This is a genomic window from Persephonella sp. (genome assembly GCF_027023985.1).
Lineage (GTDB): Bacteria > Aquificota > Aquificia > Aquificales > Hydrogenothermaceae > Persephonella_A.
The window spans coordinates 1-57211 of the sequence record NZ_JALVTW010000004.1; the positions used below are offsets into that span (position 1 = coordinate 1).

63 protein-coding genes are annotated in these 57211 nt (G+C 33.9%); 53 read left to right on the forward strand and 10 right to left on the reverse strand.

Translation table 11 applies throughout. The features are described from left to right. Positions 1 to 151 precede the first annotated feature (151 nt). From MVE07_RS00505 to MVE07_RS00520, 4 genes are all read right to left on the reverse strand, one after another. Positions 152 to 424: a hypothetical protein gene (locus MVE07_RS00505; RefSeq protein ID WP_297452718.1), complete on the reverse strand. Its 273-nt coding sequence runs from the start codon at positions 422 to 424 to the stop codon at positions 152 to 154. Positions 425 to 429: 5 nt separating this feature from the next. Then, positions 430 to 627: a DUF2283 domain-containing protein gene (locus MVE07_RS00510; RefSeq protein ID WP_297452720.1), complete on the reverse strand. Its 198-nt coding sequence runs from the start codon at positions 625 to 627 to the stop codon at positions 430 to 432. An 89-nt stretch (positions 628 to 716) separates the two neighbouring features. Next, positions 717 to 923: a hypothetical protein gene (locus tag MVE07_RS00515; protein WP_297452722.1), complete on the reverse strand. Its 207-nt coding sequence runs from the start codon at positions 921 to 923 to the stop codon at positions 717 to 719. Further along, positions 898 to 1077 (reverse strand): ribbon-helix-helix domain-containing protein, encoded by a 180-nt coding sequence (locus MVE07_RS00520; protein WP_297452724.1) that lies wholly within the window; start codon positions 1075 to 1077, stop codon positions 898 to 900. Before MVE07_RS00520 ends, MVE07_RS00515 begins: the two co-directional genes overlap by 26 nt. Positions 1078 to 1204: 127 nt before the next feature. Here MVE07_RS00520 and MVE07_RS00525 point away from each other — a divergent pair, with 127 nt between their 5' ends. From MVE07_RS00525 to MVE07_RS00535, 3 genes are all read left to right on the forward strand, one after another. Then, the gene (locus tag MVE07_RS00525) at positions 1205 to 1840 is read left to right on the forward strand and encodes a phage antirepressor N-terminal domain-containing protein (protein WP_297452726.1); all 636 of its coding nucleotides are present in this window, start codon (positions 1205 to 1207) and stop codon (positions 1838 to 1840) included. Between the two features lie 206 nt (positions 1841 to 2046). Further along, the gene (locus tag MVE07_RS00530; RefSeq protein WP_297452728.1) at positions 2047 to 2832 is read left to right on the forward strand and encodes a hypothetical protein; all 786 of its coding nucleotides are present in this window, start codon (positions 2047 to 2049) and stop codon (positions 2830 to 2832) included. A 2-nt stretch (positions 2833 to 2834) separates the two neighbouring features. Beyond that, the gene (locus MVE07_RS00535; RefSeq protein ID WP_297452730.1) at positions 2835 to 4175 is read left to right on the forward strand and encodes an ArsB/NhaD family transporter; all 1341 of its coding nucleotides are present in this window, start codon (positions 2835 to 2837) and stop codon (positions 4173 to 4175) included. 26 nt (positions 4176 to 4201) lie between these two features. Here the strand turns inward: MVE07_RS00535 and MVE07_RS00540 are convergent, their stop codons facing one another. Then, positions 4202 to 4558 (reverse strand): hypothetical protein, encoded by a 357-nt coding sequence (locus MVE07_RS00540; protein ID WP_297452732.1) that lies wholly within the window; start codon positions 4556 to 4558, stop codon positions 4202 to 4204. A gap of 165 nt (positions 4559 to 4723) precedes the next feature. Between MVE07_RS00540 and MVE07_RS00545 the strand changes: the two genes are divergently transcribed. From MVE07_RS00545 to MVE07_RS00645, 21 genes are read left to right on the forward strand one after another with little or no spacing between them, the layout of a single operon-like run. Then, positions 4724 to 5248 (forward strand): protein phosphatase CheZ, encoded by a 525-nt coding sequence (locus tag MVE07_RS00545; RefSeq protein ID WP_297452734.1) that lies wholly within the window; start codon positions 4724 to 4726, stop codon positions 5246 to 5248. Positions 5249 to 5267: 19 nt separating this feature from the next. After that, complete coding sequence (locus MVE07_RS00550; protein WP_297452737.1) at positions 5268 to 7271, forward strand: chemotaxis protein CheA; 2004 nt, start codon at positions 5268 to 5270, stop codon at positions 7269 to 7271. Next, a complete protein-coding gene (locus MVE07_RS00555) occupies positions 7271 to 7762 on the forward strand; it encodes a chemotaxis protein CheW (RefSeq protein WP_297452739.1) in 492 nt (163 codons plus the stop codon). The genes MVE07_RS00550 and MVE07_RS00555 overlap by 1 nt, the downstream gene beginning before the upstream one ends. Positions 7763 to 7779: 17 nt before the next feature. Further along, positions 7780 to 8742, forward strand: a complete 963-nt coding sequence (locus MVE07_RS00560; RefSeq protein ID WP_297452740.1) for a chemotaxis protein — start codon at positions 7780 to 7782, stop codon at positions 8740 to 8742. 12 nt (positions 8743 to 8754) lie between these two features. Further along, the gene (locus MVE07_RS00565; RefSeq protein ID WP_297452741.1) at positions 8755 to 9150 is read left to right on the forward strand and encodes a chemotaxis response regulator CheY; all 396 of its coding nucleotides are present in this window, start codon (positions 8755 to 8757) and stop codon (positions 9148 to 9150) included. A 20-nt stretch (positions 9151 to 9170) separates the two neighbouring features. Beyond that, the gene (locus MVE07_RS00570; RefSeq protein WP_297452743.1) at positions 9171 to 11024 is read left to right on the forward strand and encodes a methyl-accepting chemotaxis protein; all 1854 of its coding nucleotides are present in this window, start codon (positions 9171 to 9173) and stop codon (positions 11022 to 11024) included. Beyond that, a complete protein-coding gene (locus MVE07_RS00575) occupies positions 11024 to 12643 on the forward strand; it encodes a methyl-accepting chemotaxis protein (protein ID WP_297452745.1) in 1620 nt (539 codons plus the stop codon). The genes MVE07_RS00570 and MVE07_RS00575 overlap by 1 nt, the downstream gene beginning before the upstream one ends. 2 nt (positions 12644 to 12645) lie before the next feature. Beyond that, entirely contained in the window at positions 12646 to 13293 is a 648-nt protein-coding gene (locus MVE07_RS00580) for a hypothetical protein (RefSeq protein ID WP_297452746.1), read from the forward strand. Positions 13294 to 13298: 5 nt separating this feature from the next. Continuing rightward, positions 13299 to 14327, forward strand: coding sequence for a flagellar motor switch protein FliG (fliG, locus tag MVE07_RS00585; RefSeq protein WP_297452748.1), 1029 nt, complete (start codon positions 13299 to 13301; stop codon positions 14325 to 14327). Between the two features lie 9 nt (positions 14328 to 14336). Next, entirely contained in the window at positions 14337 to 15302 is a 966-nt protein-coding gene (fliM, locus tag MVE07_RS00590) for a flagellar motor switch protein FliM (RefSeq protein WP_297452750.1), read from the forward strand. Continuing rightward, the gene (fliN, locus tag MVE07_RS00595; protein WP_297452752.1) at positions 15295 to 15921 is read left to right on the forward strand and encodes a flagellar motor switch protein FliN; all 627 of its coding nucleotides are present in this window, start codon (positions 15295 to 15297) and stop codon (positions 15919 to 15921) included. Before fliM ends, fliN begins: the two co-directional genes overlap by 8 nt. Before the next feature lie 51 nt (positions 15922 to 15972). Continuing rightward, positions 15973 to 16704, forward strand: coding sequence for a flagellar hook-basal body protein (locus MVE07_RS00600; protein ID WP_297452755.1), 732 nt, complete (start codon positions 15973 to 15975; stop codon positions 16702 to 16704). Positions 16705 to 16714: 10 nt separating this feature from the next. Beyond that, positions 16715 to 17515 (forward strand): flagellar basal-body rod protein FlgG, encoded by an 801-nt coding sequence (flgG, locus tag MVE07_RS00605; protein WP_297452756.1) that lies wholly within the window; start codon positions 16715 to 16717, stop codon positions 17513 to 17515. Beyond that, entirely contained in the window at positions 17496 to 18428 is a 933-nt protein-coding gene (flgA, locus tag MVE07_RS00610; protein WP_297452758.1) for a flagellar basal body P-ring formation chaperone FlgA, read from the forward strand. The genes flgG and flgA overlap by 20 nt, the downstream gene beginning before the upstream one ends. Further along, positions 18377 to 19075 carry a flagellar basal body L-ring protein FlgH gene (locus MVE07_RS00615; RefSeq protein WP_297452760.1) on the forward strand — a complete coding sequence of 233 codons (699 nt, stop codon included), beginning with the start codon at positions 18377 to 18379 and terminating at the stop codon, positions 19073 to 19075. Before flgA ends, MVE07_RS00615 begins: the two co-directional genes overlap by 52 nt. Positions 19076 to 19087: 12 nt before the next feature. Further along, on the forward strand, positions 19088 to 20179 hold the full coding sequence (locus MVE07_RS00620; protein WP_297452762.1) for a flagellar basal body P-ring protein FlgI: 1092 nt from the start codon (positions 19088 to 19090) through the stop codon (positions 20177 to 20179). Positions 20180 to 20193: 14 nt separating this feature from the next. After that, complete coding sequence (locus MVE07_RS00625; protein WP_297452764.1) at positions 20194 to 20490, forward strand: rod-binding protein; 297 nt, start codon at positions 20194 to 20196, stop codon at positions 20488 to 20490. Next, the gene (flhA, locus tag MVE07_RS00630) at positions 20491 to 22581 is read left to right on the forward strand and encodes a flagellar biosynthesis protein FlhA (RefSeq protein ID WP_297452765.1); all 2091 of its coding nucleotides are present in this window, start codon (positions 20491 to 20493) and stop codon (positions 22579 to 22581) included. After that, positions 22571 to 23722 (forward strand): flagellar biosynthesis protein FlhF, encoded by a 1152-nt coding sequence (gene flhF, locus MVE07_RS00635; RefSeq protein WP_297452766.1) that lies wholly within the window; start codon positions 22571 to 22573, stop codon positions 23720 to 23722. Before flhA ends, flhF begins: the two co-directional genes overlap by 11 nt. A 12-nt stretch (positions 23723 to 23734) precedes the next feature. After that, entirely contained in the window at positions 23735 to 24586 is an 852-nt protein-coding gene (locus tag MVE07_RS00640; RefSeq protein WP_297452767.1) for a MinD/ParA family protein, read from the forward strand. Beyond that, on the forward strand, positions 24586 to 25203 hold the full coding sequence (locus tag MVE07_RS00645; protein ID WP_297452768.1) for a sigma-70 family RNA polymerase sigma factor: 618 nt from the start codon (positions 24586 to 24588) through the stop codon (positions 25201 to 25203). Before MVE07_RS00640 ends, MVE07_RS00645 begins: the two co-directional genes overlap by 1 nt. Here MVE07_RS00645 and MVE07_RS00650 read toward each other — a convergent pair whose 3' ends face one another. Continuing rightward, positions 25204 to 25509: a hypothetical protein gene (locus tag MVE07_RS00650; RefSeq protein ID WP_297452770.1), complete on the reverse strand. Its 306-nt coding sequence runs from the start codon at positions 25507 to 25509 to the stop codon at positions 25204 to 25206. Positions 25510 to 25593: 84 nt separating this feature from the next. On the opposite strand from MVE07_RS00650, the gene MVE07_RS00655 reads away from it, so the two are divergent. From MVE07_RS00655 to flhB, 17 genes are read left to right on the forward strand one after another with little or no spacing between them, the layout of a single operon-like run. Continuing rightward, a complete protein-coding gene (locus tag MVE07_RS00655; RefSeq protein ID WP_297452772.1) occupies positions 25594 to 27498 on the forward strand; it encodes a hypothetical protein in 1905 nt (634 codons plus the stop codon). Continuing rightward, the gene (locus MVE07_RS00660; protein ID WP_297452774.1) at positions 27485 to 29443 is read left to right on the forward strand and encodes a tetratricopeptide repeat protein; all 1959 of its coding nucleotides are present in this window, start codon (positions 27485 to 27487) and stop codon (positions 29441 to 29443) included. The genes MVE07_RS00655 and MVE07_RS00660 overlap by 14 nt, the downstream gene beginning before the upstream one ends. Further along, positions 29436 to 29813: a flagellar basal body rod protein FlgB gene (flgB, locus tag MVE07_RS00665; protein ID WP_297452776.1), complete on the forward strand. Its 378-nt coding sequence runs from the start codon at positions 29436 to 29438 to the stop codon at positions 29811 to 29813. Before MVE07_RS00660 ends, flgB begins: the two co-directional genes overlap by 8 nt. Positions 29814 to 29824: 11 nt before the next feature. Next, positions 29825 to 30235, forward strand: coding sequence for a flagellar basal body rod protein FlgC (gene flgC, locus MVE07_RS00670; protein WP_297452778.1), 411 nt, complete (start codon positions 29825 to 29827; stop codon positions 30233 to 30235). A gap of 12 nt (positions 30236 to 30247) precedes the next feature. Then, positions 30248 to 30529 (forward strand): flagellar hook-basal body complex protein FliE, encoded by a 282-nt coding sequence (gene fliE / locus MVE07_RS00675; RefSeq protein WP_297452780.1) that lies wholly within the window; start codon positions 30248 to 30250, stop codon positions 30527 to 30529. Positions 30530 to 30532: 3 nt separating this feature from the next. After that, positions 30533 to 32125, forward strand: a complete 1593-nt coding sequence (gene fliF / locus MVE07_RS00680) for a flagellar basal-body MS-ring/collar protein FliF (protein WP_297452782.1) — start codon at positions 30533 to 30535, stop codon at positions 32123 to 32125. A gap of 2 nt (positions 32126 to 32127) precedes the next feature. Beyond that, on the forward strand, positions 32128 to 32805 hold the full coding sequence (locus MVE07_RS00685; protein WP_297452784.1) for a hypothetical protein: 678 nt from the start codon (positions 32128 to 32130) through the stop codon (positions 32803 to 32805). After that, positions 32765 to 34090, forward strand: a complete 1326-nt coding sequence (locus MVE07_RS00690) for a FliI/YscN family ATPase (protein ID WP_297452786.1) — start codon at positions 32765 to 32767, stop codon at positions 34088 to 34090. The genes MVE07_RS00685 and MVE07_RS00690 overlap by 41 nt, the downstream gene beginning before the upstream one ends. Next, the gene (locus tag MVE07_RS00695) at positions 34071 to 34715 is read left to right on the forward strand and encodes a flagellar hook capping FlgD N-terminal domain-containing protein (RefSeq protein ID WP_297452788.1); all 645 of its coding nucleotides are present in this window, start codon (positions 34071 to 34073) and stop codon (positions 34713 to 34715) included. Before MVE07_RS00690 ends, MVE07_RS00695 begins: the two co-directional genes overlap by 20 nt. Before the next feature lie 5 nt (positions 34716 to 34720). Further along, positions 34721 to 36322, forward strand: coding sequence for a flagellar hook protein FlgE (locus MVE07_RS00700; protein ID WP_297452790.1), 1602 nt, complete (start codon positions 34721 to 34723; stop codon positions 36320 to 36322). Between the two features lie 34 nt (positions 36323 to 36356). Then, complete coding sequence (locus MVE07_RS00705) at positions 36357 to 36869, forward strand: flagellar basal body-associated FliL family protein (protein ID WP_297452792.1); 513 nt, start codon at positions 36357 to 36359, stop codon at positions 36867 to 36869. Positions 36870 to 36871: 2 nt separating this feature from the next. After that, positions 36872 to 37153, forward strand: coding sequence for a FliM/FliN family flagellar motor switch protein (locus MVE07_RS00710; protein WP_297452794.1), 282 nt, complete (start codon positions 36872 to 36874; stop codon positions 37151 to 37153). Beyond that, positions 37146 to 37460, forward strand: coding sequence for a flagellar biosynthetic protein FliO (locus MVE07_RS00715; RefSeq protein WP_297452796.1), 315 nt, complete (start codon positions 37146 to 37148; stop codon positions 37458 to 37460). The genes MVE07_RS00710 and MVE07_RS00715 overlap by 8 nt, the downstream gene beginning before the upstream one ends. Further along, the gene (gene fliP / locus MVE07_RS00720; protein ID WP_297452798.1) at positions 37432 to 38151 is read left to right on the forward strand and encodes a flagellar type III secretion system pore protein FliP; all 720 of its coding nucleotides are present in this window, start codon (positions 37432 to 37434) and stop codon (positions 38149 to 38151) included. Before MVE07_RS00715 ends, fliP begins: the two co-directional genes overlap by 29 nt. A 5-nt stretch (positions 38152 to 38156) precedes the next feature. Beyond that, entirely contained in the window at positions 38157 to 38426 is a 270-nt protein-coding gene (gene fliQ / locus MVE07_RS00725; protein WP_297452800.1) for a flagellar biosynthesis protein FliQ, read from the forward strand. A 30-nt stretch (positions 38427 to 38456) separates the two neighbouring features. After that, a complete protein-coding gene (locus tag MVE07_RS00730; RefSeq protein WP_297452802.1) occupies positions 38457 to 39209 on the forward strand; it encodes a flagellar biosynthetic protein FliR in 753 nt (250 codons plus the stop codon). After that, positions 39209 to 40264: a flagellar biosynthesis protein FlhB gene (flhB, locus tag MVE07_RS00735; RefSeq protein ID WP_297452804.1), complete on the forward strand. Its 1056-nt coding sequence runs from the start codon at positions 39209 to 39211 to the stop codon at positions 40262 to 40264. Before MVE07_RS00730 ends, flhB begins: the two co-directional genes overlap by 1 nt. Here flhB and MVE07_RS00740 read toward each other — a convergent pair. The 3 genes from MVE07_RS00740 to MVE07_RS00750 form a co-directional block, all read right to left on the reverse strand. Continuing rightward, entirely contained in the window at positions 40253 to 40783 is a 531-nt protein-coding gene (locus MVE07_RS00740; RefSeq protein WP_297452805.1) for a carboxymuconolactone decarboxylase family protein, read from the reverse strand. The genes flhB and MVE07_RS00740 overlap by 12 nt on opposite strands. 88 nt (positions 40784 to 40871) lie before the next feature. Beyond that, positions 40872 to 41393: a hypothetical protein gene (locus tag MVE07_RS00745; protein ID WP_297452806.1), complete on the reverse strand. Its 522-nt coding sequence runs from the start codon at positions 41391 to 41393 to the stop codon at positions 40872 to 40874. After that, positions 41368 to 41772, reverse strand: coding sequence for a hypothetical protein (locus MVE07_RS00750; protein WP_297452808.1), 405 nt, complete (start codon positions 41770 to 41772; stop codon positions 41368 to 41370). The genes MVE07_RS00745 and MVE07_RS00750 overlap by 26 nt, the downstream gene beginning before the upstream one ends. Positions 41773 to 41859: 87 nt before the next feature. Here MVE07_RS00750 and MVE07_RS00755 point away from each other — a divergent pair, with 87 nt between their 5' ends. From MVE07_RS00755 to sucD, 7 genes are read left to right on the forward strand one after another with little or no spacing between them, the layout of a single operon-like run. Next, positions 41860 to 42858, forward strand: coding sequence for a malate dehydrogenase (locus MVE07_RS00755; RefSeq protein WP_297452810.1), 999 nt, complete (start codon positions 41860 to 41862; stop codon positions 42856 to 42858). 9 nt (positions 42859 to 42867) lie between these two features. Continuing rightward, a complete protein-coding gene (locus MVE07_RS00760; protein ID WP_297452812.1) occupies positions 42868 to 43713 on the forward strand; it encodes a fumarate hydratase in 846 nt (281 codons plus the stop codon). A 1-nt stretch (position 43714) separates the two neighbouring features. Then, positions 43715 to 44338 carry a Uma2 family endonuclease gene (locus MVE07_RS00765; RefSeq protein WP_297452814.1) on the forward strand — a complete coding sequence of 208 codons (624 nt, stop codon included), beginning with the start codon at positions 43715 to 43717 and terminating at the stop codon, positions 44336 to 44338. Then, entirely contained in the window at positions 44331 to 44900 is a 570-nt protein-coding gene (locus tag MVE07_RS00770) for a Fe-S-containing hydro-lyase (protein WP_297452816.1), read from the forward strand. Before MVE07_RS00765 ends, MVE07_RS00770 begins: the two co-directional genes overlap by 8 nt. Before the next feature lie 11 nt (positions 44901 to 44911). Continuing rightward, a complete protein-coding gene (gene sucC / locus MVE07_RS00775) occupies positions 44912 to 46081 on the forward strand; it encodes an ADP-forming succinate--CoA ligase subunit beta (protein ID WP_297452818.1) in 1170 nt (389 codons plus the stop codon). Positions 46082 to 46094: 13 nt separating this feature from the next. Next, complete coding sequence (locus MVE07_RS00780) at positions 46095 to 46631, forward strand: Uma2 family endonuclease (RefSeq protein ID WP_297452820.1); 537 nt, start codon at positions 46095 to 46097, stop codon at positions 46629 to 46631. A gap of 24 nt (positions 46632 to 46655) precedes the next feature. Further along, complete coding sequence (gene sucD / locus MVE07_RS00785; RefSeq protein ID WP_297452822.1) at positions 46656 to 47534, forward strand: succinate--CoA ligase subunit alpha; 879 nt, start codon at positions 46656 to 46658, stop codon at positions 47532 to 47534. Positions 47535 to 47630: 96 nt separating this feature from the next. On the opposite strand, the gene MVE07_RS00790 is transcribed toward sucD, so the two are convergent. Beyond that, entirely contained in the window at positions 47631 to 48227 is a 597-nt protein-coding gene (locus MVE07_RS00790) for a TetR/AcrR family transcriptional regulator (RefSeq protein WP_297452824.1), read from the reverse strand. 163 nt (positions 48228 to 48390) lie between these two features. Here MVE07_RS00790 and MVE07_RS00795 point away from each other — a divergent pair, with 163 nt between their 5' ends. The 5 genes from MVE07_RS00795 to MVE07_RS00815 are packed head-to-tail and all read left to right on the forward strand — an operon-like array spanning position 48391 to position 56792. Next, positions 48391 to 49650: a TolC family protein gene (locus tag MVE07_RS00795; RefSeq protein WP_297452826.1), complete on the forward strand. Its 1260-nt coding sequence runs from the start codon at positions 48391 to 48393 to the stop codon at positions 49648 to 49650. Further along, on the forward strand, positions 49640 to 50827 hold the full coding sequence (locus MVE07_RS00800; protein WP_297452828.1) for an efflux RND transporter periplasmic adaptor subunit: 1188 nt from the start codon (positions 49640 to 49642) through the stop codon (positions 50825 to 50827). Before MVE07_RS00795 ends, MVE07_RS00800 begins: the two co-directional genes overlap by 11 nt. Next, positions 50820 to 53945, forward strand: a complete 3126-nt coding sequence (locus MVE07_RS00805; RefSeq protein ID WP_297452830.1) for an efflux RND transporter permease subunit — start codon at positions 50820 to 50822, stop codon at positions 53943 to 53945. Before MVE07_RS00800 ends, MVE07_RS00805 begins: the two co-directional genes overlap by 8 nt. Positions 53946 to 54004: 59 nt before the next feature. After that, positions 54005 to 55807 (forward strand): 2-oxoacid:acceptor oxidoreductase subunit alpha, encoded by a 1803-nt coding sequence (locus MVE07_RS00810; protein WP_297452832.1) that lies wholly within the window; start codon positions 54005 to 54007, stop codon positions 55805 to 55807. A 55-nt stretch (positions 55808 to 55862) separates the two neighbouring features. Continuing rightward, positions 55863 to 56792 carry a 2-oxoacid:ferredoxin oxidoreductase subunit beta gene (locus tag MVE07_RS00815; protein WP_297452834.1) on the forward strand — a complete coding sequence of 310 codons (930 nt, stop codon included), beginning with the start codon at positions 55863 to 55865 and terminating at the stop codon, positions 56790 to 56792. Positions 56793 to 57211 lie beyond the last annotated feature (419 nt).

Genomic DNA, 57211 nt, shown 5'->3' on the forward strand with positions numbered 1-57211 from the left:
TGTTATCCTTGACGAAAGAGATACGCTGCAGATTACGGTAGGTTAATGTTTTCGTTCTTCTAAATAGTCTTTCATAGTTAAAAATGCCATTGTTCCAAAGATGAATAGAGCAAAAAGCATTAGTAAGATTAATAAAATTTCTAAAATCATTTTACAACTCCTTTAATTTCTTTCTTATTGTTAACCATAACCAAAAAGCAAAAACTAACACAAAACCATCTATAAAAATTAAAGCTCCGTAGATGTAAGGGTCTAATTTATTTCCTATAATTTTTGGGTTTAAAGCTCCTATTCCTGCTGATACTGTTAAAACAATAATAACTAATGTTCTAAATAGACCTTCCTTTATTTTCAGCTTCTCAAGTTCTATTTTTGCTTTCTCTATCTCTAACTTCTTAAGTTCAAGTTCTTTTTCTTTAGCCATTTTTGTTAAACGGTTTGCAATAACTGCTCTATGTTTTCTTTTTTTACTTCTTTGCTTGCATTTAATATCTCTATTCCTACAGGTTTATCATCTTCAGAATAATCCACGATAATGTTAGGTGTTATTTCTTCTGTATATACAATTTCCTTATCTGTTAGCTTTATATATAAAGCATTTGCTTCTTTATCAAATTTTATTTCCATAGTTTGCCTTCTCATCTTTGCCAAATAAAACATACACAATACCAGAAGCAATAAGGACAAATCCCAAAACTATAAAAATAGCTAATTCACTACTTATCTCCATTGCTTTCTCCTTTACTTATAAAAAACATTCCAAGCACTACAATTAATATATAAACAATTCCAAAAGCAATCAATTTTAAAAAGTTTACTTTATCACTAATAACAGGTTGCAAGAATGCAAACACAAGAATAGCAACACTAAAATTTAACAGGCTTTTCCCAAATTCTTTAAGAGCTTCTGGATGAGCTTTCACTCTTATACTTCTCCAACAACAACTTTATCGCTTCTTCTAAGAGCTCGTTATTTTTCCTTCCTTGCTTGACTGCCAACACTTTTAATTCTTTTAGTAATTCCTCGTTTAATGATGTAGTAAATTTTACCCTTTTAGTTTCGGAAATATTGGTCATTACAATTTCCTCCTTGTTTTTAATTATACGTAAACAAGTAAATATTGACAAGTTAAATTTTTTCTATATAATCATACGTATATACGTAATACGTAATTACGTAAAAAATTTATAAGGAGGTATTGTTATGGCAACAAAAATGGTAGAACAGGCTTTAATCCCTGTTGAAGACGCAAAAATTTTGTCTATTTGTGATGAGGAAGGGGAAGTGTGGGCAGCAGTTCGTCATATTTCTAATTACTTTGGATTGAATTGGGGAAGCCAATGGAGAAAGTTGAAATTTCTTGAACAGAAAGGCGTCGCCTTAAAGGCGATGGAGGTAGAGGTTGATGGCAACAAGGTAAAGATGATATTCATCAACCTCTACGACCTACCAGTCTATTTATATTCTATCAACATTAACAAAGTCCGTCCAGAACTCCGAGATAAGATTAAAAAATTCCAAGTAGAAACCACCCACGCCATAAGAGAATACTGGAAAAACAAGATTAAAAAGGAAAGAGAAGAAATAGAAAAACTCAAAGCCGAATACAACCAGCTTGTGCAAGAACTCCGTCAAATCCCTACTTACGAAGAATACAAGGAACTCAAGATAAAATACGAATTACTATCAACAATGGTGGACATGCTTGTAATGGACATGGAGAATGCGAAGCCGTATGTTGACAATCTCTTTGGCAGAATAAAGAAGATAAAAGAAGGGGTCACCATCCTAACCAACGAAGGCGACCAGTTAGTTAAAAAAATCGTTCAATTTAAATAACTCCAGAGGGGCTAATGCCCCTCTTTTTCTGGGTGAAAACTGGGTGCAAAATTAGAGATTCACTACAACTGCATATTTCTTAATGATATTCTCAAGCTCCACCAAAAGAAAAAATCACCAGATTCTCAAAGATCAATATTTTCCTGTAAATAAATTCTTCATACTTCCGATAAATTAATAAAACTGCTTCAAAAGGGGATTTTAGAATGCCTGTAGATACTATTATTTTTTATCAAAAAGAAAAAGTGAATTTTAATAATTTACAGATTGTCAAAAATATTGCCTCCAAATTACAAAAAAAGCTGATCCTTCTATTTGTAGATATTCCACAAGAGGAAAAAGAAAAAGCTATTTCCCTAATTTCTTCAAATGGAATTAACTTTGAGGTAAAAAACCAGATAGAAGAAGCTCTTATAAAAGAAGAAATTAACAAGGAAAAACCAGACTTACTTATATTAACCCGCGAGAAAATATCTCCACTTGAACATATTTTTAAAACCCCTGAAACAGAAAAATTCATAAACTCTATAAAAAATATAGATATCCTTTTGCTTCAGGAAGACGCTATCAAATTAGAGAAAATTTTGATCAATATAGACAAAGAAACTTCAACACCATTTTATATAAAATCCACATATGAATTTGCAAAAAAACTTGAAGTTCAGTTTGATTTTGTTACCTCTTTTTATGAAGCTTACTATGAACTATCATTAATGAAAACTCATCCAGAAGAAGAAGCAAAACAAATAGTAGTAGATTTATTCAAAGAACATATAGAAATTGTAAAAGATAAAATGGCTAGAGCCTTAGGCAAAGAAAAAGCAGAAGTAATTGTAATAAAAGGAGACCCTAAAAAAGAAGTGCCTTACTATGCAAGAAGAAAAGAATACGACCTGCTCGTTATTAATGAGAATATCGAAGATAAAGATTCTTACATAGAAAACTCAGAAATGTCTGTTGGAATATTCAAAGACCAAGAAGAAGGAGAGTAAAGGTGGAGCATCATACAACAACTATTCTGGGAATGTTAGGTTTAGGGTCTAAAGAAACTCTTTACTGGATATCTATTCTGCTTTTTGTTGGCACTTATGCAATGATTATTCTTGAAAAGTTTTTCCACAGAGTTCCAGCAGCACTTCTGGGAGGAACTCTGGCTATATTCTTGGGAGTAGTTACTCCCAAGTCAGCATGGGAATCAATTGACCACAACACAATGTTCCTTCTGATTGGAATGATGATAATTGTTTCTGTGCTTATTGAAAGTGGATTTTTCTCAATATTATCCTCCGTAGCTTTACGAATAACCAAAGGAGATCCTCTAAAGATTATCCTTACTTTTACAATGCTAACTGCCGTTTTATCTGCTTTTTTAGATAACGTAACTACCGTTTTATTCATGGTGCCTATTTTGATATCTATTACAAGAAAACTTAAATTACCTCCTGTTCCTTATATTATTGCAACGGTTCTGGCCTCAAACATAGGTGGAACGGCAACATTAATCGGTGACCCTCCTAACATCATCATCGGTTCTCTGGGACATTTTACATTTATGGATTTTATTGTAAATCTTACTCCTATTATTATCATTACCCATATAATTGGAACAATTGTTTTTATAGGTATGATGAAATTTCAAGGACATCTACAGGTAAAAGTAAAAGATAAAGAAGAACTTAAAAGAATCGTAGAAGAGCAAAAAATAGAATATGACATAAAATTAATGAGAAAAGGTTTAATTGTATTTGGGATTACGATAATTCTATTTTTCCTCCACCATATTCTTCACCTTGAAGCAGGAACAATAGCCTTATTTATGGCCTCTGTTTTAATGCTCTGGTCTAAGGAAGACCCTGAAAAGATATTTGAAAGGGTTGAATGGACAACTTTAATGTTCTTCTTAGGTTTATTTGTTGTTATTGGAGGACTTGAACACTCTGGTGTGTTTGAAGATGCTGCAAAATTAGTTGCAGGGGTCATAACTGACCCAATGTCAGGAATCCTTGTTTTAGGTGGTTTATCTGCAATTATTTCAGGTATTGTAGATAATATACCATTTACAATGGCTATGTCTTATGTTCTTATTGACCTTGGTAAAACAGCTGCTTTTGATACTGAACCTTTATGGTGGGCACTTGCTCTTGGTGCATGTCTTGGAGGCAACCTGACAATAATAGGTGCTTCAGCAAACGTTGTTGCAGCTGGTCTTTCGGAAAGGGAAGGTTATCCAATAAAATTCTTTGATTTTATTAAACAGGGAACACCGGTAACAATAGTTTCCGTGATTGTTGCCCTTGGACTCCTGTGGCTCAAGTATGCTATTTTCGGCGTATAACCTGAGCTTTTTGCTCAGGTTCCTTTTTATATCTTTTTATTGATAAAACCTTTTTGCTGTTTTCCTTTTATTGAACCTGTCTGGTCATACTTCTGAGGTTCATCAAAAATCATATCAAATAGTTCTTCAATAAACTGGGCATTATTTGCTGCAATATTCAGATTTATTCTGCTCATAGATTGGATTTTTTCAAGTTTATCCTGAAACGGTTCAAGTTCTTCAGCTGAAAACTTTGAAAGTTCTGACAGTATTTTCCTTTTTTCTTCCACTACTTCCATTAATTTTTCAGAGATAGAACTGTCTTTAATACTCTCTATTAGGAGGTCTTTCTCTTCTTCTAACTTTTCAATAAGTCTATCCAAAAGGTTGCTTATTTTTCCCATTTTTACACCTGCTTTTATAAATAATAGACCCATCTATACATAAAGGCAACAGGTAAAAGTTAATAATATTGCCTAACATCAATGAATTTTCCCAATAAAAAAACCGATAATATCATTAATAATATTTACAAAAAATTACGATAATAATTAAAAAGGAGGGTTTAAATGACAGAAGGACTGTATCAGGAGATAAAAAAATTATTTGAAGTTATAGAGCAATACAAGAAAGATATAGAAACACTTGGAAGCAAAAAAGAAGGATTTAAAAGTGTTAACACCCATATAGAACTGGCAATAAAAGAAAGTGAAGAAGCTACTAAAAAATTAATTGATAATATTATGGAAACAAGTTCCGAGATAAAGGAAGTTTTATCTTTAGTATCCCAGATAGATAATGAAGAACTGAAAAATAAGATTATTTCTAAACTTGAAAAAGTGCTTTCTCAATTAACAAACTCTTTAACTCTTCTGGAGTTTCAAGATATTCTTTCACAGAGGTTAATTAAAATATCAAATTTTATTTCCGATGTTGAAAAAGAGATATTAAAAATATTGCTTCTTTTTGGAATTAATGAGGAAAAATCAGAAGATAGGAAAGAAGAGTTAAGAGAAAAACTTGAAGAGCTTGAATGGAAAAAAGAAGTATCTCAGGAAGATGTTGATGACATTCTAAAACAATTTGGAATGTAATAAAAATGAGGGTTCAACCATGAAGTTAAACTTTACAGATGACATGAGGGAAATCTTAGAAGAATTTCTCATTGAAGCCGATGAGATACTTGCAAATCTTGACCAGGATTTAATAGAGCTGGAATCAAATCCGGAGGATAAAGAACTCCTTAACAAAATCTTTAGAGGAATGCACACTCTTAAAGGTGGAGCCGGTTTTTTAGGTCTTACATCTATTGTAGAAATTGCACACAAAATAGAAGACATATTCAACAAGCTCCGCAACGATGAGCTCCATCTGACCTCTGAAATGATGGATGTTATTTTTGAGGGGGTAGATAAATTAAAAGAAGCAATAGATATGTTAAAGGAAAATGATGAAATTCCTGATGAAGAGGATATAAAGGATCTTTTAAATAAACTTGAGCAAATACTTTCAGGAGAAACAGTTATCGAAGCAGAAGTAGTGTCAGACAGTAATAATCAACAAGAAAGTTCAGATGAAAATACGGAATTTGAATTTGTTCCTGGTGTAGATGAAGATATTAAGAAACTTATTCTTCAATATCCCGGGAAGGATTTAGGAGAAATTTTAGAAGAGCTTATACTCCTCCCTCCCGATGAAAGACCTCCACTTGAAGTTATTGAAAAATTAGAACAATTAATTGCAGAAGGTAAAGACGTCAAAGATTTAATAGTTCCCAAAACAAAAGGAGAAAAACCTGAAGAAAAAACAGAAGAAACTCCTAAAATTGAAAAACCTGTAGAAGTAGAAGAAACTCAGCCTAAAGCAGAGCCAAAACCTGCTCCAAAAGAAACAGGTCAAACCAAGAAGAAAAAGTCAGAGAAAAAGGAAGAAGTTATCAGAGTTGATGTTGAAAGGGTAGAAACACTAATGAATTTAGTCGGGGAGCTTGTTCTTGATAGAAACAGAATAGTTAAATTAGCTTCAGGGTTAGAAGCAAACTGTAATTCCTCTGATACGATAGAAGAGCTAATAGATTCCATAACAGGAATGAGTAGAACTGTCAGCGACCTTCAAGATGCTGTTATGAAACTTAGAATGCAACCTGTTAAGAAAATATTCAGTAAATTCCCGAGAATTGTTAGAGACCTGGCTAAAAAACTAAACAAAAAAGTAAACCTTATATTAGAAGGAGAAGATACAGAGATTGATAGGTCAATTCTTGATAAATTAGAAGATCCTCTTATTCACCTTGTTAGAAATGCGATTGACCATGGAATAGAACCACCAGAAGAAAGAATAAAAGCAGGAAAGCCAGAAGTTGGAACAATAAAATTATCCGCTTATCAAGAAGGAGATAGAATAATAATCTCTATAGAAGATGATGGAAAAGGCATTGATGTTGAAAAAGTAAAACAAAAAGCAATAGAAAAAGGTCTTATAACTCCTGAACAGGCAGAAAACATGTCAGATAAAGAGGCTTACGAACTACTGTTTATGCCCGGTTTCTCCACAGCAGACCAGGTAAGCGAAGTTTCCGGTAGAGGCGTTGGAATGGATGTTGTTGCTTCAACAATTCATTCACTCCGTGGGACAATTGAGGTTGAAAGTGAACCGGGAAAAGGAACAAAATTCATAATGAAACTGCCTCTTACTGTTGCTATTATCAGGACATTAATGGTTGGTGCAAATGATAGAATATTTGCAATTCCATTATATTCTGTGGTGGAGATAGTCAGATATGAACCGGAAAATGTTAAAAAGATTGGCCAGTTCAAATCATTTATGCTTAGAGATGAAGTATATCTCCTATTTAGCTTAAATGAACTATTTGATATTGAAGATGAAGGGGAGAAACAGTTTATCGTTATAGTCAGGGTAGGCGAAAAGAATATTGCCATCGCAGTTGAAGAATTATTTGGAGAAGAAGAAATAGTTATAAAACCCCTTGGAAAACTACTTGAAAATGTTCAAGGAATAGCAGGAGCAACAATAACAGGAGATGGAAGGGTCGTTTTAATAGTAGATACAAATTCATTAATTAATGATAAAAAATCACAACTTATTGGAGTGCTGTGATGTCAGAGTTAGAAGTCCTTGGATTAAGAGAAATAGAAACAGAAATTTCAAATGAAGAAAGGCTTATAACATTTAGGCTCGGTGAAGAACTTATAGGGGTAAACATAAAAGATGTGATTAAAATAACAAAAGATATAGAGATTACCCCTGTTCCCAAAACAAAACCTTATATCCTTGGAGTAATGAACCTAAGGGGAAACATTATTCCTGTGGTTTCTCTGAAAAAGAAATTCAATCTCCAAAGTCCAGAAGTAGAAAAACCGACAATAGTAGTGGTTGAAACAGAACTTGGACATATAGGAATAACCGTAGACAAAGTAGAGGGGGCAATAAACATAAATCCCAGGGATATCCAGCCACCTCCTATGAACTCAATAGGTATTGACCCGGAATTTATAGATGGTGTTGTGATGATTGAAACAGAAGATGGACATAAAGAGCTTTTAACACTTTTAAATATAAAAAAAATATTCAGGCCTGAGAACCTGTAAAGGTTTGGAGGAAATAAATGGCTAAAAAGGATTATCTTCCAAAAATACTTGAGACAGGAGCTAATGAACTTGAGATAATCGACTTTAGAATGTATGAGCTTCTTGATAACGGAGAAATATATGAATGGGTTTTAGGTGTAAATGTAGCAAAGGTTCGCGAAGTAACCAGAAGGCCGGAAAATATAGTAAAATCCCCAGGTTCTCCACCGGAAGTTGAAGGAATAGCAAAAATCAGAGGTGAAATAGTTCCTATAGTGAATCTTGCAAAATGGATGAAAATTAGAGAACCTGAAGGAGCAGGAAAATATGTAATAGTTATGGAATTCCTCAGAGAAATTGTAGGTGTTATAGTTCACGAGGCAAAAAGAATTAGAAGAATAAAATGGGCTGACATAAAAAAACCTCCTCCAAGCATTGAAGAAAGACTTGGAGGAAAAATTGTAGGTGTTATTGAAATAGAAGACGGTCAACTACTACTTTTACTTGATTTTGAAGGAATACTTGATGAACTGGGAATGATTAAGATATTCGGTATTGAGGAGGAAGTTCCCGAAGAAGAGGTAGAAAGAAAAGGCCATTTCACAATATTAATACTTGATGACAGTCCAGTAGCAAGGAAAATAATAAGAGGAATACTTGAAAAAGACGGCCATACGGTATTGGAGGCTTCCAGTGGTCTGGAAGGTCTCGACATTCTCAATAAATATCTTGAACAGGCAAAAGCAGAAGGGAAAGATATAACAGACTACATACAGCTAATTGTTTCAGATATAGAAATGCCCGGGATGGATGGTCTTACATTTACAAGAAAAATAAAAGAACATCCGGAACTGTCTAAAATACCTGTTATTATAAATACATCCCTAAGTGATAGAGCAACAGTTGATAAAGCAAAATTTGTTAATGCAGATGCACACCTTGTTAAATTTGATGCACCTGACCTTTTAAAACTTGTTCATAAATATGCAATAAAAAAATAAGGAGGAAAATAAATGGCATTACCTGACCCAAACATAAAAATACTTGTTGTTGACGATATGGCAACAATGAGAAGAATTATTAAAGGTCTTCTTGAACAGCTTGGTTTTAAAAATATAGACGAGGCAGAAGACGGAAAAGTTGCACTCCAGAAATTAAAATCAGGCAAGTATGATTTTGTAATAACAGACTGGAATATGCCAAATATGACAGGGCTTGAACTTGTTCAGGAAATTAGGAAAGACCCTGAGCTAAAACATTTACCTGTGCTTATGGTTACTGCCGAAGCTAAAAAAGAAAACGTTTTAATGGCAATTAAAGCTGGAGTCAACAACTATATCGTAAAACCATTTACAGCAGAAGTTTTAAAGGAAAAAATAGAAAAAATTTTCTCGGCACTTAAAAAATAGGAAATCAGGAGGATTAAGAGATGGGTCTCTTTGGATGCAAAGATGCATACCGGACTATAGACAGACTGAAGGAGGAAATAGAGAAAAAAGATGAATACATAGCCAAACTTGAGGAGTTATTAAAGGCAAAAGATGATGAAGTAAAAGTTTTACAAAATGATTTAAAGAAAAAACAACAACAGATTGATGAATTTCAAGAGAAGTTAGAAAGTATTAAGGGGAAATTCGGAGATTTACAAGAATATCTGAGAAATCAATGGAAAATACTGGACTATTTACAAGAAGAAGGTGTATTTATTGCCAATACAAACTTTAAACCTGGTAAAGAAGGAAATGAGCTGATTTTTGTAAACCAAAGAGGAAAGCAGATATTAAAAGAACTAGGAGAAGACATTAATAAGGTTTACGGCTTTAATATAGACTGGGAACATCCTGAAGGAATATCTATCCATAGATTCCATAAAGACCCAGAAAGGATAAAACAGCTTTTAAAAGCCTTAAAACCAGGCGAAGTTATAAAAAATGCGGATATTGTTGTGGGTAACCACGTTATAGAATCTTATAGATTTGCTGTTACTGACCCGGATGGAAATATAGTAGGATATGCTTCCACCTGGAAAGATGTAACCAGCGATAGATTCCTTGACAAGATTATTCTTGAAACCTCACCTGAAATGGCAATGACCATATATGAAACAGCTCAGATTGGTATTAATACATTCAAACTAAGAGATGAAATGATAACTTTCAAAAATAATCTTAACCACATTGTTGATTCTGTTTCTGAAATAAGCAATGCATTATCAGAATTGTCAAACTCAATTCAAGAAGTCCAAAGAACACAGGAAGATATTAACGAGCTTGTGGAAAAAGGTTCACAATCTATAGAAAAATCTGTTGCAAATATCAGACAGTCTGTTGAGGTTATATCAAAACTTACGGAATCTACAGCCGAGCTTAGAAAAAGAGTTACAGGTATTGAACATATACTTGATGTAATTCTTGAGATTACAGAGCAAACAAATCTTCTTGCCTTAAATGCTGCTATTGAAGCTGCAAGGGCAGGTGAAGTAGGAAGAGGATTTGCAGTTGTTGCTGATGAGGTAAGGAAACTTGCTGAAAAAACATCTAAGAGTGCCAATGAGATAAGAGAAGTTGTAATGGCAATTATGGAAGAAATGGAAAGAACAGAAACAGAAGTAACAAATGTCCGTGATATTATTAATGAAGGTGCTGAATATTCGGAAGAGATAGAACGTGTCCTTGAAAAGATTAAAAATGCAAATGAAAAAATAACAAGTATGATAATGAGGCAAACTTCCTCTACAGAAGAACAATCAAATACAATAAAAGTAGTATCTGAAAAGAGCAGGGAACTACTGGAATCAATTGATGATATTTTAGACATCGGTATAGAACTCGACCAGATCGCGAATGCCACATTTAAAAACAGTATGGAAGTATGGAATATGTTCAGACAAATTAGAAAAGTTGGAGAACTTGACCTGCTTACAAGGATACTTGAACATGCAGCATTTGTTGAAAACATAATCAAAGCCATAGAAGGGAAAGCTTCGTTTACTCCTATTGACCATACACAGTGCAACCTTGGAAAATGGTATTACACACAAGGGCTTATTGAAGCTGAAAAATATGGACCTGAAGCTGTAGAACTTATGAAAGAACTTGAAAAACACCATATAGAGTTCCATAATCTCGGAATGGAAATAATGAAACTTCAAGAAGAAGGAAAAGTGGATGAAGCAATAGATAAGGTTGATATACTTGCCCAAAAATCAAGAGAAATTGCGAATATTCTTGTTAAACTATTTCAAGTAATGGTTATGAAAAGAAAAGAATCCCAAATACAATAATGAATAAAAAGCTTATTACACTGTTTATTACAGAGATCTTTATTACAGTTATATTCTCTATTTATCTAATCTCCACTTCCCAGAAAATACGGGAGATGGAGAGTACCTATCTTCTTACTGGTAGGATTTACGACAAAATTTCAGCAGTTAAAGAAATACAAAAATTTGGAATTACAATAAACAAGCATCAAATTTTAAATCAGCTTAAATCTTATCCTTATCCGGAAAATATTTATATTTCGAAACTATCTAAAATAATTAATACCTCTGACTGGGATTCCTTAAACTTCCGTTTGTCACAATTTTTAACAGAATTAAAAAAACAGCAAAAAAGACTTACCTATATCCAGAGATTACTAATTGCAATTTTTCCCTTAATTTTAGCCATTTCCCTGTCCCTTGATTTTTATCTGATATATAAAGTTTTCTCAAACAGAGAAAAACAGATTAAAGATACAATAAGGAAAATAGTAACCGGTGAACCTCCTGGAAACATAACAATAGATGAACTAAGACTGCTAAATAATTGGCTAAGCTCCACATTTAAAGAAATGATCCAGTCCTCAGATAATGTGATTAAAAACTCCTCTGTATTATTTATGGAGTTTGGAAAAACAGAAAATAAAAAGAAAAAAATACAGGAAAATACACTTGAGCTTGCCCTGACATCTGAGATAGTTTCCATCTCAATAGAAAATATAAGTAGATATATACACAATATTTATAATGTAGTTCAAGAGCTTGATAAAAGGGCAATTGAAAGTTCAGATATTATTTTTAAATCAATAGATGAAGTCCAAGCCCTTTCATCTGAGGTAATATCCCTTAAAAGAAATGTAGAAACTCTAATGGAACAATCTGAAAAGATATATGAAGTTGTAAACACAGTCAAAGAAATAACAGAACAAACAAATCTCCTTGCCTTAAATGCAACAATTGAAGCTGCAAGGGCTGGAGAGGCCGGAAAAGGATTTGCTGTCGTTGCCGATGAAGTAAGGGCACTGGCAAACAAAACAAAAAGGTCAACTGTTGAGATAACACAAATAATAGATACTATTTCCCAATCTATGAAAGAACTTGCTACCCAGCTTTCACAAAAAGCAAACAGAGCAATAAATGTCCAGAAACTTATGGAAAGTTCAGGTGAAAATGTCAGTAAGATGAAAAAAAGTGTTCAGCTAATAACAGGAATGACAGGTGAGATTTCCCAGCTAATAGATGAAGAGGAAGAAACCCTTAACTTTATGAAAAATGAAATAATTAACCTCAGTAAAGAGACAGAATCTTTCGACAGATTGTTTAATCTACTCAAAGAAATTTTATATGAAACAGAACAAAACTTTGAAAAAATACTGGAAAATATACCTTTAAACAATTCTAAACTTGCGATAGAAGGGAAAATATACTTCCTCTCGTGGATAAGCCTGCTATCAAAAGGAATAAAGCAAGAATTACAGAAAACCCACATTTATGAATGGATACAAAATAAACTAATCAAGCATCATCCAGAAGGTTTAGAATTGTTACATTTATTAGAAGAAATTGATAAAAAACCAGAAATAGATAAAAAAGATATTTACAGATTTTTTGAAAAATTAGATAAAATCACAGAGCAGTAAAGATGGAAAAGCTATCAGAAAAAAGAGTTTCAGGAGAAATTTTTATAAAAAGGTTTTGTGATAAATTCAGGACAGATATGAACTTTAGTTTGATATTCAGTGCAAATGTGGAAGTTACAGGCACAGACACAATTAAGCTGACAAATATAAATCCATACCATTTATATAAAATTTTTCCACAGGTTGAAGAAGTATTTATATTTGTAAAATACAACTCTACCCCTTATGTAATAAATGCAAAAATAAAAAAGATAGATACAGACCGAATATACGCTGAAATAAAAAATGAAGAGATACACAAAGACAAAAGAAGATTCCACAGGTTTCATTTTTGTTGTAGAGATCTTGGTGATTTTTCCATAGAAAAAAATGGAAATATTATTACAAAATCTGCTTGCGTTCAGGAATTAAGTCGTAGCGGTGTAGGTGTTCTTAATCCTGAAATAGACAGTGTTAAGGAAGGAGATATTATAAGACTGGAAAATTTTAAGGATGAATTATCACTGGAAGTAAAAATCCTTTACAGAAAACCAAAGGGAAAATTTGATATTCTTGGGGGAGAAATCATAAGCTCAAACAAAAACTTGATTAACTATGTTATAAAGAAATATATTAAAGTATCAAAAGATTTAATTGAAAAAGCAGGATAAAAATAGTGCCGGAAGAAAAAAAACAGGAAAAAAGTCTTAAAGGTTCAGAAAAAGCAGCAATATTACTATCTTTATTACCTGAAGAAGTCACAGTAAATATTTTTAAACATTTAAAAGAACATGAAATTGAAAAATTAATAAAACAAATTCTTACAATAGAACCTCCATCAAAAGAAACAGCGAAACAAATTGTTGAAGAAGCCTTTAATTCTCTTAAAGAAATAGCACCAATAAAAATAGCACCAGACAATTTAAAGAAAATTCTTGAGCAGGCTTTACCACCTGACAAACTTGAAAAGCTACTGGCAGATACTTTGACAGTAGAGGAAGGAAAAGCTATATTCAGGGAACTTGAAAAAATGGACCCTAAATTTGTGGCAAATATAATCCAGAATGAACATCCCCAGGTGATTGCTCTTATACTTTCCCAGCTTAAACCACAAAAGGCAGCTGAGATAATACAGTATTTACCAAAAAGATTAGGAGTAACAAATGTTCAAGAGGAGGTTATAAAAAGGATTGCATCTATAGAAAAAATATCCAGTGATATGCTTAAGATGGTAGCCGATACACTTGAAGAAGAATTACTCACTGTGGGAGCTGGAAAAGAAGAAACATTAAGCGGAGTTGATATTGCAGCCGAAATTGTGAATATCCTGCCTAAAGAGCTGGCCCAGGAGATATTAGATGAAATTCGTAAAGAAAACGCTTCTCTTGCAGATACGATTGAAGAGAAAATGTTCAAATTTGAAGATATTGTCAAACTGGATAACAGGGCTATTATTGAAATACTTAAAGTTGTTGATAAAAATGACCTTCTCATTGCCCTTAAAGGAGCTCCACCTGAGATTATGGATAAATTCCTGTCTAATATGTCTAAAAGGGCAGCACAGATGTTCCTTGAAGATATGGAAATACTGGGACCAGTTAAAAAATCAGATGTTGAAAAGGCAAGAAAGAAAATCATTGCAACTATCAAGAGCCTGATAGAAAAAGGAGTTATAGAGTATGGGGCAGGAGAAGAAATGATTTAGAGGTGAGATATGTCTGATGAGTTCCTGTCTCAAGAAGAGATAGATGCTTTATTAGGTGGTGGTTCGGAAGAGAAAGAAGAAGAAAAGCCCAAAGAAGATATAGCCCCTTTTGATTTTTCAGAAGTAGAGCATATCAAGAAAGGCGGACTTCCCGGATTTGAACTAATTTTTGAAAGATGGATAAAACTGTTCAGGGAAGAAGTCAGAAAAATCATGCCCCATATAAATATGATAACCAAAGAAAATATCTATATATCAAGGTTTCAAAATTTCATGCTTAAAATTCCCCTTCCTTCCAGTTATACAATATTTTCAATGAGACCCCTTAAAGAAAACGCACTGCTTGTTGTTGATTCAAGACTTGTTTTTACAGTAATAAGCGTTTTGTTCGGAGGTCCTGCCAAACCATTCAAAGTAGAAGGTAGAGAATTTACAAAACTTGAACTTAGAGTAATACAGGATTTTATAAGCACAGCTTTAAAAACATTTGAACAGGTCTGGGATGAATTTTATCCGGTTATGGTTGAAATTAAATCAATAGAACTTAATCCAAGTCTTGCCAGAATAGTCTCTCCAAATGAGAAAGTAATCATTGTTGAGTGCAAAATGGATATTGATGGATATGAAGCACCGTTTTATTTCTGTTTTCCACAAAGTATGTTTCTTCCAATTAAGGATATAGTTTATTCACAGGTTGCTTTTTCTGAAGACCCTGTATGGAAAAAAAATATTGAAGAAAAAGTTAGAAAGATAGAACTGAAACTGACCCTTGAACTTACAAAGATGAAATTAAAAGTTAAAGATATTCTTGAATGGGAAGAAGGCACAGAATTAAACCTATATGTATCTCCTTCTGAAGAGTTTAAGCTTTATGTTGAGGATAAACATAAATTTAATGCAAAACTTGGAAAAATAAATGATAAATACGCTGCAATGATAACAAAACCTATTCTTGAAGAGGAAAAAAATGAGTGAAGAAGAAAAAAAGGAAAACCAATCTGAAGAAGAAGTAGATCAAGAAAAATTAGCAGAGGAATGGGCTAAAATGGCTGAAGCAGGCTCTTCTGAAACAGGAGAAGGGTCTCAGGAAGAATCTGTAGATCAAGAAAAACTGGCAGAAGAATGGGCAAAGATGGCGGAAAGTGGAGAATCTTCAGAGGCAGAAAGTTCTGAGGAAGTAGATCAGGAAAAACTTGCAGAGGAATGGGAGCAGATGGCACAGGCTACATCTGAAGAAAAAGAAAGCCAGGAAGAGCTTGCTAAAGAATGGGAACAAATGGGAGCCCAGCAGGAAAAGCCTGTTGAAATGGCAGAATTTGAGAAGGAAAAATTAGATTTATTAATGGATATTCCCCTTGAGATTTCTGTTGAGATAGGAAGCACTACAATGCCCCTTGAGGAAATCCTTAAACTAAATCCAAATAGCATTGTTGAACTTGATAGATATATTGACCAGCCTGTTGATATCAAAGTAAATGGTAAGCTTATAGCAAAAGGACAACTTTATACAGTAGAAAATAATTTTGGAATAAAAATAACAAGCATAATAACCGTCCAAGAAAGAATGAAACTTCTTTCAAACGACGAAATGTAAAGATTTTTCTATATCTTCCGAAAAATCTTTCAAACACCCTGAGGTGTAAAAATGGCAATAAATTTCCAACCGATATATGTTCTGGCAGCAGGTGGAGAAAGGGCACTGGAAAATTTGGACACGACAGCAAATAATCTGGCTAATGTTAACACACCCGGCTTTAAAAAACTACTCCTCAGGGAAATGAGCCAGTATATTCCGGAAAACAAAGGAGATACTGCACACCTGTTTGTTTTTCCCAGATTTAATGATACACCGGTGATAAACACCCAGGGTAATATTTTCAGAACAGACGCGCCACTTGATTTTGCCATATTTGGAGAAGGATTTTTTGCAGTTGAAACTCCAAACGGTATTCAATACACCCGTAATGGACACTTTTTCAGAAATCAGGATGGTTATATAGTTGATGCCAATGGAAATTATCTGCTTGATACACAGGGAAAAAGAATTCAAATTAAAAATATGATACAACCGATAACAGTTGCAGATGATGGAACCATATATCAGGGAGACCAGCAAGTAGCAAAATTTATGATAAAAAACTTTACAGCTATAAAACCTGTAGGAAATAGCTATTACATCCCTGATACACAAAAGGGAGCAACAGAAGTGCCAGCCCAGTATTCAATAAAACAGGGATATCTGGAACACTCAAACGTAAATGCAATTAAAGGCATGATAGAACTTATAAATGCCCAGAGAAGATTTGAAATTTACGGAACACTTATGAGAAGTTTAGACCAGATGGAACAAAAAAGTAATGAAATAGGAAGAGCATAAGGAGATAACAATGATTAGAGCATTATGGACATCAGCTTCAGGAATGGAAGCCCAGCAAACAAATCTTGATGTTATATCCCACAATATTGCTAACGTTAACACTGTAGGATTTAAAAGAAGCAGGGCAAATTTTGAAGATCTTATATATCAGAATATAAAAGACCCTGGAGTTATGAGTTCAAATGAAACAAGGGTTCCTTCAGGAATTCAGATTGGTCTTGGGGTAAAACTATCAGATGTATCTAAAATATTTACCCAGGGTAGTTTGATAAAAACAGATAAACAGCTTGATCTCGCTATACAGGGAGAAGGATTTTTCAAAATAGAACTTCCAGGAGGAGGAGAAGCTTATACAAGAGCCGGTAATTTTCAGTTGGATAATGAAGGTTATGTTGTAACCCCTAACGGATATAGATTATCTCCCAATATCCAGATATCCTCTCCTGAAACCTTAATCAGCATAGACATCAGCCCAAATGGAAAAGTTTATGCAGTTAGAAATGAAGGTGGACAGGAAACAGTTGAAGAGCTTACAGATATCAAGCTATACAAATTTATAAATCCAGCCGGTTTAAAAGCAATAGGAGAAAATTTGTTCGTTCAGACAGAAGCCTCAGGTGAGGCAATAGAAGGTGACCCTAACACAGACGGATTTGGAAAGCTTGCACAGGGATTTCTTGAGGCTTCCAATGTAAATATTGTTGAGGAAATGGTTAATCTGATTGTTGCACAGAGGGCTTACGAGATTAACTCAAAAGGTATAATTACAGCAGATGAGATGCTCAGGACAGTTGCAACACTTAAAAGTTAAAATATTTCTGTTTTTCCTGCTGATTTTTCCCTTTAGTTACGGGGAAACCGTTATAACACTGAAAAAATACCTTAATACCAATAAAAACCAGGTTGAGCTGTCTGATATAGCAACGATAAAAGCAGATACACCAACTTTAAAATCATTTTTGTCACAGATTGTTGTAGTAAATAATCTAACCGGTTCAGTAAAAATATACCCGGAAACCATAAAACAGATACTCCGCCAAAACTACATAGATACTTCAAAAATCCGTATAATCGGAAACTTCACAGTTATCAGCAAAAATACCCCTTATATTAATACTCAAAAAATAAAACAAGATATTCTCAACTATATAAGAAATAGATATCCAGACTATCAAATTCAGCAAATAAGAATTCCTCCCTTTGAAAAAAAATTTCCATATCAGGTTCAAATAAAGATAGTGGAAAGAAATAAAACATCTTCTTATATGTATTTAAGCTATCAGATTCTCAGGAACGGGCAGTTAATAAAGAGTATAAATGTATCTGTCAAATATATACCATTTGCAAAAGTAGTCGTAGCTGCCAGAGATATTATGAAAGGACAGCTTATATCAAAAGAAGATATCAGAACTGAGAAAATTAAATTTAGAAGGGGTTATATCACTGACCCAAATATTGTGATAGGTGCTATTGCAAAAGTTTTTATCCAGAAAGACAAACCTATAAGGGAAAATATGATTGAACCTGATTATCCGGTAAAGAAAAGAAGTTATGTTAAAGTAGTATATGACCGAAATGGTATAAGGATAGAAATAACCGGTTATGCCCTTGAAAATGGCCAGAAAGGACAGGTTATTAAAGTTAAAAATCCATCAACAGGAAAGATACTACCATGCAAGGTAATAGGAGAAAATACAGTCTTATTTATAGGTGGTTCCCAGTAACTACAATACTTCTGCTATTTTCTTGTAGTGAAAAACAACAGGCATTAAAACCTTTTGAACCTAAACCACCGGAAGTTGTGTATCAGCAGCCACAAAGGCCTCCCGGTTCCTTATTTACAGGTATAGGAACTACAAATCTATTTTCCGATGATAAAGCATATCAGGTCGGTGATGTAATCACAATAAAAGTTGTTGAAAATGTTCAGGGATATGGTAGCGCAAACACCCAATCCAGCAGAGATACAAACGTAGACCTTGATTTTCCTTCGCCAACAATTTTAGGTAAACCTTTTCTTAACAAGAACAGTTTGGCTGGAGCTAAAGCAGGTTCAAAAAACAGCTTTAAAGGGAAAGGAAAAACAGATAGAAGAGTAAGACTTATCGCTAATATAACAGCAAGAGTAGTTAAGGTTTATCCTAACGGGAATTTATTTATAGTTGGTAAGAAAATTATCAAAATAAACAATGATGAGCAAATTCTAAGAATTTCAGGTATTGTTGACCCAAGTAGCATAGAACAGGATAACTCAATACTATCCTCTAAAATTTCAGATATGTATGTTGAATATAATGGAAAAGGATTCATAGCTGATAATCAGCGTCCTGGATGGCTTGCCCAGTTCCTCTCAAAAATCTGGCCGTTCTAAAGGGGTTGAAGGATGAGATTTGCAAAAATATTAATCACATTTTTTATCATAAATATCGCATTTGCAGGTAATACAGTAAAGATTAAAGATGAAGTTAATGTAATGGGTGTCAGGCCAAACTACCTTATCGGATATGGTATTGTCGTTGGACTGAAAGGCACCGGAGACGGAACAACAACAAGATACACCCTTATTAGTATTGCCAATATGCTACGGAAAATGGGTATTTATATAGACCCAGCCCAAGTAAAAACAAAAAATGCTGCAGCGGTTATGGTAACTGCAAGTCTCCCTCCATTTGCAAAATCAGGTATGACCTTTGATGTAACAGTTGCATCAATGGGAGATGCAAAAGATATAGGAAATGGAGTTTTAATAAGAACTCCACTTTTTGGGCCAGATGGAAAGGTTTATGCCTTTGCACAGGGTCCCGTATCAACAGGCGGCGGATTTTCAGAATCTAATAAAGGGGGAAAAGTCACAAAAAACTTTCCCACAACAGGTGTTGTTGTTAATGGTGGAATTGTAGAAAGGGATTTACCTTTTAATTACAGAGACATGAAAAATATAGTCCTTACACTTAAAAAACCTGATTTTGATACAGCTTTGCAGATAGAAAACACAATAAATCAGCATTTCCATCAAAAAATAGCAACTGCAATAGATGCAACAACCGTTAAAGTAAAACTTATACCGGGAACTGACCCAGTGAAACTAACAGGTCAAATACTAAATCTATCAATAAAAACAGACAACGAACCTACAATTGTTATATACGAAAGAACAGGCACAGTTATTATGAGTGGTGATATAAAAATCGATGCCCCTGTGTATGTATCCCACGGAAATATCTATGTATCTGTGGAGAAAAAACCTGTTATATCACAGCCTCCTCCATTATCTGGTGGAGAAACAGTCCAGACTCAACAAACCCAAACAACTGTGGTAGAAGAAAAAGGCAGAATTTTCTCAATAAATTCCCCAAGATTAAAAGATCTTGTTGAAGCACTTAACGATATGGGAGTTTCCCCGAGAGACCTTATAGCAATAATTCAGGCACTTAAAAACACCGGAAAATTACACGCTAAAATAGTAATAATGTAAAAGGGGAATAAATTATGATAGACCCTGATATGAAAATAAGACCTTACTGGGATGTTAAAGATATTTCCCAATTAAAAGAACCTGAAGAGATTGCAAAGGAGTTTGAGGCAATTTTTGTGAGGATGATTATGAAGGAATTTAGAAAAACATTAAATAACGGTTTATTTTCCAGTTCTTTCCAGTCAAAAATGTATCTGGATATGTTTGATATGCAGATAGCGGAAGCTGTAGCATCTTCCGGACAACTTGGTTTAAAACAGTATATTTTAGATGCATTACAGACTTATCAGAAATATTCAACTGGAGAATAAATGGGAGAAACCCTAAATACATTTTTTAACAAGCTTACCCAATATTCAGACGCAGTTGTAGTTGTTCTTATAATAACAATTCTGGGGGCTATGGTTCTACCTGTGCCTCCATTTCTACTGGATATACTTTTAACAGCCAGTATTACATTTTCTATCGTTATTCTTATGACTACCCTTTATGTTCAACATCCACTTCAGCTTTCATCTTTTCCTTCATTACTGCTTATGGCGACATTATTTAGATTATCTTTGAATGTTGCAACAACAAGAAGAATATTACTTCATGGACATGAGGGACCAGATGCAGCAGGACATGTAATACAGGCCTTCGGGGAATTTGTTGTAGGTGGAAGTTATATTGTCGGTGCAATAGTTTTCATAATACTTGTAACAATTAACTACATTGTGATTACAAAAGGAACAGAGAGAATATCCGAAGTTGCTGCAAGATTTACACTGGACGCAATGCCCGGAAAACAGATGGCTATAGATGCAGACCTGAATGCAGGGATAATTGATGAAAAGGAAGCCCAGAGAAGACGTATGCAAATTCAAAAGGAAGCTGATTTTTACGGAGCAATGGATGGTGCCTCCAAGTTTATAAGAGGAGATGCTATTGCAGGAATAATTATTGCCATAGTCAATATCTTAGGTGGGCTTGCTATTGGTATTTTCCAACACCATATGGATTTACAAACAGCACTGAAAAACTTTACTTTGCTTACTATAGGTGATGGTCTTGTTTCACAGATTCCTTCACTGGTTACCTCAACAGCAGCCGGTCTAATGGTAACAAGAGCAGTATCAGAAGAAAATCTTGGTAAAGAGGTTTTTGTTCAGTTAACCAGTTTTCCAAAAGCTTTATATATGGCATCAGGTTCAATATTTGCAATGGGTATAGTCCCGGGAATGCCATTTATCCCTTTTTCATTGCTGGCTTTACTTATTGGTTTAACTGCTTTCATGATGTCACAACTTCTTAAGAAAAAAGAAGTTGAAATGGCTGAAGAAAAAGCAAAAGAACTGCTTAAAGGCACGGAAATTGAAGAAGAAACTGTTGAAGAGATGCTACCTCAACCTGAGCTTATCACATTTGAGATAGGATATGCCCTTATACCTTATGTTGATGAATCACAGAACGGAGAAATAGTCAGAAGGATAAAATCCCTTAGAAAACAGCTATCAAAAGAAATCGGAATAATAATTCCATTAATCCATATAAAAGATAATCTTGAACTTAAACCTGGTGAATACAGAATTCTCATAAAAGATATAGAAGTAGGAAGGGGAGAAATATATCCTGATAAACTACTTGCCATAGATACAGGAACAACAAAAGGTAAAATAGAAGGAATTCCAACAAAAGAACCGGCATTTGGTCTTGATGCCTACTGGATAGATGAGAAACTGAAAGATAAGGCCAAAATGTTAGGATATACTGTTGTTGATATCCCAACGGTAATAATTACCCATCTGTCTGAAATTATCAAAAAACACGCCTATGAAATACTTGGTAGAAGTGAAACTAAAGAGCTTATTGATGCACTGGCAGAAAAATATCCTGTGGTTAAGGATATTGTTCCTGAACAAGTGCCTCTGAATATTGTCCATAGAGTTTTACAAAATCTATTAAAAGAAAATGTACCTGTGAGAGACCTGCTTACAATTGTTGAGACATTATCAGACTACATTACAAAAACAGATGACCCTGAAGTTCTCACAGAATTTGTCAGGCAAGCATTAAACAGGGTAATAACATCCCAATATGAAAAAGATGGCGTTTTATATGCCGTTACGCTGGGACCAAAAACAGAAAACTATATAATGGAAAAAGTCCATGAAAACGGTGGTTCATTACCACCATTTGAGCCAACATTTGTTCAAAAATTTGTTCAGGATTTGACCAATCAGGCACAGCAGTTCGTATTAAAACAGGCAACTCCTGTATTACTTACCTCCCCTGCAACAAGAAGATTTGTTAGAAAAATAATAGAGCCATATTTACCTGACTTTGTGGTATTATCCTATGCAGAAATCAATCCGAAAACAAAAGTTAATGTCTTAGGGGTAGTTGAGCCATATGGAGGTTAAAGTTTACGAAGGTTACGACCTTGAGGAGCTTATTGAAAAGGCAAAAAAAGAACTGGGAGAAGATATAAAAATACTCCATTATGAAACTGTTGAAGAAAAAAGATTTTTCTTTCTAAAAGGAAAGAAAAAATACAAGCTATTTGTTGAACCTGTAGAAGATGATGAGCCTATAGAGCCTGTAATAAAATTTGAGGAACTTCTGGACAAAATTGAGGATATTATAGACAAAAAAATACAGACCACCCTTCCAAAATATGCACAAAACATGGCAACCCCCGGAAATCTACCTCCACATATTTCACCGAATAATGTTGAAGATAAGACATCTAAAGCTTTATCCGAGCTCACCGGAGATGCACTTGAATTGGCAAATCTTCTTATTGAAAAAGATGTCCAACCTGAAGTGGCCAAAAAAATCGTTATGGCTGCCTGTGGTCTTGATATTGATACGAATAAATGGGACTTAAACACCGTTACATATAAAGAAGCATTAATCAAGGGTATAAAGGAAAATATAAAATTCACAGGGGCAATAGATAAAATAGCAGAAAAACCGGGAATATTTGCATTTATAGGTCCAACAGGAGTAGGGAAAACCACAAACCTGTTTAAAATAGCATCCCAGCTTGTTATAAATAAGAATAAAAAAGTAGCAGTTATCAGCACAGACACATTCAAAGTTGGGGCATCCCAACAAGCAAGAACCTATGCAAATATACTTAACATTCCTTTTTATTCAATCTCCGAATCCAAAAAACTAAAAAATATAATTGAAGACCTGAAAGAAATGGATTTTATCCTGATAGATACTGTAGGAAGAAGTCATTATGATTATTGGCGTCTTGGTGAGATAAAAGAAATTCTAACAGGTATCCAGCAAGAAATAAAAAATATCCTTACAATTAGCTGTAATTTTAAAAATGAAGATGCATTTGAGGTTGTATATAAATACCAGACCTTCTTCCCGATACACTCCCTATTTTTTACAAAGATAGACGAAACCAAAAGACCGGGACTACTACTTAATTTACCTGTAGAAACAAGAATTCCTGTTTCATACCTGAGCACAGGCCAGAGGGTTCCTGAAGACCTGAAAGTTCTTACACCTGAGGTAATTGCTTCTTACATTCTTGGAGAATAATTGGAGGCTGCCATGGAAGAGCAGGCAAAAGGCCTTTTAAAACTTGTTAACGAGAAACAGATAGAAAAAAATACAAAATTCCTTGCTGTTGCCAGTGGAAAAGGAGGTGTGGGAAAAACAAATTTTGCCGTTAATTTTGCCTATATTCTGGCCAATGACTATGACAAAAAAGTGTTATTAATTGATGCAGACATTGGGATGGCCAATGTCCATATACTTGTTAATGTAAACACAAAAAAGACCTTAAAGGATATCCTAAATGGTGCAAAGATTGAGGAAATCATATTTAACACAAGGGGTATTGATATCCTCCCGGGATTTTCAGGAATAGATGCAATCAACGAGGTTGAGGATTCAGCAGTTTTAAGGTTTATACAGAATCTAAACAGCATTTCAGAAAATTATGATTATATTCTAATAGACACAGCAGCAGGGATAGATAACAAGGTAATATCCTTTATCAGAGCCTCCTCCCAAACTTACGTAATAACAACTCCTGAACCAACGGCAATAATGGACGCCTATGCACTTATTAAATCAATGAAAAAACTATATGACTACTCAAATTTTAAAGTAATTATAAATATGGCAAAATCAGAAGAAGAAGGATTTGAAACATTTGAAAGGCTTAGAACATCTGTCAAAAAATTTTTAGACATGGAACTTACATTAGGGGGTATTTTACCATTTACAAAAAATATTCAAAAAACAGTTAGAAAAAAGCAAATCATCTCAGAAGTATATCCTTCTGATAAATTTGTTCTTCAGCTCAAAAGAATAGCTGCCGAAGAATTAAAAGAACCTCCGCCTGAGATAAAACAAAAATTCTGGGAAAAAGTAGTAAGTTTTCTGAGAAAGGGTTGATGGACAAAAAAGAAAGAGAAAAACTAATCTTAGATAACCTCTCCCTTGTTAAAAAAGTAGCAAGTAAAATTTATTATAGGCTTCCAAAGGGAGATATAGAGTTTGATGACCTTGTGAATGTTGGTGTTATCGGCTTAATGAAAGCCATAGAAAAATATGATAAAGATAAGGCCAAACTTTCAACTTATGCCTATATAAAAATCAGAGGAGAAATTCTGGATTATCTGAGAAGTCTGGATATCGTCCCAAGAACCGTAAGGGACAAAATAAAAAAAGAACCCCCTATAGAAGAGGGGCAGCCTGTCCCGTTATCAAACACAGCTGTAATGGTAAGTATTGAAAAAGCCCTTTCCTCTGATGAAAGCTTTAAGATTATTGATACCCTGACCTCAGAAAAAGCCTCTCCGGAAGAGGAAGTTATAAAACAAGACCAGAAGGAAAAACTACTAAAAGCCCTTGAACTATTATCAGAAAAAGAGAAAAAAGTCCTTCAGATGATATACTTTGAAGAAAAAGACCTTAAAACAATAGCTGAAGAGATAAATGTCTCTGTCTCCCGGGTATCACAGATAAAAGCAGAAGCAATAAAAAAACTTAAATCTATTTATATTTACTGATTACCAATTTTCCCTTAAACTTCTCAGCCTTGAAGCCCTATCTGAAGGTTTATTTGAAGGTGGTTTGTAATAATTGGGCATATCTTTAATATCTTTCTTGTAGTAGTTTTTCATTTTCTTCAATGAGCCTTTATAAAAGTTAGGAGCATTCTCCATTTTGCCTTTATAGTAATTAGGGGTTTTTCTTATGTCACCTTTATAATAAAGAACCCGATTACTCATAGCCCTTTCATACAGGAGATAAGCAAGACCTCCAATGGTAGCAGCCAAAACAGTAAGCAGAATAATTAATCCGATTCTATTCATAATATCCCCTTTATAAAAGTTAATAACTTTAATCAAATTTTGCCATTTTACGAAAATTAATTTAAATTTATAATCGTTGAAATCATGCAGATTTTAAAAGTAGCCGGTTCACAGAAGCTTAACCATAAGGTAAATAGCCATACTCCAAAGGGGGATTTATTTGCCCAAATATTTGAAAATATGATAAAAGCATCTTCTCATCTACCTAAAAAATTAGCCACAGTTAAAAATCATCATCCTTCTATTAATCTTATACCTGCAGATAAAGGAATAAACCATCTAACAAACCTAAAACTATTGAAAAAAATTCCAGTAAAGCAGCTTTCAAAATTCAAAATAGACAAAATATTTTTTGTTAAAAAATATAAACCCAGCACCACCGAAAAAATAAACAGGTTTATAGTTGAGCCTGATAATACAACTTTTCCTCAAATAAATAAAACCACTTTCCAAAAGAAAAAGATAGAAGTCAAAAACCCTAAAAATCAGCCTGTAAATATAAATCCGTTAATAAATGAAAGTAATTTTGTTTTACAAAGCACTCAAAGAACTTCTCAAGGAAATATAAAAGCCAAAGAATTAACCGCAAGGCAGATAGAAAAAGGAAATATTGCACCGAACATAAAAAACTTAGCCAAATTCCATGATAGAAAAAATTTAACTATCATCTACACCGATAATTTACAAAAAACCAAAAATCCAAAAGGAATACCTGTTGAAATTTCTGCTACAAGAGAAAATATTAAAAATATTTTTATTCCTAAAGACAAACACATGCCTGTTAATGAAGAAAAAGTTCCTGTAAGTAGTATGAAGCATGGGCAAAAAACAGTAGAAAAAATAGAACTGCAGAAATCATCGAAAACATCAAAAGAAAATATCCAAAACATAAATATTTCTAATCAAATAAAAACTACTGTAGAAAAAATTGTTTCCCATAAAGACAGGCAAATACAGTTTATTCCTGTTAAACCGGATAAAATTTCTGTTATCTCTTCTGGGAAGAAATTATCAAAAAGTATTGGTCAAAAAAGACTAAACAAAGCTGATAAAAATATCTTTGACTCTCCAAAATTAACTTCAAAAAACGACTGGATTTCAAAATCTACAACACAGGAACCAAAGATATCTTATAAATCTGAAAGAGTAGTGAATCATACAAAAACACTAGAAATAGCTTCTTATGACAAAGAAAAATCTACTCTAAAAGTTTCTAATTTAACAGAAAAAGTAAACATTCCCCAAAAATTACAACAAAATACATCCCAGCAAACTCAGTTTAAAATAGATAATTATTACATCCAAAGTAAAGTGAAAATTTTAGACAAAAATAATTATAAACCTTTAAACGACTTTAAAACTGAACAAAAATTGGTGATAAGTAATAAAAATAAACTTAGATATCTTGTAGGAAATAAAATCAAAAAAGTTAAGGTGGAACAGTCAGATAAAGCTATTAAAACTTCTGAACAACTTAACAAAACCGAAAAACATGAGGAACTCATAATTGAAAATAATCCTGTTCAACCATTAAATATAGAAAATCCAAAAGATAAGCCTGAAAATACAGTAAAAATTTTAGTATCCCAAAAAGAGACTGTTACTGTTTCACATAGCACACAAAATGATTTTAAACAGGATAGTTTTTCAGATTTAGATTCCGGAGTGCATCAACACAAAGCAGAATATACACAAGAAGAAGATATTCACGAACACTATTTTCAAAAACAGCTTTCGCTAAATTTAAGATTAGAAAATATTTCCCTTAGAGCTACATATCACAATGGAAATCTAAATCTATTTATGTCTGTAAATGGAAGCCAGTTGTTAAACAGCCTTAAAACCGAAATACCGGAAATAATGAAAGAAACAGGAATAAAAGAATACAACCTGAAAATAAAATCCAAAGAAAAAGAGATTAGAATTTTCTCAAAACAAAAAAATTACAACACCCAATCGGTAAGTAGAGAGATAAATGTCAGGGTTTAGAATAATTCTTTTTCTGCTTTCCTTATTTATATTTTCCTATGCACAGACCACCGAAAAAAAACCTGAGGAGATTAAATATACCCAAAAACAGATAGAAGATTTTAAGGCTAAATATCAGCTTGCCGTTGAAATGTTTAATCGTGGAGATTACTATTCAGCCCTTAATTTACTTTCAAAAATCATAAAATACCCTAAAAATCCCTATTATGCAGACGCACTTAAACTTTCGGCAAAGATTTATCTAATCATAGGAAGGAAAACAGGAATAAAAGAGTTTCTACAAAAAGCTCTGTATTACATCAATACATATTCTTATACTGCAAAAAATCCATATAACTGGGACTTTTACTACACAAAAGGCAATATCTATGAAAATCTCTTTATGTATGAAAGAGCTCTTGCTCTTTATAAACTTGCATTTGCGCAGGCAAGAACTCCAAAACAACAGTTTGAAACAGTAATAGCAATTCTCAGAACAGCAGCATGGCTTAAAAGACTTGATATCATCACCAGATACATTGTTCTTGTGAACTTAGAGGAACTATCGGAAAAAGAGAAAAAAGAGTTCGAATTTGTTAAAGGGCTTGTTGAATTTCAGAAAGGGAATTATCAGGAAGCCTTCAAATATCTAATTCCTGTATATAAGGAATACGAACAATATCTGATTGAAAATCCAGTTTATTACTACATTTTAGGGGAAAACGCCTATCGCCTCAAAAAATATACCTTTGCGAAACAAGTTTTTAGAAGAATAATAAGCATAGTAAAAGATGAAAGTATTATCAGGAAATCCCTTTTAAGACTTGGGGATATAGCCCATTATGAAGGGGATGATATACAGGCCTTTAATTATTACTACACTATAGTAAAAAAATATCCAAAATCCAAAGAAGCAATTATTGCAAAGCTAAAAATCCTTGCCCTTGCAGATTTTAATCCGGAAATAAAGAAAAAATTAGTTTTAATCAAAGACGAAGATATCAAAAATCCTTTTGAATTTGTTCTGAAAACCCTAATATCAAACAGAAACAACTATATTGGCTTTTTTGCACTTGGAAATTTTGGGGAAATGGTTCTTGGAAAAAATTCCGAGAAACTATTTAAAAAACTCACATGGGAACTTTCTCTTGTAAACACAAATCGCCTAAGATATGAACACAAAGAGTATATAAACCAGCTATGGAGGGACAAACTAAAAAAACTTCCACCTATTAAGATATGCGACTTATTTATTTCTAATAAAGATTTCTTTTTCAAAGTATTTGACAGAGATATTTTAAAACTTGTTTATAAAGACCTGAAAAAATGCGGTAAATATCTACTTGCCCTTGAAGTTGCAAAATTCATATATAACAAATACAAAGATGATGATGCATTACTGCTTCTTGCTGATACATATTACTCCCTTAAAAACTATAAAAAATCCCTTGAAATTTTACAAAAGCTCAAAAACAAAAACTGTGAATACTATCTGCTAAAAACAAAAAATCTTATATTCCTAAGTAAATTTGACCAGATAGATACAGTCCAGATAGAAAATAGCTGCGGTAATAATCCGGAAAAATATGTGGTTCTGGGATATTTGTATCTGAAAAATAATCAGATTGATAAATTGAATCAGATTATTGACAGGATTAAAGACGTTATTCCGGATATATATGAAGACTCATTACTTGCACGCATTTTTGTCAGGGAACTGACTTATACTTTGTTTGACAAGAATATGTATCAATCTACCCTAAAGATTTTACTTCCCCTTTCCGAAAGATTTAAGGAAGACTGCGACATTAATAGCTGGGTGGTAATTGCTTTGATAAGGTCAGATAATACCAAAGAACTCAACAAATACACAGATAGAATAAAAAACTGCAATACAGAATGGAGTATTGTTGCAAAAAATCTAATTGAAGATTTCCAGCTTATAAGGGGTTTTAAAAATGAGTGAGCTATTCTCTCATATAGATACCCTCGAAGAAAAAGCAGCATTTTTTCTACAAAGAACAAAAATCATCCAGAGTAATATAGCCAATGCAGATACTCCTTTTTACAAACCTAAAGACCTTAAATTTGAAAAAATAATCACAGAGCAAGTAAAACTAAAAAAAACAAACCCAAAACATATAGACCCTTTCCCTGAAGTAAAAATAAAGATAGAAGAGGTTACCACTCCCAATTACACCGGATATGATGAAAACAGAGTAAATGTTGAGCAGGAATTAGCAAAGCTTGCCGAAAGTTCAATTATGTATAAAACATTACTGGAAAGTATGAGAAAAGAGCTTGCCAAACTAAAATATGCAATATCAGGTAGATAAAGGAGTCAGCCATGATATTTAAAGGCCTTGAAGTATCAGTAACAGGGATGGCAGCCCAGAGAATAAGGATAGATATTGCCTCATCAAACCTTGCAAATGTAAACTCAACAAAAGCTGAAAATGGTCAACCTTACAGAAGAAAAGTTCCTGTTTTTCAGGCAATATTAGATAAAGAAAGCGGTGTTCCTGTTTATGAAGTTAGAGTTTCTAAGGTAATAGCAGACCCATCTCCATTTAAAATGAAATATGACCCTAAACATCCGGATGCAGATGCAAACGGTTATGTTCATCTGCCAAATGTTGACCCCCTTAGAGAAATGGTTGATATGATGTCTGCAATAAGGACTTATGAAGCAAATTTAACAGCATTCAATACACATAAAGATATGCTACTAAAAAGCATAGAACTACTAAAAGTTTAATGGGGGCTTAAGATGAGGATTGAAGGACTTCAGGATTTTGGACAACTGACACAGAAGATTGAGAAAAAGCCAGCAAAAGATTTTGGAGAAGTTTTGCAGGAATTTGTTGCAGATGTAAACAAAGATTTACAAAATGCCAAAAAAGCAGAGCAGTTGATTGTAGAAGGAAAAGTTGATAATTTAGAAAGTCTGATGTATCAGATATCTAAATCCGACATTTCGCTAAGACTAATTACAGAAATAAGAAACAAAGCTTTAGAAAGCTATCAGGAAATAATGAGAATGCAGGTATAAAATTTGGACATAAATCAGATAAAAGAAAAAGCTTTAAGTTTAGGAAAGAAATATGCAACCCCGAAACATATAGCAATTCTTGTGGCAGGTTTACTGCTTTTATCTTTAATTGGAACTATTGCATATAAATCCTTTTCAAATGTTGATTATGCCGTTTTATATACAAATCTCAGTCCTGATGATGCAGGAAAAATATTAGAAGTTCTACAAGAAGAAAATATTCCTTATAAGGTTGAGGGAAACGGTAGCATCATCCTCGTCCCAAAGGATAAAGTTTATGACATCAGGCTAAAACTGGCAGCAAAAGGTCTGCCTTCAAGTCAGAATGTTGGGTTTGAGATTTTTGAAGAGCCCAAAATGGGCATAACACGGTTTCAGGAAAATGTAAACTATCTGCGGGCACTGGAAGGTGAACTTGCACGAACAATAAAACAGCTTGACCCTGTTGAAAATGCAAGGGTAAATATCGCACTCCCAAAGGAAAGCATCTTTGTTAGAGAAGAAGAGGAACCAAAAGCATCGGTAGTAGTTAGACTCTGGCCAGGAAGAACTCTAACAAAGGAGCAGGTGAAAGCGATAGTTTTCCTTGTGTCCCATGCTGTCCCTAAACTCAAACCTGAAAATGTTACAGTTGTAGACAATACAGGAAGAGTCTTATCTGATATGCTGGATGAGGAGAGTCAGGAAGCAGCCACAGACAAAACAGTCCAGCTTAAGAAAAAATTAGAAAGACAGATAGAAAAGAATGTCCAATCTATGCTTGCAAAAGCTCTCGGTTCTGATAAAGTTGTAGTTCGGGCTTCCGTTGAACTTGAACTTGCAAAAGTAAAACAAAAGGACGAGATTGTTGATCCTGACAAAGTTGCAGTTGTAAGTGAAAGGAAAATTCAGGAAAAGGTTACAGAAAGGGAAAATCCTGCCGTATCCCCTCCAGGAACTTCAACCAATGTCCCTCCTGTAATAACAGGAACACAAACAACAATAATCCGTGATAAAAGCAAAAAAGACCAGACAAAGAATTATGAAGTAACAAAATCATATATAAGCACAGACAAAAATGTATTTAAAATAAAGAGATTAAGTGTCGGAGTTCTTATAGACGGAAGATACGAAAAACAGAAAGACAAAGAAGGAAAAGAAACTTATAAATTTATCCCAAGGTCAAAAGAAGAACTGAAAACCTATGAAGAACTGGTTAAAAGTGCAATAGGATTTGACCCAAAAAGAGGAGATCAGGTTACTGTTGTAAGTGTTCCTTTTGAAACAAAAGCAGAAAGCCTGAAAGCACAGGCAGGAGCTACACCAATTCATAATTACATACTTATGGCAGCAATTGCAATTCTGGTTTTATTAATCCTCGCTGTAGCAGGATTTATTGCTCTAAAGGTAATAAAAGGAAAGAAAAAAGAAGAAATCACATTACCTCCTGGAGTTACACCTGAAATGGCAGCAGGTGTTTATGCAGCACATGAAAAAACAGAAGAATTTCATATAGAAAAAGAGCCTGCATTCCAAAAACTACTTGAAATAGCAGAGGAATCTCCAGAACTTATAGCAGACCTTGTAAGTAAATGGCTTAGAGAAGAAGGTAAATAAAAATGCCTGACTTAAATATTCAGGATTTTGGAAAACCGCCTGAAGAAGAAATTAATTCTGAAAAATTAACCAAAGAAGAAATAGAAAATTTTTATAAATCCCAGATAGAAAAATTAAAAAAAGAATACGAAGAAAAAATAAAAAAATCCTATGAAGAAGGATTTAAACAGGGATATGAAGAAGCTCAAAAGGAAATAATTCCTAAGCTCCAAAATCAATTTCAATCTCAATTAGAAGAAAAACTCAGACAAAAAGAAGAAGAAATCAGCCTTAAATATAATGAGCTTAAACTTGAGTTAAATAAATTCTTGAACGAGATATATCAGAAATACAAGGAACATATTGATTTTATAGATGAACTAATTTTATCTGTAATTGAGGAAATTCTTTATTACATGTATGTTGACCAAAACAACGCCCGCTATGTATCTGAGGAAATTTTAAAACTATTGGAAGACTTAAAAAATCCTCCTGAGGTTATTGTGGAGATATCTCCTCAACTTAAAGAATACATATCTCCGCAACAAAAAAATATCAAAGTTATAGTTAGAAATGAGCTTGAAGGTGGAGATTTTGTGATTAAAGTTGAAAATGCCCAATTTGAAAATAGATTTAAAGAAAAACTGAAGATTTTAAAAAATGAAATTAAAAGAGAGATTAAAAAGAATTCCCCGTTATAAGGTCAAAGGTAAAATAACAGGTGTCACTGGCCCTATCATAGAAGCGTATCTTCCCCGGGTATCAATCGGAGACAGTTGTATTATTGAAAATGGTATAGAAGCAGAAGTTGTCGGATTTAAAGATGGAAAAACGCTGCTTATGGCCTATGATGACACCAAAGGAATTGCTGTTGGAAGTTGGATTGAAGCCCTTCAAGAACCTGTAAGGGTAGGGGTAGGGAAAGACCTCTTAGGATGTGTTGTTGATGCATTTGGAAAACCTCTTAACAAAGAAAATTTCACTCCGGAATATCTATATTACATAAAAAATGAGGTAGTTAATCCATTAAAAAGAGAAAGAATAAGAGAACCGTTAGATACAGGAGTTAGAACAATAAACTCCCTTCTAACAATTGGCAAAGGTCAGAGAATCGGTATATTTGCAGGTGCAGGTGTAGGCAAAAGCACACTTCTAGGGATGGTTGCTAGATATACAGAAGCCGAAGTAAGTGTAATAGCCCTGATAGGTGAAAGAGGTAGAGAAGTCCGAGAATTTATAGAAGATAATTTAGGGGAAGAAGGATTAAAAAAATCCGTTGTTGTTGTTGCTACTTCTGACCAGCCACCCCTTGCAAAAATAAGAGCTGTTTATACTGCAATAGCTATAGCAAATTATTTTTCAAATCAAGGAAAAAATGTTTTATTTTTGCTTGACTCATTAACAAGACTGGCTATGGCACAAAGAGAAATTGGCCTTGCAATAGGAGAACCACCTACAACCAAAGGATATACTCCATCAGTTTTTGCATTACTCCCAAAGTTTATTGAACAGGCAGGAAATTTTGAAGGAAGAGGAAGTATAACAGGTATTTATACAATCTTAGTGGAAGGTGATGATATCTCAATGGATCCTGTTGCTGATGCAGCTATGGGATTTTTAGACGGACATATAATATTATCAAGAAAGCTTGCCAATAAAAGAATATTCCCTGCCATCGATGTCCTAAAAAGCGTTAGCAGGTTAATGCCCCAGATAGTAAGTGACGATATATTAAAATACCAGAGCATATTCTTAAATATGGAAGCAACTTATGAAGAAGCAGAAGATATGATTAACTTGGGGTTATACAAAAAAGGAACAACCCCAAAGATAGACCTTGCGATTGAAGTTCATCCTGAAATAGAGAACTTCTTAAAGCAGGATATGAACCAAAAGGTTGACCTTGAGCAAAGTTTTGATCAACTTAAAGAATTAGTAGAGGAAATAAAACAAAGAGGTTTAAGATATGGAATTAAATGGGATTAGTGAGTATCTAAAAAAGCCTCAGATAGTAGATGCCGGATATGATAATGCAAAAATGAAAAATGAGGATTTTCTAAAAGTTCTTCTTGCTGACCTTGCCTGGCAAGATCCTCTAAATGCAAAGGACATTTCGGATTTTATCAGCAATACAGTCAAACTCAGACAGATGGAAGTTCTGAATGATTTTCAAAAAACTGTTGAACTATTGAAAAAGGCGAATGAGGCAAATTCCCTTTTATATGCATCAAATCTTATTGGCAAAAAAATATTTTACGAAGGAAATTACACTTATGTAGAAAATGGAAAATCCAGGGTAAAGTTCAAACTGGAAGATAATGCTGATTTTGTTAAGGTTACAGTTTTAGATAAAAACGGAAAAGTAGTTGAAAGCAAAAGTTTTTCAAATCTTGAAGGGGGAAAGGAATATCCATTTGAAATAGATAATCCAGACCTTAAAGACGGTTATTACACTGTTTATATTGAGGCTAAAAAAGGTAAACAAGCTGTAAAAGCTACTTTAATCAGCAAAGGTTATGTCGAAAGTGTATTAAAGTCAAAAGATGGTATAAAAGTTTTAGTCCACAATGATGAAGTAGACTTAAATTCTATTGTTCAAATAGGAGGTTAAGAACAATGATTCAATCATTTTACACAGGAAATGCAGGATTAGGCGCAAACAGAGAATGGCTTTCTGTTATATCTGACAATATTGCAAATGTAAACACAATAGGTTTTAAAGCAGAAAGAGCCAATTTTGAGGATCTAATTTCAAAAAGTATGACAACCTTTGCAAACGGCGCCCCAAAGAATTATGAAATTGGCGGAGGAAGTTTTGTAGGTTCTACCACAAAGGATTTCTCACAAGGTTCTCTGATGAACACAAACACACCAACAGACCTTGCATTAGATGGAGAAGGATTCTTTATGGTTCAGGACAGTCAGGGACTTACATACTACACAAGAGCCGGACAATTTAGAACAAATGCAGAAGGAGACTTGATAAACCTGAACGGTCAGAAACTTTTAGGATGGACACTGGATAAAAATGGAAATATTTCAGGTGCAATAAAAGCAATAAACGTTCCTAACTCTATGGATCCATCCCAAACAACCAAAATTGCCTTTAAAGAGCCTACTAACCTTGATTCAAGGGTAAAGGTAATATCGGCAGCCTTTACACCGGGAGATTCAACAACATTTAACTATGTAAACTCTTTTACAACTTATGATTCCCTTGGAAATCCACATATAACATCTTACTACTTCCAGAGAACAGGAACAAACACATGGAATGTTTATAAACTAATTGATGGAACCATTGCACCGGTTGAAGTTGATGGAAATTTATACAAATCTGTAAGATTAACTTTTAACTCAGATGGCACTTTAGATGTTAATAATATATATGCAGACACACAAATAAGTATGTCCTCTGATGAACCAGCAAGTGATACAGCGGGAACAGGCAATGATGGGTATTTCGAACTTAGTTATGTTGCAACGAAAGGAAGTATCCATATTAAATCATATACAACAGGAGGAAATACATATATAGTAAATTGGCATGATGATGGTGCAGGAAAAATTCTCGATGAAAATGGAAATGTAGTTGGAACAGTTGAGTATGAATATGGTTCTCCTCCTCAAACTCGTATACGTATACCTATCCTTGAAAATGGCTCAGGTGGAGATGAAATCAAAGTAGATTACCTTCACAGTGAAGCAGCCGGTTCTGTAGCTGTTGATCCAACTCAGGTAAAATTTGCAGGATATGACCCAAATAACGGTGCAACCAACCCATTACAAACTACAGAAAACTTTAAGGAAATTAGGCAGGTAGCATCTGATTTTATCTTCTATGCACAGCAGGATGGATATGCAAAAGGAGATTTATTATCTGTTGCTGTCAGCGAAGATGGTATTGTAAAAGGTGTTTACTCTAATGGACAGGTTAAAGATATAGCACGAATAGCAATTGCAACATTTAAAGACAAAGAAATCCTTGTTAGAAAAGGAAATAATCTTTATCTCCCAAATAGCCAGACATACACACCAATTATTGTCCCTGGTGGTGTTATATCAAAAGTCAGAAGTGGATTTTTAGAACTTTCTAACGTTGATATATCAAGGGAATTTATAAACCTTATAACAGCACAAAGGGCATATCAGGCTAACGCAAGGACAATAACAACATCTGACCAGGTTCTTCAAGAGACAATGAATATCAAGAGATAATATAATTTTAAAAACGCCTGATATGGAGATATAAATGGCAGAAGAAAATAAAGAACAGGAAGAACAGCAGCAAGGAGGAGGTAAGAAAAAACTTATCATCCTCCTTGTTGTTTTACTACTTCTTTTAGGTGGTGGAGGAGGAGCTGCTTATAAATTTTTAGTATTAGATAAACAAGAAGCCAAAAAAGAAGAGAATAAGGCAGAAAAAATACAGCAAGAAATAAAAAATATAGAAAATCTTGGAATTATGTTTGAGGTTGGCACTTTTGTTGTCAACCTTGCAGATAAAGATGCAGATAGATACTTAAAGGTAACAATAATTCTGGAACTTGAAAATGAACAGGTAAAACAGGAAGTTGAAAAAAGGCTTCCTCAGATAAAGGATAGCATAACAACTTTACTGTTTACAAAAACATCCCGGGAACTAAGGACAGCTGAAGGAGTAGAAAAACTAAAAGAGGAAATACTTCGCAGAGTAAATGCTATTCTTCCACTTGGCGGTGTTAAAAATGTTTACTTTACAGACTTTGTAATACAAACGGCTTAATCATGGAAGAAAAAGACGAAAAGAAAGAGCTTAATAATGCGGCTGTTGAGGAAGAATTAGATATATCCTTCCTTAAGGATGTAACTGTAAAAGTCACAGGTGAAGTAGGGAAAACCACCAAAAATTTTATAGATATTCTAAAGTTAAAAGAAGGAGATATTATAAAGTTAGACAAACATATTGAGGATTATATTGAGATTTATATAAGAGGCCAGTTATTTGCCATAGGTGAACTGGTCGTTGTAAATGATAAATATGCTATAAGGGTTGTTGACCTTGCTTGATTATTCAGATATTCTCAGGGTAATCGCCTCATTTATTATCGTTGTGGTTCTTATCTACTCTATTTATTATATGATAAATCGTTATGGTAAAGGTATCTTACCGGGACAAAAAGGTCTGATTTCCATTCTGGATATCAAATATTTAGGGAAAAACAAAGGTCTGGCCATAATAAAGGCAAATCAAAAATATTATTTCGTTTCCTTTGATGAAAAAAATGTGAGTATAATAGAAAAATGGGATAGCTTGCATGAGATAGAGGGAGAGACTAAAAATAAAAATGAAAAAGAAAGCCCTTCTGAAACTTGAATTTTTATTGCTTTTTCCTTTTCTTTCTTTTGGGGATGCTGTTTCCGATACACTTGCCCAATTAAATAATCTGGATATTACCTTAAAAATTCTTTTCCTTATTACAATACTCAGTCTTGTTCCATCTATTTTAATATCATTTACATCCTTTGTGAGAATAGTTATTGTTCTTTCTTTATTAAGACATGCCCTTGGTATTCCACAATCTCCTCCTAATCAGGTTATTATTGCTTTATCTTTGTTTTTAACATTTTTTATTATGAAACCTGTATTTGTGGACATAAACAACAATGCAATTCAGCCATATCTGAATAAAGAAATTGGAGATATGGAGGCTATTAAAAGAGCACAGATTCCAGTCAAAAAGTTTATGCTTCATAATACACGGAAAGAAGATCTAAAATTATTTCTTGATATTGCAAAGGAAAAGCCTGAAAAACCTGAAGATATAAGTATGATAACCTTAATACCTGCATTTATGATTAGTGAGATTAAAACAGCCTTTGAAATCGTATTTATAATATTCCTGCCTTTTTTAATTATTGATCTGCTTGTTGCAAGTATTTTGATGTCCATGGGAATGATGATGATACCCCCTATGCTTATATCCTTACCGTTTAAGCTGATATTATTTGTTCTGGCAGATGGTTTTGAACTGCTTACAAAGGCATTAATAGAAAGTTATAGGTGATAAAAATGGGATTAGACCAGACAATAAGCCTGATTCAGCAGATGTTATATACGGCTTTAATTGTAGGTGCACCGGTAATTCTAATAGCTTTTATTGTAGGTCTTGCAATCAGTATATTTCAGGCTGCAACCCAGATACATGAAATGACATTAACATTTATTCCTAAAATTGTTGCCACGATAATAGCACTAATTATATTCGGTTCCTGGATGTTCAGGAAACTGGTTGATTTTACACAGGAACTTTTAACAAATTTAATAAACTATATCTCGTGAAAAAAGATGCATCCTCTAATAACTCCTGAAATGTCAGTTGCTTTTGGACTTGTTTTATCCCGTGTTATCGGGGTTTTTATAGGTTTCCCACTACTTAATACTTCTCTTGTTCCGCTAAATGTTCGTATAATGCTTTCTATAGCTTTTGCCTTTTTCTTTATGTCTATCTTTGAACTTAAAATCCCTATAGAAAATTTTTCGCTTCTACATTATTTTATGCTTGTTTTAAGGGAACTACTAATCGGATTTTTACTGGGTCTTCTTGTAAATATTTTTATTTCCGCCTTTTCTTATGCAGCAGAGCTGATAAGCTATTTTATGGGATTTACAATTGTGAATGTATTTGACCCAACTTTTGGTCAAATTTCTGTTTTAGATAGATTTTTCATTCTTCTTTTTTATCTACTATTTTTTGTTACAGGGGCTTATCAGTTTGTGATTGGCGGCCTTGTAATGAGTTTTAAAGTGCTACCAATTGGGGTGCTATCTTTCAATCCCCAATCTTTTGTTTATCTTTTTAAAGAAGCACCTCTTATATTTTATTTGGGATTTAAGATAGCATTTCCTTTTGTATTAATTTTGTTTATGGTAAACGTAGCTCTTGCCTTAATTAACAGGCTCATTCCACAGATAAATGTTTTTATTGTCGGTCTACCCCTCCAGATTTTTGTTGGCCTTGCTTCCCTTGCCATTGCAACCTCACTTATAATCTACTTCTCAACTTCAGTTATAAATAATTTTTCCGAAAGTTATATAAAACTTATTGGAATTATGGGTAAATAATGGCAAAAGACCCAAGCAAAACGGAGAAGGCGACTCCCCGGCGTCGCCAAAAGGCAAGGGAAGAGGGGCAGGTTGCACGGAGTCAGGATATCCCAATAGCAGCCACGTTAATTGTAACTTTTCTAATTTTAATAGCGTATATTCCCTTTTCCTATCATCTGCTTACAGAATATTTTCACTATACATTTTCAGACCCGTTATCTCTTATTCCAGAAAGGAATGAGGGGTTTATCCTTTATACAATAAAAATAATATCCCTTTTGATATTGCCTATTTTTGCTGTTTTACTGGTAACAGGCGTGTTTTCTAATGTATTACAGTTTGGATTTTTATTCTCCACAAAGGCTTTAACTCCCAAATTAGACAGATTAAATGTTATAAAAGGGCTCGGAAGAATTTTTTCAATGAAAACAGCATTTGAACTGATAAGAAACCTGCTAAAATTAATTTTTGCCTCTGCAGTTGCATATTTTCTTATGGTCAAAATAATGAATAACTCGTTTAATATGTCATTTATACCATTTAATCATGAAGTGTATTTTATGCTGAAATATACACTGATGCTTGTTCTGGCCTTTGCTATATCCTCAATTCCTGTTGCAATAATTGATTTTATATATCGCAAATGGGAGTATGAAGAAAATCTGAAAATGAGTAAAGAAGAAGTAAAAGAAGAAAGAAAAATGTATGAAGGTAATCCTCAAATAAAAGCAGCCATCAGAAAAAAACAAAGAGAAATAGCAATGATGCGTATGATGGCAGAAGTGCCAAAAGCTGATGTGGTGATTACAAACCCAGACCACTATGCTGTGGCACTTGTGTATGAAAGGGGTAAAATGAATGCACCTAAGGTAATCGCAAAAGGAAAAAATCTAATTGCTGAAAAAATAAAAGAAATTGCTAAAAAACATGATATTCCTATTGTGGAAAACCCACCCCTTGCGAGGGCTTTATATTCCTCTGTAGAGGTGGGTCATTTCATACCTGAAAAATTTTATGTTGCTGTGGCAAAAATACTCGCAAAAGTATATAAACAGAAAGGTTTACTTTCCTAAACCAAAGACATTTGAAAGAGTATTAATGTAGTTAAAATAAGCTGCTATTGTTACGGCCTCAAAAACCTGACTTGTGGTATATCCAAGATTAAGAACTTTATCTAAATCTTCTTTGGTTATTTTATAGTTATCTTTACTTGCTGCTCTAAGGCAAAACCTCAAAAGTTCTTTTTCTTCTTCCGTTGTGTTTATATGGTCAATACCTTTCAATGTTTCTTCTATTTGCTCTTCTGACATTCCAAGCATTTTTGCTATATTTTTGTGGACATCAACACACATCGGGCAATTATTTGCCTGTGATACAAGTAAGGCAATTCTTTCTTTTGTTGAGTATGGAAGTTCTGTTTCGTTTAGAAGCAATGTTTTAACGCAGTTATCTGTCATAAAGTAGATATCTTTTCTAATAGCAAGGAGTTTAAAAATATCCCCAAGTTTTCCGGTTTTTTCCAGGATTTCTCTGGCGAGTTTTTGAATTTCAGGGTCCATTTCTTCCAGTTCAGGTAATTTAATATACGGCATATCAATCCTCCATTAATATAATTTTTATGATTAATTATACTGACTATAATAAGGTATATGATAAAAGGTTGCAAGATTATTACAGATATTATTTATTTTCTGTTGTGTTATCCGATTGATCCTGTTGATTCTGTTTTTTTAAGCTGGATAGTATTCTTACAATTTTGTCGGCTACCTTTGGGTCTATATAATCCATCAAAACACCGGCTTTACTTTCTTTCATATTAAAGATTATATATGCAGCTTCTTTCGGGTCTTTTATTTTTGATATTCTTTCTGCAGCAAGTTCAGGGTCTTCATCAACAGCTTTTTCAAATACTTTTGCCAGCTTTTTATATTTTTCAGTTTGTAATTTTTTCTGGAATTCTTCTAATTCCTTTTTCTCTTGCTGCAGTTTTTTTCTTTCTTCTTTTATCTGATTTAAAATTTGCTGGTTTTTCGCAATAAGTCTTTTTATCTCATCCCTAAGTTGCTGTAATCTTTTTATTTCTTTATCTATTTCTGTTTTTGGAGGATTGGAATTTTTTTGTGGAGAAACTTTTGCATTTTCCTGGGCAAAAGCTACGAAAAACATAAACAAAAAACTAATGCTTACGATTAAAAGCCTCATCTGCAAGCTGGGTCTCCTTTTTAAGCTGGTCTTTTTCTTCAAGTTTACGGAGTTTTTCCTGTTCTTTTTTAATCGCTTTTTTTTCGGCATTTTTTTCCTTGATTTCCATTCTAATTTTATCAGCTTTCTTTTCCAAGTCCTCAAGCTTTTGGTCTATAGAGGAAATTTTGTCCATGATTTTTATTAAGGAGTTTATCTTCATCTGTATCAGCATAGGTTCAGAATACTCTTCATTTTCTATCTGCGTGTAATTCTGTTTTAATTTTTCCTTTTCCTGAACAAGAAAAACAATTTGATTTTCAATATCAGAAAGTATTTTTCTTTTCTGGTTTATTTCATATTCAATTTTTTTAATAAAACCTTCAAAAATATCCATCATTCTATTAATAATAAAAAATCAAACGTTGTTTGACAAAGATTTTCATAAATTATAGACTAATTTAGTCAGTAATTATCGGAGGTTGCCATGGGAGACTATAAAAGACCTATAGTATCCGTTGTAGGTGCTGGAAACGTCGGAGAACACGTTGCAAATCTTGTCGCAATAAAGGAACTTGCAAATGTTCGTATGTTTGACCTTGCCAGGAAAGACGGAGACAAAGTCTATGAAGTTGTTAAAGGAAAAGCACTTGATATAAAGCAGATGGCGACTGCAATAGGTTGTGATGTTGAAGTAGAAGGTTTCACAGTTACCCCTGATGGAGATGGATATGAACCATTAAAAGGTTCTGATATAGTTGTTGTTACCGCAGGATTCCCCAGAAGGCCGGGAATGAGCAGGGATGACCTTCTTTCTAAGAATGTGGGAATTATCAGAACTATTTCTGAAAGAATTGCAAAATATGCACCTGATGCAATAGTCATTGTTGTATCAAATCCTGTTGATGTTCTTACTTATGCAGCTTATAAAATAACCGGCTTCCACAAAGACAAAGTTATGGGAATGGCCGGTGTCCTTGATACTGCAAGATTCAAGGCATTCCTATCAATGGAACTAAAGGTGTCTGTTAAAAATATAAATGCTTATGTTTTAGGTAGTCATGGAGATGATATGGTTCCTCTTCTTTCTGTATCAAATGTTGGCGGAGTTCCATTAACAAAACTTATACCAGAAGAAAGATTGAAAGAGATTGTTGAAAGAACTAAATTTGGTGGTGGAGAGATTGTTTCCCTGATGGGAACTTCTGCATATCATGCTCCTGGAGCTTCGGTTGTTGAGATGATAGAAGCTATACTTACCGATAAAAAAGAGATTCTCCCTTGTTCTGTATATCTTGAGGGAGAAGATGCTAAACATTACGATGCTGAGGATATCTGTATAGGAGTGCCTGTTAAATTAGGTGCCCATGGAATAGAAGAAGTTGTAAAACTTGATTTTACAGATGAAGAAAGAAAGCTATGGGCATCTTCTGTAAAATCTGTAAAATCAGGAATTGAAAGAATTAAAGAATTAGGTCTTATATAGGAGACAATCATGAGAGAGATAAATGTTTCTGTCATAAAAGATAAAGTGAAACAGATGATATTAGATGCAGAGTATAAGCTGCCTGAAGATTTTATAAAAGCTTTAGAAACTGCCAAAGCATTTGAGGAGTCGGAAACAGGAAAGGAAATACTTGATACTATACTGGAAAATGCAAAAGTAGCAGCAACGGAACAGGTGGCATACTGTCAGGATACAGGATATCCTGTTTTCTTTGTTGAAATCGGACAGGATGTTCATATTACCGGCGGAAATATAAGAGATGCTATAAATGAAGCAGTTAGAGAAGCTACAAAAGAAGGATATTTAAGGGCATCTCTTGCTTATGACCCTATTTTCGACAGAAAAAATACCGGAGATAATACTCCTGCTTTAATCTATTTTGATATTGTTCCTGGAGATAAGATAAAAATTAAATTTGCTGCCAAAGGAGGCGGTTCTGAAAACCAGAGTAAGCAGGCAATGTTAAAACCTGCAGATGGCATTGAAGGAATTAAAAAATTCGTTCTTAAATCAATAGCAAATGCAGGACCAAATGCATGTCCACCGTTTACAGTAGGAGTTGGAATAGGAGGAACTTTTGATTACTCAGCTGTTTTGGCTAAGAAGGCACTTTTCAGGCCTATCGGACATAGGCACCCTGACCCAAGAATAGCAATGCTTGAAGAAGAGTTGTTACAACTGGCAAACCAGCTTGGAGTTGGACCCCTCGGTTTCGGAGGAACAACAACAGCAGTTGATGTAAAAATAGAAATTGCCCCTGTTCATATAGCATCTTTACCTGTGGCAGTTAATATCCAGTGTCATGCTGCAAGACATACAGAATTAGAGATATAAAATGGCAACCACCGTAAAAAAAGAGCTTAAAAATAAGAAAAAACCAAGGAAGAAAGTTCCCAGAGCCCTTATATACGAAATGAGGAAGGGCTCACCTATTTATTATAGGGACTATGATAAAGTTCTAAAGGGGGAGCTTTCATTAGAGGCGGTCATGGGGAGTAGCGGATTACAAGCATGGTTAATTGACATCATAATTACTTTTTTAAAATCTGTTTTAGACAAAAGCAAGTATATTATCCTGACAAATGAAGTTGGCTATAAGTTTGCTCCACGTAGCTGGTATAACCTTGATATAGCCATCTGGGAAAAAGATAAAGTTAAACCATATCTTACACAGGACAAACTTATCCCTGTAGCCCCTGAAGTTGTGATAGAAATTGATACTAAGGCTGACCTTAGGAAATTTGAAAATCCCCAGGACTATTTTCATAGAAAAACTCAAGATTTGTTAGATAGCGGAGTAAAAAAAGTTATCTGGATATTTACCAAAGACAAAAAAATCTGGATAGCAGAAAACAAAAAACCATGGCTTATAGTAGATTTTGATTATGAAGTTCCTGTGATGGATAAAATTAAGTTTAATCTTAAAAAATTAATAGAAGAGGAAGGACAAAATGTCTGAAGTAAAAAGAATAACAACACCTCTAACAGATGAAATCATTGAAGACCTCAGGGCAGGAGATAGAGTTTTACTTTCAGGATATGTTTATACAGCAAGAGATGCTGCCCACAAAAGAATGTTAGAAGAATATGAAAAAACAGGGAAACTTCCTTTTGATGTAAAAGGTCAGGTTATTTATTATGTTGGTCCAACCCCTCCAAAGCCTGGACAGGTTATAGGCTCTGCAGGACCAACCACAGCTTATAGAATGGATAAATATACTCCCAAATTACACGAACTTGGGCTTGAAGGAACAATAGGGAAAGGATGGAGAGGGCCAGAGGTTAAGGAAGCACTAAAAAAATACAAAGCTGTGTATTTCGCCGCCTATGGAGGGACGGCGGCACTTTTATCAAAACATATCAAAAGTGTTGAGATAATAGCCTACGAAGATTTAGGCCCTGAAGCTATAAGAAAACTTTATTTTGAGGACTTTCCAGTAATTGTTGCAAATGATATTTACGGTGGTGACGTTTTTGAAGAAGGTCAGAAAAAATTTAGAAAATTAGAAATAGACCCATAAAGGAGGACAGGATGAAGGTACACGAACATCAGGCCAAAGAAATATTTAGAAAATACGGATTACCTGTTCCTGAAGGATATCCTGCTTTTACTGTTGAAGAAGCTGTAGAAGCAGCACAACAAATTGGAAGATTTCCAGTTGTTGTAAAGGCACAGATTCATGCAGGAGGTAGAGGAAAAGCCGGCGGTGTTAAACTGGCACACAATATTGAAGAAGTTCAGCAGTATGCAGCTGAGCTTTTAGGAAAAACACTTGTAACCTTCCAGACAGGTCCGGAAGGACTTCCGGTAAGCAGGGTTTATATAGAAGAAGGAACAAACATAGACAAAGAATACTATGTGGCTATTACACTTGACAGAAGCAAATCAAAACTTATCATAATGGCTTCTGCAGAAGGTGGAATGGAGATTGAAGAAGTTGCCGCTAAAAATCCAGAAGCTATTATTACTGAAGTAATTGACCCATTCTTAGGCTTAAGACCTTATCAAGCAAGGGAAATTGCATTAAAACTTGGATTTCCTAAAAATCTAATAAATAAAGTAGCATCTGTATTCGTTAAGCTTTACGAAGTTTATATGAATGAAGATGCATCAATGGTTGAGATTAACCCTCTGGTGCTAACAAAAGAAGGAAATATTGTTGTTCTTGATGCAAAAGTTGATTTTGATGACAATGCATTATTCAGACATCCTGATATTATGGAAATGGAAGACCCAACCCAGGAGTCCGAACTTGAGGTTAAAGCAAAACAATACAACCTGAACTATATCAAACTTGATGGAAATATAGCATGTATGGTTAACGGTGCAGGTCTTGCGATGGCTACAATGGATACAATTAAACTTGCCGGAGGTGAGCCTGCAAACTTCCTTGATGTTGGTGGTTCTGCAAATGCGGAACAGATTGCAAATGCATTCAAGATTATCCTCTCTGACCCAAATGTAAAAGCTATTTTCATTAATATCTTTGGTGGAATTTTAAGATGTGATAGACTTGCAGAAGGTATTATTGAAGCTTCAAAAGAAGTTAAACCTCATGTTCCTATTGTAGTTAGAATGGAAGGAACAAACGTTGAACTCGGTAAGAAAATGCTTGCAGAATCTGGACTTGACCTTATTCCTGCTGATACTATGTGGGAAGGAGCACAAAAAGCAGTAGAACTTGCAAAACAAGCAGGATAATCAGGAAGGTTATATGGGATTAGCTGATAAATACCTACCTTACTATACGGTAGAGGAAAGAAACAAATGGCAAGGAGATTGGGAACTCATTGAAGGAGTTCCTTATGCTTTGGCATCTCCTTCCATCGAACATCAAAGAGTAGTAAGAAACTTATTGGTTGAATTAGATAAAGAGATTAAAAACTGTGGAACAAAATGCGAAGTTATACCAGATATTGATTACTATGTATCCGAAGATACAGTAGTTAGACCTGATGTAATAGTAATTTGTGGAAATTTAAGGGAAAAAGTTACTATAACTCCTAAAATTATATTTGAAATAGTATCTCCATCATCTGTAAAGATGGATGAACATGTCAAATATGAACTTTATGAAAGGGAAGGAGTAGAATATTACTGCTTAATTTATCCGGTAGAAGATAGAAAGCATGTAAAAATTTTTCATCTGGAAAATAACAGATACAAAAAAATCTTTGAAACTATTGATGGAAATTTTGAATTTATTTTAAATGGTTGTAAGCTTAGGGTGGACTTTTCAAAGATACTGTAAATAACAATAAGGAGGATAAGGAGAATGAGCGTATTAGTAAATAAAGATACAAAAGTTATTGTTCAAGGAATAACAGGAAGAGAAGGTTCTTTCCATGCAACACAATGCAAAGCCTATGGAACACAGGTTGTAGGCGGGGTTACTCCAGGAAAAGGAGGACAGGAAGTAGAAGGAATTCCTGTTTTTGATAGTGTAAAAGAAGCTGTTGATAATACAGGGGCAGATTGTTCTCTCATTTTTGTTCCACCTCCATTTGCAGCAGATGCAATTCTTGAGGCTGTAGATGCAGGAATTAAAACAGTTATCTGTATAACAGAAGGAATTCCTGTTAATGATATGATACCTGTTAAAAATTATATAAAAACATACTATCCTGATACTGTTTTAATCGGGCCAAACTGCCCAGGTGTAATAACACCAGAAGAAGCAAAAATCGGTATTATGCCAGGACATATTTTCAAAAGAGGAAATGTTGGAATTGTTTCAAGATCAGGAACTCTTACCTATGAAGCTGCATTCCAGCTTTCAAACAAAGGAATTGGACAATCAACAGTTATTGGAATAGGTGGTGACCCAGTTCCAGGAACTGTTTTTTCTGATGTTTTAAAATGGTTCCAGGATGACCCTGAAACAGAAGCAATTGTTATGATTGGAGAAATTGGTGGAACAGCAGAAGAAGAAGCCGCTGAATTTATAAAAGAATATGTAACAAAACCTGTAGTTGCTTATATCGCAGGTGTAACAGCTCCTCCAGGAAAAAGAATGGGACACGCAGGTGCTATTATTGCAGGAGGAAAAGGAACTGCCGAAGAAAAATACAAAGCACTTGAAGCCGCAGGTGCAAAAACAGTTAAGAATATATCATTTATCGGAGATGCAGTAGCAGAAGTTTTAAACAAATAAAAAAAGGGGGTTTAAAGCCCCCTTTTTATTTATTTCAAGTTTTTGATTTCTTTAGAATTATTTAAGGTTAACAAATTTCACTTAAATAAAAATTTTTTACTTCTTTTCTTTTAATAAAATCTTAAATATATTATCCAAAATAAAATCTGTTTCCTCTAAAATAGAAGTTTTCATTCCATTAACAAACCATTTTAAAGAGCTTGAAAGTATCACTCCCATGATTAATCTAACAGCGAATTCAGGGTCTATATTTTTTATTTCACCATTTTTTATTCCAAATTCAATAATTTCTTTTACTTTATTCCAGTAAGATGTAACGATTTCTTCAAGTTTTTTTCTTTTATCTTCATCCACATACAAAACATCAGAAAAAACAATTTTAGGTAAAGATTTAGTTTCATTAATAAGCTTCATATGTTCAGTAATTATAATTTTTAATTTTTGGCGTGCAGATTCACCATATTCAGCCTTTTCAGTAATTTTTTCCAGTTCCTGCCTGAGATTTTCAAGGAAATAAATAATCATCTCATCCTTGTTTTTAAAATATTTGTAAATGGCAGGTTGCGAAACACCTAATCTTTTTGCCACCTCAATGGTGGAAACTTCGGACAAGCCTTTTTCTGCTATAATTTGGCTGATGGTATAAAAGACCTCTTTCTTCCTTTCCTCAACACTTTTCCTTTTTCTACCCACGGCCACACCTTCCTAAAGTTTATTTGCTTAATAACATTTCATATTATTATTAAAACACGGAATTAATATAAAGTTAAATTTTTTTGTAATCCTTGACATAAAGCAATTTTTGATTTATTATTAATTAATAATTAGTTATTTTAATATAACCAATGGGGTAAATATGAGATACAAAGCTTTGCTGCTAACATTAATAACCTGTTATTTTTCCTATGGAACAACTTTAACTGAAGTCATACAGACAGCTAAGGAGAATAGTCCTATCCTGAAGCAAAAAAGAGTAGAAATCCAGATTAAACATTCAGAAAAAAGTATGGTCAATGCCAAAAGATTTGGTGAAATCAACCTGTTTGGAACATTTCGCAGATATGAAGATAAAAGAATTCTTTATCCAATCTCTCCACCTATTAATCCGAGAACTATTATAGGAGCACGAAATCAGTTCGTAGCAGGTATATCTTATAATATTCCATTGTTTACAGGTTTTGAACTTGAAAGGAAAGTTGATATTCTGGATTTATCAGAAAAAGTCAAAAAGATAGATTACAAACTAACAGAGCAGCAACTAATTTTCAATATTAAATCCATATATTACAAAATACTTTCCCTCCAAAAACAGAAAAAAGCCCTTGAAGCATACAAAAAATCAATGGAAAAACTGTATGAAAATATAAATGAAGCATACAAAGTTGGAAGGAAACCTGAAACTGACCTTTTAAAAGTCCAGTATGGTCTTGAAGAAATAAAGGCAAATTTAGAAAAAGTTGAAAACAGCATAAACTCTCTAAAATCTGTATTAATTGCCCTTATAGGAAAAGATATTGATTTATCAGAACTTGAGGACGTCCAATCCCAATCACAAATTCCACAGCTTAAAGATGTAAAGCAGCTTAAAAAAGTTCAAAAAATAAACCTTGCTTATGATATATCAGATAAAAAGTTAGACATTGCAAAAAGCCTTTATTTACCAAGAATTTACTTTAACTCACAACTCCAGAGAAATATGGGAAATGACGAATATAAAGACCTATGGTTTATAGGTTTTACAGTAAAATATAACCTTTTTGATTTTGGATACAGGAAAAATCAGTATATAAAAGCAAAATTAGAGAAAGAAAAAGTCCTTTATCAGAAAAAAGCTGTAATCCTAAAACTCAAATCAGAAATTCAAAAAGCCCTTGATGATATAAAATCTGCAACAGCAAAATTAAATGCTTCTAAAAAACAGCTTGAATATGCAAAACAGGTTGAAGAATCAGAAAAGGCAAAGTATGAAGAGGGAGTATCAGACCTTTACGACTACTTATATGCCAAGGCACAAAAATTCATGGCTGAAAGTTACTATTATCAGGCCTTTTATAACAGAGAAACAGCAATAGCATATCTAAAATATCTGTTAGAGGAGATAGGAGATGAAAGGTAAGCTGAAGTTTATAATTATAATTCTGATAGTTATTATTCTTGTTATATCAGGAATTAGACTAATCAAAAAAAGAAAAGAACATCTTGCTCATCTACAAAAACCTGAAATTCCTGTATATGTTGTAAAAGGAACTTCCGTAAAACAAGGTAGTATCTTAGTATCAAATGATGTATTAGGCACAATAAGACCTGTGAATACAGTAAAAGTTGCCTCAAAAATTCCAGGATATATAAAGAAAATCAATGTAAAAATTGGAGATAAAGTAAAAAAAGGACAACTTCTTGTAAACATAGACCCAACCCAGATAAACAGCCAGATAGAAAACACAAAACTGAATATCTCAAACCTGCAGGTTCAACTGCAAGCATTAAAAATCAAACAGCAAGCTGCACAAACTAATTTAACAACAAGAAAAAATATCTATGAAAGGGACAAAAAACTTTATGAGAAAAAAGCAATATCAAAAGAAAAACTGGAAAAAAGCCTAACAGCCTATAAGCTTGCTCAAGCTCAGTATAAAGAAGTCCAATCTGCTATTGAACAGGTTAGTAACAAAATAAAAGAGCTAAAAAACAATCTTTCATCATTATATGACCAGCTTGCATATCTGAAAATAACATCTCCGGTTAATGGTGTTGTTCAAAATATTATTCTTAGAGAAGGAAATCTTGCCCTTCCTGGAAAACCCATTATTTCAATAGAGAGCACAGATAAATATGAAATAGTTGCAGAAATTCCCCACGACCTTAAAATAACACCTGACACATTTGCTATAGTCTATATAAACGGTAAACCACATCAGTTTAAAATAACAAATATTTATCCTGTGGCAGGTAAACATCACTTAAAAATGATAAGAATAGTTCTATCCCAAAAACCTGAAAACCTTGTATCAAACAGCTACATAAACATATCCCTTGCCAGAAAAATTTCCGGATTAGTAGTTCCTGAAAATGCGGTTCTCCATCTATCAAACGGAGCATTCGTTTTAACCAATCAAAACGGTGTTTTCAAAAAAATTCCAGTTAAAGTTTTAGGAGAAAACGAAAAATTTGCAGTTGTCACAGGAAATATATCAGAAGGCACTATAGTTGCCGTTGCTGAAGAAAATAAACTCAGACTTTTATCCCTTGGGAAAAAAGGAAAAATCCTGACAGCAGAGGCAAAAAATGAGTAAGAATATAGTTGAATTTGTCCTGAAAAGACCGCATTTTATACTTTCCCTGATACTTTCTCTGTCAATCCTCGGGGTAATCGGATTTTTTGAGATAAAACAAAAACTTTTCCCAGATGTTAACAGACCTGTCATAGCAGTGGTTGTTTTCCAGCCGGGAGCATCTGCAACAGATATGGCAGAAAACGTAGCCATCCCAATAGAAAAAAGATTATTCACGATAGACAAAGTCAGAACAGTATCATCCACGATAAATGATGAGATAGCCGTTATATCAGCCGAATTTGAGTATGAAAAGGATATAGAACAGGCAACAACAGACGTCCAAAATGAGATAAATAAAGTGAAATCATTGCTTCCCAAAGGTATAAGAGAACCCCAAATTTACAAAATCACTGATGCAACCCCGCCTGTATTAGTTCTATCTGTTTCACCCAAAAGCCCTGATATATCCCTATCAGATGTCCGTCAACTTGCAGAAAATCAGATTAAAAATAGACTTTTAAGACTAAAAGAGGTTGCAAATGTAGATGTATTCGGTGGTTACAAGAAAGAGGTTTTAATCCAGATAGACAAAAATAAACTTAATAAATACGGACTTTCATACACAGATATAATCAGAAAAATCCAGCAAACAAATGCAGATATACCAATAGGTATTGTTTTAAATAAAAATGATGAATTTCTTATAAAATCATTAAACAAGAAAAATGATTTAGATAAACTGAAAAATCTGCAGATTACCCCATCAATTAAACTGTCTGATATAGCAACAGTTAAATATGGCACATTCCAAAACCGTGTCCTTTACTACGGAAACGGCAAACCTGCAATAGCACTGGCAGTCCAAAGACAACCAACAGGAGATGCACTTAAAGCAATAGATGCAGTAAAAGCGCTAATCCCAGAGCTTAAAAAAGAATTTCCACAGCTTGACTTTCAAATATCAGATACACAGGAAAAAATTATAAGACTCAGTAATATTAATATGTTTGAAGCCCTCAGAGACGCTATTATTATCACCGCTATTGTAATTTTCTTCTTCCTTGCAAACATCAGACAGATGATAATAGCAGGTATCTCTATTCCATTTGTTTATGCAATTACCATAGGAATAATGTGGCTTCTCGGAATGGAGTTTAATATTGTTACCCTTACAGCTATAATTCTTGCCCTTGGTATGCTTGTTGATGACGCAATTGTTATTCTTGAGAATATAGAAAGACATTTATATGAACTAAAGGAGCCAACCAGACAGGCAGTTATAAACGGGACAAAAGAAGTTGTTTTTGCAGTTCTGGCAGGAACAATAGCTACATCTGTTGTATTACTCCCACTTCTATTTGTCGGTGATTATCCACAAAGAATATTCCGCCCCCTTGCTGGAACACTTTTAATAGCAGTAATAGTTTCTTATTTTGTATCAATTACCCTTATTCCTTTACTTGCACCATTTTTACTGAAAAAAACAAATGAGAAAAATAGATTTGAAGCCATTGTTTACAAAGTATCAGAGTTTATACTAAATCCTCTTAGGAATTTTTACACAGGCGCTGTCAAAAATGTATTCAGGAAAAAGTTTTTTGCTATCCCTTATTTTGTTTTCATAATAATGATGTTTGTTGTTAGTATGAGGGTCATTATTCCGATAGTCGGTAGAGAAATTATGCCCCCTATGGATACAGGTATTGTAAAAGCAACAGTAATAACAGATAGTAACCTTTCAACAAAGCAAGTTGAAGAAGTAATAAAACAGATTAATCAAATATTTAAAAATGATAAAAAGGTAGAGATTTATTCAATAGCTGCAGGTTCAGAACCTGGAGTTCTTACCATAGGCAAAGGAAACACACCACAAACAATATCAATCACCGCCCATTATATAGACAGATTTCACAGAAAAGAGACAATATGGGATATAGAAAGACAGTTAAGGGAAAAAATCTGGCAGATACCAAATATCAAATATGTTGCTGTTTATGATTATGGAGCAACTCCACTATCAACAATCAAAGGTAATCTTGATGCAAGGCTAAGCGGAGATGATTTTAAAGAATTGGATATTTTAGGAAATAAAGTCCTGCAAGCTGCATATAATACAGGCGGATTAACATCTGTATTTAGAAAATGGGATTATGACAAAGTTGTTTATAACCTGAAAATAGATTATAAAAAAGCCTTAACTTACCATCTAACACCGTTTATGATAGCATCCCAGCTTGGAACAAAAATAAGAGGAGGGATTGTTTCCCTATATAGCATTCCAAATGAAAAAAGCCTTTTCATAAGAGTTAGCTATAATCAGCCTCAAATAAATTCCATAAAAGATTTAGATAATTACTACATAGACACACCTGTAGGAAAAATACCCTTAAAAGCAATTGCACATGTAGAAAAAAGAATAGAACCTACTCTTATTACCAGACAGGATTTAATGTATACACTTGACGTTCTTGGATATAGAGAAAAAGCAGCGATAACACATATAGTCCAGAATTTCCATAAAGCACTTAAACAAGAACACTTCCATCTACCACCAGGATATTATCTGTCAAACGAAGGGGATATAAAGCAACTTAAAGATGCAATGTTTAGGATGATAAAAGCTATTGGACTTGGAATTGTATTCTTATTTTTTGCTCTTGCACCAGCGTTCAGGTCTTTTTCTTCTCCAATAGCCGTTATATTTGCAATTCCCCTTTCTGTGATTGGAGCAGCATGGGCAATACTGGCAATGGGATATCATCAGTCAATGCCTGGACTTATGGGTATTGTTTTACTTGCAGGAATAATAACCAAAAACTCTATTCTACTTATAGATTTTATCCAGATGGCACTTGAAGAGGGAAAAAGTATAGAAGAAGCAATCATTGGTAGTATAAAAGTAAGAACAAGACCTGTTTTAATGACTGCATTTGGAACATCAGCAGGTATGATACCAATTGCTTTAGGCTGGGCACTTGGACTTGAAAGGCTGGCACCGCTTGGAACAGTAGCAATAGGAGGTCTTATAGTTGGAACATTCCTGACACTGATATACGTTCCATTGCTTTACTACTTTATGTATTTACTTAGGCAGAAGCTTTTCAGGAAAAATAAAGAAACAACGAATTTAACTTGATTTAAAAAATCAAACAGTGTTATATTTTATTAGCCAAACAAAAATAAGGAGGACCGATTATGGCATTTGATTTAACTATTAAGTATGCCGGTGAAGGTGGTGAAGGTGTTATATCTGCCGGTGATTTCACAATGAGAGCTGCTTCAAATTTAGGTTATGAAGTTGTTACTTTCAAATCTTTCCCAGCTGAAATTAAAGGTGGTTATGCACTTTCTCAGGTAAGAATGTCTGATGAAAAGATCCTCTCCCAAGGGGATGGTTTCGATATACTTGTTGCATTTAACGGTGAAGCTTATGAAGTAAATAAACCACTTCTTCAAAAAGGAAAAGTTTTAATCTGGGACGGACCTGAAGGTGGTGATTTTGAACCTGATTTAGAAGAATTAGAAAAACTGGGCGTTTTCACATATGCAGTTCCAATGTCAAAACTTGCAAAAGAAGAAGTAGGAGCTTATATCACAAAGAACGTTGTTGCAATGGCTGCTGTTTTTGAGCTTTTCGGCTTCCCTATGGAAGTTCTCAAAGAAGAGATTGTTAAAAAATTCTCTAAAAAAGGTGAAGATGTAGTTAACCTTAACTTCAAAGCTATTGAAGTTGCACAAAATTATGTAAAAGAACACCTCAAAAAAATAGACCCATACAAAGTTCCGGGACCACTGCCAAAGAAAGATGTTATTATTCTTGAAGGTAATCAAGCTATAGCTCTCGGAGCAGCCGTTGCCGGAGTTAAAGTTTACGCTGCATATCCAATTACACCTGCTACAACAGTAGGAAACTATCTTGCTCCAATAATTCTAAAAACAGGTGGATATGTTTATCAGGCTGAAGATGAAATTTCTTCTGCTGCAATTGTTCTTGGTGCTTCATTCTCTGGAGTTAAAGCTATGACAGCAACATCTGGACCAGGTATATCCCTTATGCAAGAGCTTATAGGTCTTGGTTCTATGGCAGAAATACCATCTGTCTTTGTGGACGTTCAAAGAGGTGGCCCATCAACAGGTATGCCAACAAAACACGAACAGGCAGACCTCTTTGCTGCTGCTTTAGGTGGACACGGTGAAGGACCAAGGGTCGTTATAGCTCCAACAAACGTAGAAGAAAACTTTTATCTCACAATAGAAGCATTTAACCTTGCAGAAAGATACCAACTTCCTGTTTTATTCCTAACAGACGGTTCACTTTCACTTAGAGCTGAAGCTATACCAACTCCTAATGTGAAAGAAATCCAATCCAAGCTTATAGAAAGACCGGTAGTTAAGAAAGATGAAGTTACAGAAGAAGCGTTAGAAAAACTCAACAGATATGCTGTAACAGACACAGGAATTTCACCAATGTTCGTTCCGGAAGTATCACCTAAGCCATATACAGCTACAGGGCTTGAACACGGTGAAGATTCTTCTCCAAGAACAAACCCTGAAACAAGGGTTAAAATGATGGAAAAAAGATGGAGAAAAGTCCAGAATATAGAAGAAGAAAATCCACAGCTAATAGAATGGGATTTAGGAGACCTTCAGGAAGGAGAAAAAGCAGATATTGCAGTAATAGCATGGGGATTAACAGCGTCCATTACAAAAGAAGCTGTTTTAAGACTTAGAAAGAAAGGATATAAAATAGCAGCTTTATATCCAAAACTTTTATTCCCTGTTCCTAAAAATGCTATAGAAAAAGTAGTTTCAATGGCAGATAAAGTTCTTGTCCCAGAAACAAGCTATCTTGGTCAATTTGCAAGATTTATAAGAATGTTTACCGATGTTCCTGCATCTAAAATTGAACAATTAAATGTTTATAGAGGTGAACCATTTATTCCTAAAGAAATAGAGGAAAAAATCATAGAAATTGTTGGAAAAAAAGTTAATGCTTAATATGGGAGATTTTTCTCCCTTTATATAAATCAAATAAACCAAGGAGGTAATTATTATGTCTATACAATTTGTAAGATTAGAGGAAAATCTTCCACCTAAAGAATACAGAAGTAATATAGAGCCTACATGGTGTCCAGGATGTGGGGACTTTGGTGTGGTTTCTGCACTAACAAAAGCTTTTTCTGAGGAAAAATTTGACCCTACTGCTTTAGAACTTGTTTCAGGAATTGGATGTTCTTCAAGATTGCCGCTTTTTATGAATGCATTTGGTCTTCACACAGCGCACGGAAGAGCTATACCAGCAGCTGTAGGGGCGAGACTCGCAAAACCTGAAGTTCCAACTGTTGTTACAGCAGGTGATGGTGACCTGTTTTCAATCGGTATGGAGCACTTCCCCCATGCAGCAAGAAAAAATTTCAATATGACTGTTATCATGATGGATAACAGAATGTATGCTTTGACAAAAAACCAGGTTTCTCCAACCTCAAGAAAAGGATATAAAGGTTCTTTAACACCTTATGGAAATATTGATGAACCAATGAATGTTCTTTCTTTTGCTATAGCTTCCGGAGCAACTTTTGTTGCTCAGTCATACTCTGGAAATCCAAAACACTTAACAGAAATTATAGAAGCAGCTATTGAACATAAAGGTTTCTCTTTTGTAAATGTTTTATCTCCTTGCCCAACGTTTAACAAAATAGATACATTCAAATACTACAAAGGAAGACTCATTGATATAAACAAAGAACTTGGACATGACCCTACAGACACGGCAAGAGGACAGGAATTAGCTGCCCATGCCCTTGATGCGGACAATCCAGAGCTTGAAAATGCAGAGCCATTCAAAGGAAAAAGACCTATTGGTATTTTCTATAAAGTAGAAAAAGAAACATTTGAAGAAAAAGTAGAAGCTCTTAAGGAAAAATACAAACCAGAGAATCCCGAAACAATGTGGGATGAAATCATAAATCAATACAGGCCTTAACATCTGAAAGAGGGCGCTTTTGCGCCCTTTTATTCAATTTTTCATTTGTATACTCTATAGATAATTCTCGATAAAGCTCATCAGTAATTTCAAACTGGAAATTTATTGCTGGACCAGTAAGACATTTACTTTACAAACTAACGACACAAAGCGAAATAAGTAAAGCCTTTAAAGTAAGAAATATCTTACAATAAAGCAGAGAGCCTCACATTCAAATATAGAGAGGAAGTCATTGTAAACTCAAAATACACATTGAAAGTTTATCTAAATTATTGTAAATATTAAAAAACTGAAAAAGGGCTTGACAAGAGAAAATAGAGGGTATATATTGGGTAGTCCTGTTTGGCTACATGGCAGTATGAAAAGAAGAAGTGGAAAAAGGGTTGACAAAGGGCGAGATAGATAATATACTGTATATC

Coding starts and splice junctions, on each gene's coding strand:
- MVE07_RS00710 (WP_297452794.1), top strand. CDS start 36,872: ATGGAAGAAAAAGACGAAAAGAAAGAGCTTAATAATGCGGCTGTTGAG.
- MVE07_RS00580 (WP_297452746.1), top strand. CDS start 12,646: ATGGAAAAGCTATCAGAAAAAAGAGTTTCAGGAGAAATTTTTATAAAA.
- MVE07_RS00650 (WP_297452770.1), bottom strand. CDS start 25,509: ATGAATAGAATCGGATTAATTATTCTGCTTACTGTTTTGGCTGCTACC.
- MVE07_RS00770 (WP_297452816.1), top strand. CDS start 44,331: ATGTCTGAAGTAAAAAGAATAACAACACCTCTAACAGATGAAATCATT.
- MVE07_RS00810 (WP_297452832.1), top strand. CDS start 54,005: ATGGCATTTGATTTAACTATTAAGTATGCCGGTGAAGGTGGTGAAGGT.
- MVE07_RS00660 (WP_297452774.1), top strand. CDS start 27,485: ATGTCAGGGTTTAGAATAATTCTTTTTCTGCTTTCCTTATTTATATTT.
- MVE07_RS00620 (WP_297452762.1), top strand. CDS start 19,088: ATGAGATTTGCAAAAATATTAATCACATTTTTTATCATAAATATCGCA.
- MVE07_RS00760 (WP_297452812.1), top strand. CDS start 42,868: ATGAGAGAGATAAATGTTTCTGTCATAAAAGATAAAGTGAAACAGATG.
- MVE07_RS00655 (WP_297452772.1), top strand. CDS start 25,594: ATGCAGATTTTAAAAGTAGCCGGTTCACAGAAGCTTAACCATAAGGTA.
- MVE07_RS00800 (WP_297452828.1), top strand. CDS start 49,640: ATGAAAGGTAAGCTGAAGTTTATAATTATAATTCTGATAGTTATTATT.
- MVE07_RS00685 (WP_297452784.1), top strand. CDS start 32,128: ATGCCTGACTTAAATATTCAGGATTTTGGAAAACCGCCTGAAGAAGAA.
- MVE07_RS00740 (WP_297452805.1), bottom strand. CDS start 40,783: ATGCCGTATATTAAATTACCTGAACTGGAAGAAATGGACCCTGAAATT.
- MVE07_RS00690 (WP_297452786.1), top strand. CDS start 32,765: ATGAAATTAAAAGAGAGATTAAAAAGAATTCCCCGTTATAAGGTCAAA.
- MVE07_RS00745 (WP_297452806.1), bottom strand. CDS start 41,393: ATGAGGCTTTTAATCGTAAGCATTAGTTTTTTGTTTATGTTTTTCGTA.
- MVE07_RS00705 (WP_297452792.1), top strand. CDS start 36,357: ATGGCAGAAGAAAATAAAGAACAGGAAGAACAGCAGCAAGGAGGAGGT.
- MVE07_RS00600 (WP_297452755.1), top strand. CDS start 15,973: ATGGCAATAAATTTCCAACCGATATATGTTCTGGCAGCAGGTGGAGAA.
- MVE07_RS00545 (WP_297452734.1), top strand. CDS start 4,724: ATGACAGAAGGACTGTATCAGGAGATAAAAAAATTATTTGAAGTTATA.
- MVE07_RS00765 (WP_297452814.1), top strand. CDS start 43,715: ATGGCAACCACCGTAAAAAAAGAGCTTAAAAATAAGAAAAAACCAAGG.
- flgB (WP_297452776.1), top strand. CDS start 29,436: ATGAGTGAGCTATTCTCTCATATAGATACCCTCGAAGAAAAAGCAGCA.
- MVE07_RS00695 (WP_297452788.1), top strand. CDS start 34,071: ATGGAATTAAATGGGATTAGTGAGTATCTAAAAAAGCCTCAGATAGTA.
- MVE07_RS00540 (WP_297452732.1), bottom strand. CDS start 4,558: ATGGGAAAAATAAGCAACCTTTTGGATAGACTTATTGAAAAGTTAGAA.
- MVE07_RS00505 (WP_297452718.1), bottom strand. CDS start 424: ATGGCTAAAGAAAAAGAACTTGAACTTAAGAAGTTAGAGATAGAGAAA.
- MVE07_RS00510 (WP_297452720.1), bottom strand. CDS start 627: ATGGAAATAAAATTTGATAAAGAAGCAAATGCTTTATATATAAAGCTA.
- MVE07_RS00780 (WP_297452820.1), top strand. CDS start 46,095: ATGGGATTAGCTGATAAATACCTACCTTACTATACGGTAGAGGAAAGA.
- MVE07_RS00730 (WP_297452802.1), top strand. CDS start 38,457: ATGTCAGTTGCTTTTGGACTTGTTTTATCCCGTGTTATCGGGGTTTTT.
- MVE07_RS00570 (WP_297452743.1), top strand. CDS start 9,171: ATGGGTCTCTTTGGATGCAAAGATGCATACCGGACTATAGACAGACTG.
- fliN (WP_297452752.1), top strand. CDS start 15,295: ATGAGTGAAGAAGAAAAAAAGGAAAACCAATCTGAAGAAGAAGTAGAT.
- sucC (WP_297452818.1), top strand. CDS start 44,912: ATGAAGGTACACGAACATCAGGCCAAAGAAATATTTAGAAAATACGGA.
- MVE07_RS00795 (WP_297452826.1), top strand. CDS start 48,391: ATGAGATACAAAGCTTTGCTGCTAACATTAATAACCTGTTATTTTTCC.
- MVE07_RS00525 (WP_297452726.1), top strand. CDS start 1,205: ATGGCAACAAAAATGGTAGAACAGGCTTTAATCCCTGTTGAAGACGCA.
- MVE07_RS00555 (WP_297452739.1), top strand. CDS start 7,271: ATGTCAGAGTTAGAAGTCCTTGGATTAAGAGAAATAGAAACAGAAATT.
- MVE07_RS00700 (WP_297452790.1), top strand. CDS start 34,721: ATGATTCAATCATTTTACACAGGAAATGCAGGATTAGGCGCAAACAGA.
- MVE07_RS00805 (WP_297452830.1), top strand. CDS start 50,820: ATGAGTAAGAATATAGTTGAATTTGTCCTGAAAAGACCGCATTTTATA.
- MVE07_RS00750 (WP_297452808.1), bottom strand. CDS start 41,772: ATGATGGATATTTTTGAAGGTTTTATTAAAAAAATTGAATATGAAATA.
- MVE07_RS00615 (WP_297452760.1), top strand. CDS start 18,377: ATGCAAGGTAATAGGAGAAAATACAGTCTTATTTATAGGTGGTTCCCA.
- MVE07_RS00755 (WP_297452810.1), top strand. CDS start 41,860: ATGGGAGACTATAAAAGACCTATAGTATCCGTTGTAGGTGCTGGAAAC.
- MVE07_RS00560 (WP_297452740.1), top strand. CDS start 7,780: ATGGCTAAAAAGGATTATCTTCCAAAAATACTTGAGACAGGAGCTAAT.
- MVE07_RS00815 (WP_297452834.1), top strand. CDS start 55,863: ATGTCTATACAATTTGTAAGATTAGAGGAAAATCTTCCACCTAAAGAA.
- MVE07_RS00645 (WP_297452768.1), top strand. CDS start 24,586: ATGGACAAAAAAGAAAGAGAAAAACTAATCTTAGATAACCTCTCCCTT.
- fliM (WP_297452750.1), top strand. CDS start 14,337: ATGTCTGATGAGTTCCTGTCTCAAGAAGAGATAGATGCTTTATTAGGT.
- fliP (WP_297452798.1), top strand. CDS start 37,432: ATGAAAAAGAAAGCCCTTCTGAAACTTGAATTTTTATTGCTTTTTCCT.
- fliE (WP_297452780.1), top strand. CDS start 30,248: ATGAGGATTGAAGGACTTCAGGATTTTGGACAACTGACACAGAAGATT.
- flhB (WP_297452804.1), top strand. CDS start 39,209: ATGGCAAAAGACCCAAGCAAAACGGAGAAGGCGACTCCCCGGCGTCGC.
- MVE07_RS00575 (WP_297452745.1), top strand. CDS start 11,024: ATGAATAAAAAGCTTATTACACTGTTTATTACAGAGATCTTTATTACA.
- flhA (WP_297452765.1), top strand. CDS start 20,491: ATGGGAGAAACCCTAAATACATTTTTTAACAAGCTTACCCAATATTCA.
- MVE07_RS00530 (WP_297452728.1), top strand. CDS start 2,047: ATGCCTGTAGATACTATTATTTTTTATCAAAAAGAAAAAGTGAATTTT.
- fliQ (WP_297452800.1), top strand. CDS start 38,157: ATGGGATTAGACCAGACAATAAGCCTGATTCAGCAGATGTTATATACG.
- MVE07_RS00625 (WP_297452764.1), top strand. CDS start 20,194: ATGATAGACCCTGATATGAAAATAAGACCTTACTGGGATGTTAAAGAT.
- flhF (WP_297452766.1), top strand. CDS start 22,571: ATGGAGGTTAAAGTTTACGAAGGTTACGACCTTGAGGAGCTTATTGAA.
- flgG (WP_297452756.1), top strand. CDS start 16,715: ATGATTAGAGCATTATGGACATCAGCTTCAGGAATGGAAGCCCAGCAA.
- MVE07_RS00550 (WP_297452737.1), top strand. CDS start 5,268: ATGAAGTTAAACTTTACAGATGACATGAGGGAAATCTTAGAAGAATTT.
- flgC (WP_297452778.1), top strand. CDS start 29,825: ATGATATTTAAAGGCCTTGAAGTATCAGTAACAGGGATGGCAGCCCAG.
- MVE07_RS00640 (WP_297452767.1), top strand. CDS start 23,735: ATGGAAGAGCAGGCAAAAGGCCTTTTAAAACTTGTTAACGAGAAACAG.
- sucD (WP_297452822.1), top strand. CDS start 46,656: ATGAGCGTATTAGTAAATAAAGATACAAAAGTTATTGTTCAAGGAATA.
- MVE07_RS00520 (WP_297452724.1), bottom strand. CDS start 1,077: ATGACCAATATTTCCGAAACTAAAAGGGTAAAATTTACTACATCATTA.
- MVE07_RS00565 (WP_297452741.1), top strand. CDS start 8,755: ATGGCATTACCTGACCCAAACATAAAAATACTTGTTGTTGACGATATG.